The 57,671-nt window shown below is 46.3% G+C and carries 52 protein-coding genes, 2 tRNA genes and 1 pseudogene (1 of these 55 running past the window's edge); 24 read left to right on the forward strand and 31 right to left on the reverse strand.

Features of this window, described 5'->3' with window-relative positions; genetic code table 11:
- Positions 1-491: 491 nt before the first annotated feature.
- The 3 genes from truA to PV783_RS00015 all read right to left on the reverse strand — a co-directional run bounded on the left by truA (position 492) and on the right by PV783_RS00015 (position 3,416).
- Complete coding sequence (truA, locus tag PV783_RS00005) at positions 492-1,256, reverse strand: tRNA pseudouridine(38-40) synthase TruA (protein ID WP_079473640.1); 765 nt, start codon at positions 1,254-1,256, stop codon at positions 492-494.
- Between the two features lie 108 nt (positions 1,257-1,364).
- The gene (locus PV783_RS00010) at positions 1,365-2,882 is read right to left on the reverse strand and encodes a DUF4476 domain-containing protein (protein ID WP_420986808.1); all 1,518 of its coding nucleotides are present in this window, start codon (positions 2,880-2,882) and stop codon (positions 1,365-1,367) included.
- Positions 2,883-2,918: 36 nt separating this feature from the next.
- Positions 2,919-3,416, reverse strand: coding sequence for a biotin/lipoyl-containing protein (locus tag PV783_RS00015; protein WP_111579976.1), 498 nt, complete (start codon positions 3,414-3,416; stop codon positions 2,919-2,921).
- A gap of 135 nt (positions 3,417-3,551) precedes the next feature.
- On the opposite strand from PV783_RS00015, the gene PV783_RS00020 reads away from it, so the two are divergent.
- Positions 3,552-6,098 carry a M1 family aminopeptidase gene (locus tag PV783_RS00020; protein WP_079473637.1) on the forward strand — a complete coding sequence of 849 codons (2,547 nt, stop codon included), beginning with the start codon at positions 3,552-3,554 and terminating at the stop codon, positions 6,096-6,098.
- 170 nt (positions 6,099-6,268) lie between these two features.
- Here the strand turns inward: PV783_RS00020 and PV783_RS00025 are convergent, their stop codons facing one another.
- The 4 genes from PV783_RS00025 to PV783_RS00040 form a co-directional block, all read right to left on the reverse strand.
- Positions 6,269-7,189, reverse strand: a complete 921-nt coding sequence (locus PV783_RS00025; RefSeq protein ID WP_420986809.1) for a hypothetical protein — start codon at positions 7,187-7,189, stop codon at positions 6,269-6,271.
- Positions 7,190-7,207: 18 nt separating this feature from the next.
- Positions 7,208-7,987 carry a TPM domain-containing protein gene (locus PV783_RS00030; RefSeq protein ID WP_420986810.1) on the reverse strand — a complete coding sequence of 260 codons (780 nt, stop codon included), beginning with the start codon at positions 7,985-7,987 and terminating at the stop codon, positions 7,208-7,210.
- Between the two features lie 36 nt (positions 7,988-8,023).
- Positions 8,024-8,482: a TPM domain-containing protein gene (locus PV783_RS00035; protein WP_079473634.1), complete on the reverse strand. Its 459-nt coding sequence runs from the start codon at positions 8,480-8,482 to the stop codon at positions 8,024-8,026.
- 86 nt (positions 8,483-8,568) lie between these two features.
- On the reverse strand, positions 8,569-9,147 hold the full coding sequence (locus tag PV783_RS00040; protein ID WP_079473633.1) for a LemA family protein: 579 nt from the start codon (positions 9,145-9,147) through the stop codon (positions 8,569-8,571).
- A 388-nt stretch (positions 9,148-9,535) separates the two neighbouring features.
- On the opposite strand from PV783_RS00040, the gene PV783_RS00045 reads away from it, so the two are divergent.
- A complete protein-coding gene (locus PV783_RS00045; protein ID WP_111579972.1) occupies positions 9,536-10,000 on the forward strand; it encodes a response regulator in 465 nt (154 codons plus the stop codon).
- Between the two features lie 113 nt (positions 10,001-10,113).
- On the opposite strand, the gene PV783_RS00050 is transcribed toward PV783_RS00045, so the two are convergent.
- Positions 10,114-10,887 (reverse strand): hypothetical protein, encoded by a 774-nt coding sequence (locus PV783_RS00050; protein ID WP_420986811.1) that lies wholly within the window; start codon positions 10,885-10,887, stop codon positions 10,114-10,116.
- Between the two features lie 231 nt (positions 10,888-11,118).
- Between PV783_RS00050 and PV783_RS00055 the strand changes: the two genes are divergently transcribed.
- Together PV783_RS00055 and PV783_RS00060 are read left to right on the forward strand one after the other, a co-directional pair.
- Positions 11,119-12,489 carry a dipeptidase gene (locus PV783_RS00055; protein WP_079473631.1) on the forward strand — a complete coding sequence of 457 codons (1,371 nt, stop codon included), beginning with the start codon at positions 11,119-11,121 and terminating at the stop codon, positions 12,487-12,489.
- A 46-nt stretch (positions 12,490-12,535) separates the two neighbouring features.
- Positions 12,536-12,934, forward strand: coding sequence for an RNA-binding S4 domain-containing protein (locus tag PV783_RS00060; protein ID WP_079473630.1), 399 nt, complete (start codon positions 12,536-12,538; stop codon positions 12,932-12,934).
- 110 nt (positions 12,935-13,044) lie between these two features.
- Here the strand turns inward: PV783_RS00060 and PV783_RS00065 are convergent, their stop codons facing one another.
- From PV783_RS00065 to PV783_RS00075, 3 genes are all read right to left on the reverse strand, one after another.
- On the reverse strand, positions 13,045-13,299 hold the full coding sequence (locus PV783_RS00065) for a Txe/YoeB family addiction module toxin (RefSeq protein WP_420986812.1): 255 nt from the start codon (positions 13,297-13,299) through the stop codon (positions 13,045-13,047).
- Positions 13,300-13,554, reverse strand: a complete 255-nt coding sequence (locus PV783_RS00070) for a type II toxin-antitoxin system Phd/YefM family antitoxin (protein ID WP_079473628.1) — start codon at positions 13,552-13,554, stop codon at positions 13,300-13,302.
- A gap of 149 nt (positions 13,555-13,703) precedes the next feature.
- The gene (locus PV783_RS00075) at positions 13,704-13,940 is read right to left on the reverse strand and encodes a hypothetical protein (RefSeq protein ID WP_420986813.1); all 237 of its coding nucleotides are present in this window, start codon (positions 13,938-13,940) and stop codon (positions 13,704-13,706) included.
- A gap of 122 nt (positions 13,941-14,062) precedes the next feature.
- Between PV783_RS00075 and PV783_RS00080 the strand changes: the two genes are divergently transcribed.
- The 4 genes from PV783_RS00080 to PV783_RS00095 all read left to right on the forward strand — a co-directional run bounded on the left by PV783_RS00080 (position 14,063) and on the right by PV783_RS00095 (position 18,663).
- Positions 14,063-14,284, forward strand: coding sequence for a helix-turn-helix domain-containing protein (locus PV783_RS00080; protein ID WP_079473626.1), 222 nt, complete (start codon positions 14,063-14,065; stop codon positions 14,282-14,284).
- A gap of 49 nt (positions 14,285-14,333) precedes the next feature.
- Positions 14,334-14,564, forward strand: a complete 231-nt coding sequence (locus tag PV783_RS00085) for a helix-turn-helix domain-containing protein (protein WP_111579970.1) — start codon at positions 14,334-14,336, stop codon at positions 14,562-14,564.
- A 314-nt stretch (positions 14,565-14,878) separates the two neighbouring features.
- Entirely contained in the window at positions 14,879-16,102 is a 1,224-nt protein-coding gene (gene lysA, locus PV783_RS00090; RefSeq protein WP_079473623.1) for a diaminopimelate decarboxylase, read from the forward strand.
- 227 nt (positions 16,103-16,329) lie between these two features.
- Entirely contained in the window at positions 16,330-18,663 is a 2,334-nt protein-coding gene (locus PV783_RS00095) for a GAF domain-containing protein (RefSeq protein ID WP_420986814.1), read from the forward strand.
- 34 nt (positions 18,664-18,697) lie between these two features.
- Here PV783_RS00095 and PV783_RS00100 read toward each other — a convergent pair whose 3' ends face one another.
- The gene (locus tag PV783_RS00100; protein ID WP_420986815.1) at positions 18,698-22,351 is read right to left on the reverse strand and encodes a BamA/TamA family outer membrane protein; all 3,654 of its coding nucleotides are present in this window, start codon (positions 22,349-22,351) and stop codon (positions 18,698-18,700) included.
- A complete protein-coding gene (locus tag PV783_RS00105; protein ID WP_420986816.1) occupies positions 22,348-23,196 on the reverse strand; it encodes a hypothetical protein in 849 nt (282 codons plus the stop codon). The genes PV783_RS00100 and PV783_RS00105 overlap by 4 nt, the downstream gene beginning before the upstream one ends.
- A 162-nt stretch (positions 23,197-23,358) precedes the next feature.
- Here PV783_RS00105 and PV783_RS00110 point away from each other — a divergent pair, with 162 nt between their 5' ends.
- The 5 genes from PV783_RS00110 to PV783_RS00130 are packed head-to-tail and all read left to right on the forward strand — an operon-like array spanning position 23,359 to position 29,105.
- The gene (locus tag PV783_RS00110; RefSeq protein ID WP_420986817.1) at positions 23,359-24,621 is read left to right on the forward strand and encodes a Pycsar system effector family protein; all 1,263 of its coding nucleotides are present in this window, start codon (positions 23,359-23,361) and stop codon (positions 24,619-24,621) included.
- Positions 24,622-24,627: 6 nt separating this feature from the next.
- On the forward strand, positions 24,628-26,619 hold the full coding sequence (ppk1, locus tag PV783_RS00115; protein ID WP_420986818.1) for a polyphosphate kinase 1: 1,992 nt from the start codon (positions 24,628-24,630) through the stop codon (positions 26,617-26,619).
- A 28-nt stretch (positions 26,620-26,647) separates the two neighbouring features.
- Positions 26,648-27,151 carry a thioredoxin family protein gene (locus tag PV783_RS00120; RefSeq protein WP_079473617.1) on the forward strand — a complete coding sequence of 168 codons (504 nt, stop codon included), beginning with the start codon at positions 26,648-26,650 and terminating at the stop codon, positions 27,149-27,151.
- Positions 27,152-27,158: 7 nt separating this feature from the next.
- Positions 27,159-27,668 (forward strand): DUF4442 domain-containing protein, encoded by a 510-nt coding sequence (locus tag PV783_RS00125; RefSeq protein WP_079473616.1) that lies wholly within the window; start codon positions 27,159-27,161, stop codon positions 27,666-27,668.
- A gap of 33 nt (positions 27,669-27,701) precedes the next feature.
- Positions 27,702-29,105, forward strand: a complete 1,404-nt coding sequence (locus PV783_RS00130) for an MBL fold metallo-hydrolase RNA specificity domain-containing protein (RefSeq protein WP_420986819.1) — start codon at positions 27,702-27,704, stop codon at positions 29,103-29,105.
- 42 nt (positions 29,106-29,147) lie between these two features.
- On the opposite strand, the gene PV783_RS00135 is transcribed toward PV783_RS00130, so the two are convergent.
- The 7 genes from PV783_RS00135 to PV783_RS00165 form a co-directional block, all read right to left on the reverse strand.
- Positions 29,148-32,345: a ligand-binding sensor domain-containing protein gene (locus tag PV783_RS00135; RefSeq protein WP_420986820.1), complete on the reverse strand. Its 3,198-nt coding sequence runs from the start codon at positions 32,343-32,345 to the stop codon at positions 29,148-29,150.
- A 157-nt stretch (positions 32,346-32,502) separates the two neighbouring features.
- Positions 32,503-32,574: transfer RNA gene (locus PV783_RS00140), tRNA-Glu, on the reverse strand.
- Positions 32,575-32,675: 101 nt separating this feature from the next.
- A complete protein-coding gene (locus PV783_RS00145) occupies positions 32,676-33,362 on the reverse strand; it encodes a DUF1345 domain-containing protein (protein ID WP_420986821.1) in 687 nt (228 codons plus the stop codon).
- Between the two features lie 54 nt (positions 33,363-33,416).
- Positions 33,417-34,409, reverse strand: a complete 993-nt coding sequence (locus tag PV783_RS00150; protein ID WP_336389058.1) for a PorP/SprF family type IX secretion system membrane protein — start codon at positions 34,407-34,409, stop codon at positions 33,417-33,419.
- 15 nt (positions 34,410-34,424) lie between these two features.
- A complete protein-coding gene (locus tag PV783_RS00155; RefSeq protein ID WP_420986822.1) occupies positions 34,425-35,360 on the reverse strand; it encodes a gliding motility-associated C-terminal domain-containing protein in 936 nt (311 codons plus the stop codon).
- Positions 35,361-35,365: 5 nt separating this feature from the next.
- Complete coding sequence (locus PV783_RS00160) at positions 35,366-36,283, reverse strand: hypothetical protein (protein ID WP_420986823.1); 918 nt, start codon at positions 36,281-36,283, stop codon at positions 35,366-35,368.
- A gap of 3 nt (positions 36,284-36,286) precedes the next feature.
- Positions 36,287-37,714, reverse strand: coding sequence for an immunoglobulin domain-containing protein (locus PV783_RS00165; RefSeq protein WP_420986824.1), 1,428 nt, complete (start codon positions 37,712-37,714; stop codon positions 36,287-36,289).
- A 342-nt stretch (positions 37,715-38,056) separates the two neighbouring features.
- Here PV783_RS00165 and PV783_RS00170 point away from each other — a divergent pair, with 342 nt between their 5' ends.
- The 4 genes from PV783_RS00170 (at position 38,057) to PV783_RS00185 (ending at position 40,737) form a co-directional block, all read left to right on the forward strand.
- Entirely contained in the window at positions 38,057-38,620 is a 564-nt protein-coding gene (locus tag PV783_RS00170) for an RNA polymerase sigma factor (protein WP_420986825.1), read from the forward strand.
- Positions 38,617-39,063 carry a hypothetical protein gene (locus PV783_RS00175; RefSeq protein ID WP_420986826.1) on the forward strand — a complete coding sequence of 149 codons (447 nt, stop codon included), beginning with the start codon at positions 38,617-38,619 and terminating at the stop codon, positions 39,061-39,063. The genes PV783_RS00170 and PV783_RS00175 overlap by 4 nt, the downstream gene beginning before the upstream one ends.
- A 77-nt stretch (positions 39,064-39,140) precedes the next feature.
- On the forward strand, positions 39,141-39,578 hold the full coding sequence (locus PV783_RS00180) for a hypothetical protein (protein WP_133256266.1): 438 nt from the start codon (positions 39,141-39,143) through the stop codon (positions 39,576-39,578).
- A gap of 7 nt (positions 39,579-39,585) precedes the next feature.
- Entirely contained in the window at positions 39,586-40,737 is a 1,152-nt protein-coding gene (locus tag PV783_RS00185) for a C1 family peptidase (RefSeq protein ID WP_420986827.1), read from the forward strand.
- Positions 40,738-40,789: 52 nt separating this feature from the next.
- Here the strand turns inward: PV783_RS00185 and PV783_RS00190 are convergent.
- Positions 40,790-40,861: transfer RNA gene (locus PV783_RS00190), tRNA-Glu, on the reverse strand.
- Positions 40,862-41,001: 140 nt separating this feature from the next.
- Between PV783_RS00190 and gap the strand changes: the two genes are divergently transcribed.
- The 3 genes from gap (at position 41,002) to PV783_RS00205 (ending at position 44,927) form a co-directional block, all read left to right on the forward strand.
- Positions 41,002-42,018: a type I glyceraldehyde-3-phosphate dehydrogenase gene (gap, locus tag PV783_RS00195; protein WP_079473609.1), complete on the forward strand. Its 1,017-nt coding sequence runs from the start codon at positions 41,002-41,004 to the stop codon at positions 42,016-42,018.
- A 164-nt stretch (positions 42,019-42,182) separates the two neighbouring features.
- The gene (locus PV783_RS00200) at positions 42,183-43,376 is read left to right on the forward strand and encodes a phosphoglycerate kinase (protein ID WP_111579954.1); all 1,194 of its coding nucleotides are present in this window, start codon (positions 42,183-42,185) and stop codon (positions 43,374-43,376) included.
- A gap of 138 nt (positions 43,377-43,514) precedes the next feature.
- A complete protein-coding gene (locus PV783_RS00205) occupies positions 43,515-44,927 on the forward strand; it encodes a cation:proton antiporter (protein ID WP_420986828.1) in 1,413 nt (470 codons plus the stop codon).
- 78 nt (positions 44,928-45,005) lie between these two features.
- Here PV783_RS00205 and PV783_RS00210 read toward each other — a convergent pair whose 3' ends face one another.
- The 9 genes and pseudogenes from PV783_RS00210 to PV783_RS00250 form a co-directional block, all read right to left on the reverse strand.
- Entirely contained in the window at positions 45,006-46,286 is a 1,281-nt protein-coding gene (locus tag PV783_RS00210; RefSeq protein ID WP_079473606.1) for a lytic transglycosylase domain-containing protein, read from the reverse strand.
- A gap of 10 nt (positions 46,287-46,296) precedes the next feature.
- Complete coding sequence (gatA, locus tag PV783_RS00215) at positions 46,297-47,742, reverse strand: Asp-tRNA(Asn)/Glu-tRNA(Gln) amidotransferase subunit GatA (protein ID WP_420986829.1); 1,446 nt, start codon at positions 47,740-47,742, stop codon at positions 46,297-46,299.
- 64 nt (positions 47,743-47,806) lie between these two features.
- Positions 47,807-48,061, reverse strand: coding sequence for a Sec-independent protein translocase subunit TatA/TatB (locus PV783_RS00220; RefSeq protein ID WP_420986830.1), 255 nt, complete (start codon positions 48,059-48,061; stop codon positions 47,807-47,809).
- Between the two features lie 190 nt (positions 48,062-48,251).
- Positions 48,252-48,599, reverse strand: coding sequence for a 50S ribosomal protein L19 (gene rplS, locus PV783_RS00225; protein ID WP_079473603.1), 348 nt, complete (start codon positions 48,597-48,599; stop codon positions 48,252-48,254).
- 119 nt (positions 48,600-48,718) lie between these two features.
- On the reverse strand, positions 48,719-49,390 hold the full coding sequence (gene trmD, locus PV783_RS00230) for a tRNA (guanosine(37)-N1)-methyltransferase TrmD (RefSeq protein ID WP_079473602.1): 672 nt from the start codon (positions 49,388-49,390) through the stop codon (positions 48,719-48,721).
- Between the two features lie 36 nt (positions 49,391-49,426).
- Positions 49,427-49,948, reverse strand: coding sequence for a ribosome maturation factor RimM (rimM, locus tag PV783_RS00235; protein ID WP_079473601.1), 522 nt, complete (start codon positions 49,946-49,948; stop codon positions 49,427-49,429).
- Between the two features lie 342 nt (positions 49,949-50,290).
- Positions 50,291-50,542 (reverse strand): annotated as a pseudogene (gene rpsP / locus PV783_RS00240) (30S ribosomal protein S16); the annotation flags it as partial.
- Between the two features lie 109 nt (positions 50,543-50,651).
- Complete coding sequence (gene ffh, locus PV783_RS00245) at positions 50,652-51,977, reverse strand: signal recognition particle protein (RefSeq protein ID WP_079473599.1); 1,326 nt, start codon at positions 51,975-51,977, stop codon at positions 50,652-50,654.
- Between the two features lie 222 nt (positions 51,978-52,199).
- Positions 52,200-53,066, reverse strand: coding sequence for a sigma-70 family RNA polymerase sigma factor (locus tag PV783_RS00250; RefSeq protein ID WP_079473598.1), 867 nt, complete (start codon positions 53,064-53,066; stop codon positions 52,200-52,202).
- Between the two features lie 363 nt (positions 53,067-53,429).
- Between PV783_RS00250 and PV783_RS00255 the strand changes: the two genes are divergently transcribed.
- A complete protein-coding gene (locus PV783_RS00255) occupies positions 53,430-53,810 on the forward strand; it encodes an START-like domain-containing protein (protein ID WP_079473597.1) in 381 nt (126 codons plus the stop codon).
- Here the strand turns inward: PV783_RS00255 and PV783_RS00260 are convergent.
- On the reverse strand, positions 53,807-54,421 hold the full coding sequence (locus PV783_RS00260) for a hypothetical protein (protein WP_363433142.1): 615 nt from the start codon (positions 54,419-54,421) through the stop codon (positions 53,807-53,809). The two genes, PV783_RS00255 and PV783_RS00260, sit on opposite strands and share 4 nt — an antisense overlap.
- Positions 54,422-54,553: 132 nt before the next feature.
- Between PV783_RS00260 and PV783_RS00265 the strand changes: the two genes are divergently transcribed.
- The 3 genes from PV783_RS00265 to PV783_RS00275 all read left to right on the forward strand — a co-directional run.
- Positions 54,554-55,999 (forward strand): LptF/LptG family permease, encoded by a 1,446-nt coding sequence (locus PV783_RS00265; RefSeq protein WP_420986831.1) that lies wholly within the window; start codon positions 54,554-54,556, stop codon positions 55,997-55,999.
- A 28-nt stretch (positions 56,000-56,027) separates the two neighbouring features.
- Entirely contained in the window at positions 56,028-56,702 is a 675-nt protein-coding gene (locus tag PV783_RS00270; protein WP_420986832.1) for a phosphatase PAP2 family protein, read from the forward strand.
- Between the two features lie 63 nt (positions 56,703-56,765).
- Positions 56,766-57,671 carry the 5' portion of an ArnT family glycosyltransferase gene (locus PV783_RS00275; protein WP_420986833.1) on the forward strand. Its footprint extends 717 nt past the window's final position, so only the first 906 of its 1,623 coding nucleotides appear in the window; its start codon is at positions 56,766-56,768; the stop codon falls past the right edge of the window.

The following is a 57,671-nucleotide window of genomic DNA, read 5'->3' on the forward strand; positions in this document are numbered from 1 at the left end:
AGCTGTACATTACCTGTTTGAACCTAAGCATCACTACTTAGATTCGTGCTGTTGTTTCCAATCTTTCAAAGAACTTTTGATCATTTACATGACCGCTGATGATGTGTGAGATCCGATCTCCGTGGCACTCTTGCCAAACATCTTTTTCAATTTATCCTGCAACTTTCGCTTTCCGTTTGTTGCCCCGTTGTTGTTGGGGTTGCAAAGGTAATCAACTTTTATTTTCTACCAAATCTTTTTAAAGATTTTTTTTAAATTTTATTTTTTCATGATAGCTGATCGCAGAAGCACTGATACCAGCTATTAACAGCTGTACCGCCATGATAAAATAAGTGTAGAAATGTAGTGTCGGAAAGAGCTTTTGTATGCGTGCTTTCTATCAAAGCGGAGCGCAAAGGTAGGCGGAATTTTTACACTTCCAACTTTTTCACCCGACTATTTTTTAGATTTCTCTGTAATCCTTTGTGGCAAAGGATTACAGAGATCAAGAATTATTGACGATCAAAGCGTATTGGCTGCAGCAACCCATCAGGATATCTTACTTTCATTAAAAACAAACCCTGCGGAGGAACTGCAAAATCAGCATTTGTACAATCAAGACTTTCTATCGCGGCCTTAAACTGATCCATAGAAAGCTTACCACGCCCCACTCTCAGCATGGTTCCTACCAGTCCACGCACCATACCACGCAGGAAACGGTTGGCTGTAACGTTATAGACTATACGCTCTCCGTCTACCGTCCAGTACGACTCGGTAATGTTGCAGATATAAGTCTTCACCTGCGTATTGCGCTTGGAAAACGTGGTAAAATCGCTGTAACCCTTAATCACTTCCGCGGCTTCCTGCAATGCAGTGATATCCATCTTATAAGGGAAAAAGTATCCGCGGTCTTTCAGAAAAGGATCTTTGCGGGTATATAAAGTATACTCATAGGAGCGGGCCAGCGCTGCAAACCGGCTGTTGGCATCCGGTGGCACCTGGTAAATAGCCCGCAGCACGATATCATCAGGGAGAATGGCATTGATCTTATACAGGAACTGTGGATGCAGGGGCAATTCCGTATCAAAGTGCAGGAAATTCTGTTGTGCGTTTACACCGGCGTCGGTTCTGCTGGAGCCGGTGCTTTCCGTCTTTTCCCGGAATAATATGCTCAGCGCCCGGTCTATTTCCGCCTGCACGGTATGTGCATTTTCCTGTACCTGGAAACCGCTGTACTGCGCCCCCTTATATCCTACTTCAATAAAGTACCTGTTCATATGGGGGCGAAAATAAAGAATTACGGACTATCCGGAATGAATTACGGAGTTATAGTCAGATGATCCCGTGATCTATCTTCCCATAACTCCGTAATAATGAAGGTTATATTACTTATGCAACATGGCTTTGAACCGGCCCCTGTAATAGTCATCTATTAACAGGGTTTCCAGCGAACCGTATTTCTCGGTATCCACTGTTTTGGAATAGGCTGCATCCAGCAGGCGATAGCGCGTATCATCCGCAGTGAGCAACTGTACCAGGGTTTTCACCTGCACTGTTTCCAGGCAATAGTTGCGGGTTTGTTTCTTAAATACTTCAATCATACTGTTATCCGTTCTGGCAGCTACAAATTTGCGTAACACCTTGCGGAAAGTATCATCGTCCATTACGTTGGTGCAATCGGTATTGATCAGGCGCGCATCGGCTTTCTTCTTTTCCGCAGTCGTCATTTCAGGCACCACCTCTGCTCCTACCGGCGCTCCTGCTGCATCTGCATTCACCACTTCTTCGTCACTGCGTTTCTTTTTCTTTTTGCTCTTTACCGGTTCTTCGTCCGTAACTGCAATACCATAGCCACTGGAATCCGTAATGATGTTAGCCGGATGCTCTGTATCGTCAAAGATTTTTTTCTTTTTCTTTTTGGCGCGTACCGGCGCTTCTTCTGTGGCAGTTACCGGCACTTCCACTACTACCGGCGCAGCAGCTTCTGTAGTGGCTGCAACAGCCGCAGGCGCTTTATCATCCTGGAATTCTATAAAGTCAGGATCTCCTTCTTTTGCTTTATGTTTCTTTGATTTCTTTTTTACCGGCTCTTCTGCAGGAGCAGCGGCCTTCTCAGCGTCTTCGGCAGCGGCTTCGCTGGCGGCGGTTTTACCTTCTTCAGCCAGTACGCCACTCAAAATAGCCTGTTCTTCTTCTGTTAAAGGTTCTCTTTCTCCTTTATTGCGTTTCTTCCGGGGCTTCTTTACTTCTCCTTCAGCAGCCACTGGCGCCACTTCCGCAGGAGCAGCTTCTTTCTTCACTTCCGGTGCAGGTTCCGGCTCATTCCTGTCGTCGCCGCCTACCACTACTTTATCGAGTGCAGAAGCAAAAGGATTTCCTGATTTGGCGGGAGCTGCGGATTTAGCAGGACCGGTTACAATTGCTTTATCGGCAAAAGTAGTTTCCAGGTCCTTCTGCAGGTTGGTCATCATTTCCTTTTTGGCGGTATCCAGTTCCGGCACAATGGAATCTGCAGCCGGAGGCGCTGCCGCCAGGGCAGTTTCGCCTGCATCTGACCTGAGTTCCCGGAAGGTTTGCAGATTATATAAAGAATAACCGGCTTCGCCGGATTGCTTCAGCAGAAAGCCCTGATCACTTTTTGTTATTCTAAGGTTAAACTGCGCTTCCTTAGCTTCTTTGTTTGGAAAACCCACTGTAATGGGCGCCGTACCTGTTTCCAGCCGGGGGATAATAATGTAGCCCCTTTCGGTGGAACTCAGCACTTTGCCGTTATGTTTTACATAAAACGGCTGTCCCTTCTCGCTCTGAATATACACGTAGTGGAGTTGTTCCTGCGCCCACAGCCGGCCGCATAGTAACAGACATGCCCATACGAATATTACTGTCCTGTATTTGAGATGCATACTATAAATTGGTATAAAACTGTCCTTGTGCAAATATTATTCCAGCACGATCAGCACTTCGCCTTTTTCCACTGCGGTGCGCTCTGTTACCTTGATTTCTTTTACGATAGCATCTGATCCGGCCTTGAATACGTTTTCCATTTTCATGGCTTCCAGTATCAGTACCGGGTCGCCTTTTTTGATGGCTTGTCCGGGGGTTACCAGCACTTTCAGCACCAGTCCGGGCATCGGCGCCTTGATGTCGTTCACCTTTTTGGTCATTGCATCCTTGATCCCCATTGATGCCAGCAGCTGGTCGATCGGCTCTTCTATCACCACTTCAAACTGCTGCTGATCTATCTGTAACACCACGGTTTTAGTATCTTTCTCTATCCTCAATACCTGCGCCTGGTAGCTGCGGCCATCCATTATAACGCTGTAATCGCCGGTAGGCAGCTTCACTGCCGACCAATCCACTTCCTGGTTATCGCAGGTAAGCTTTGTATCGTTATTAACGGCAAATGTAGATTTACCATTCACTATTGCTTTGATCATAATGCTGTTTTATTGGCCTGTAAGCTCAACAAAAATAGCATTTTTAACCACTTACCTCATATTTGGTCCATTTGTTTAAATTTGACTCTTTTTAATTGGCGCAAGCCGATACATTTGTTTAAAACAGTCTCTTACATGAATCTACATCTGAAGCAATCCCTGATGGGGATGCTGATCGGAGGAATAGCCGGACTGGGGATGAGCACTTCCCTGATGGCACAATCTGACAAAGCTGCCCAGGAAGACCCCGCACTAAAGATCTACCGCGCATCCGCCACTAAAGTGAACGATCTGGTACACACTAAGCTGGACGTACGTTTCGACTACGCCAAACGGTACCTCTATGGCAAAGCCTGGATAACCCTCAGGCCACATTTTTATGCCACCGACTCCCTCACCCTGGACGCCAAAGGCATGGACATCAAAGAAGTGGCAGTAGTAAAAGCAGGTAAAAGTACTCCGCTGAAATACAGCTACGACGATCTGCAACTGCATATTGCTTTGGATAAAAGCTACAAAGCCACTGAATCATATATCATCTATATCAGTTATACCGCAAAACCCGATGAACTCAAAGTAAAGGGAAGCGCCGCTATTTCTGATGCCAAAGGACTTTATTTCATCAATCCCGATGGTAAAGATCCTAAAAAGCCCACCCAGATATGGACACAGGGCGAAACGGAAAGCTCTTCTGCCTGGTTTCCCACTATCGATAAAACCAACCAGAAATGCACCGAGGAAATCAGCATGACTGTGGAAAAGAAATATGTAACGCTTTCCAACGGTAAGCTGGTAAGCCAGAAAAACAATGCCGACGGCACCCGTACAGATACCTGGAAGATGGATCTCCCCCACTCCCCTTACCTGTTTATGATGGCTGTAGGCGAGTATGCCATTGTAAAAGATACCTGGCGCGGCAAAGAAGTAAATTACTATGTGGAAAAGCCTTTTGAGAAATATGCCAAAAACATTTTTGGCAACACACCCGAAATGCTCACCTTCTATTCCAAAATACTGGGATACGATTATCCCTGGGTGAAGTATTCCCAGATCACAGGCCGCGACTACGTTTCCGGCGCCATGGAAAATACCACCGCCACCCTTCACGGGGAGTTTATACAGAAAACAGACCGCGAACTGCTGGACAACAACAATTACAATGAAAGCGTAATTGCGCATGAACTGTTCCACCACTGGTTTGGTGACCTGGCCACTGCAGAGTCCTGGAGCAATCTTACCGTAAATGAATCCTTTGCAGACTACAGCGAATACCTGTGGCTGGAGCATAAATATGGTAAGGACGCGGCAGATGAACACAGCCTGGAAGCGGCGCAATCGTATATGTCGATGGTGCAATACGCCGGCGATAAAGACCTGGTGCGCTTCCATTATCACGACAAAGAAGATATGTTTGACCAGATCACCTATCAGAAAGGCGGCCGGATCCTGCATATGCTCCGCAATGCCGTTGGTGATTCTGCCTTCTTCAAATCCCTGAACCTTTACCTGAAAACAAATGCCTTTAAAGCTACAGAAGCGCACCAGCTGCGTTTGGCGGTAGAAGAGGTAACCGGCAGGGATATGAACTGGTTCTTCAACGAGTGGTATTTTGGCAAAGGCTTCCCGCAGCTGGACATCAGCTATAAGTATAATGATGCCGCCAACACGGTGACTGTTATTTTACAGCAGATCCAGAAAGACAGTAAAGTATGGCATATCCCGATGGCCGTTGATATATATGCAGGCGGTAAAGCAAACAGGCATAACATCTTCATGGAAAACAGGGTGGACTCTTTCACTTTCTCTTATACAACTAAACCAGACCTGGTAAATGTAGATGCAGATAAGGTAGTTTTAGCCAAGATAGATGACCACCGGGCGTTTAGCACTTATGCTTATCAATACGCCCATGCACCTAATTACATGGACCGCCATATTGCAATAGATGAAGCAGCAGATGCACAGGCTACCAATCCGGAAGCCGTGAAACTGTTGGTGCTGGCTTTGAAAGATAAATACCACGGCCTGAGAACCTATACCATCGGAAAGCTGAACCTTGGCAATGAAGCCGTGAAAACCGCTGCCCTGCCTATTTTGACGGATCTTGCCAAACAAGACCCCAGCTCCCTTGTACGCGCAGCGGCGTTACAGCAACTGGGTGAATTAAAAGATCCACAGTATGCCGCTTTATTTGAAGCAGCCACAAAAGATAAATCCTATGCTGTAGAAGCCGCCGGCCTGGAAGGCTTAGCCACCCTGGATTTAGACAAAGCGTATAACATTGCCAAACAACTGGAAGGTGATACCAAAGGTAAACTGGTGAATGCTATTGCCGGTGTATATGCCCGGAAAGGTAATGCCTCCGATGTTACTTTTGTGGCAACAAAGTTTGATGAAACCTCCGGTCAGGACAAGCTGAATGCGGCTTTCGACTACCTGGGTTTCTTATCAAAAATCAACAACACCCCTGCTGTGATAAAAGGTGTGGACCAGGTGAAAGCCATGACCGCACAATTTAACAACTCACAGGTAAGCACTTACATCAGCAACTGGATGCAGGAAATCAGCAAAAGCAAATCGCAGGAAGCTACAGCCACTACCGGCGCTAACCGCGATGAGCTGCTGAAGCAGGCAGACTATATGGCTAAAGCATCAGAGGAGATCAGGAAGAGTATTAAGTGATTGTGGCGTAGGTTGTCTTTCTCAGGATTCCCCTGATTTTACTGATTTATTTTTTTATACCAGATAATGGGAGATAGAAGCCGGACGTCGCTTTTATCTCCCATTATCTTTTAAATCCTTAAAATCAAAAAGTAAATCAGTAAAATCAGGGGAATCCTGAGAAAGACAACCTACGCTATGATCTCCACGAGGGCATTGAGCTTAGGATCCCAACGCCAGGGAGTATTGGCGAGTCTTACACCTCCGAGCCAGCGATGCTCGAGTGATACATAGTCGAGATAATTTTCTTCTTCTTCCAGTATTTCCCTTCCCAGGCTGGTAATTTTCAGCATCTGGTCGTGTTCTTCTATTACGCCTGCATTAGCCATTCGATGGATGAGGATATCGAGCTGGAAATTGGTGAAGCCGTATATTTCCAGTTCATTCCAGAAAAGCATGTAGAGGTCGTACCAGCGGTAACTGCCCAGTACGAGGCGAAGCAGGAAATAGTTTTCGATGGTGCTCAGGCCGGTATTAACATCGGGGAAACGTTTCAGGTGTGCGTTGATAGCTGCGGGCAGGTATTTCAGATTCCCGGCAGAGAGTTTACTGATTGTTTCCAGCACTTGTGGGGTACTGAGGCACCAGGCATCCCATACATCGGCGGCCCAGGTGATATCCTCTGGTTGAAGCCGTGTGCGTTGTTCAAAGATTTGCGGGAAGTCTTCCGCATTGGGGTGATGGTGCAGGTCCACCAGGCTGATGGGAGGAAGGGCGGTGAGCCGGCTGCTGAGGTAATAAAGGATGAACAGCATATTGATCTGGCAGAACAGGTCATATTCAAACCAGAGTACAATTTCATCTGTACCGGAGCCGGAGAGATCTAGTTTCTCCAGCTCCTGTACTACATTGGTATAATAAGTTTGTTTATCAATTCCGTAGTGGAATTCGAGGTGTTTGGCGCGGCTTTCAAAGAATTCTGTGAGGTCTTTTGTATATTTTACTTTGCCTTCGCACATCATTTCCCGGCATACCACTATTTCCCCCGGCACCTTGCTTTCCCGGAACAAGGCAAGGGTAGCATCTCCATTTAACACATGCAAGTATGACATAAAATAGTTTTCCTGCTATTACCAGCTGCCGCTGGCGCCACCGCCGCCGCCGGAACCTCCTCCGAAGCCGCCGAAGCCACCACCTCCTCCACCACCGGACCATCCGCCTCCGCCACTACCACTGCCAAAGCCTCCCATGCCGCCTATTACCGGCCATATCCATCCGCCGCGCCTGTTATAGGTGGTTCCGCCACCTCTGCCGCCGCCGCCACCGCGGCCAATAATGGAAACGATAATCACGATGACCATGATGATCAGGAATATAGCGCCCGGGCTGATGCCGGGTTTGCTTTGCCGCGGATCTGCGCGGTATTCGCCGGCAGCTGCTTTCTGAATGGCTTCTACGGCGCCATCGAGGCCCTGATAGTAGTGTCCTTCACGGAAAGCTGGCTTTATGACCTGTGAAATGATCTGGTTGGCAACCGCATCGGGTACTACGCCTTCCATGCCATAGCCCGTTTCAATCCTGATCTTCCTGTCTTCCACTGAAACAAGAATAAGGATACCATTGTTCTTGCCTTTGGTACCTATTCCCCAATCGCGCAATATTTTTAATGATACCTGACTGATATCGTAGTCGCCGATGGACTTGAGTGTAACAATTGCTATCTGCGTGGAGGTGCTGTCGAAGTAGGCCACTACTTTTTGTTCGAGGGCATCATCTTCAGTTTTCAGCAATACGCCTGCAAAGTCATTAACTAAAGTGGGAGGATTAGGCCGGGGCGGTATATTCTGTGCATTCGCCAGCAAACCCGCCATCATTAATAATCCCGGTAAAAACCAGCGTAGTATCCTCATTGTATCAAAGCTAAAATCGTTTAAAAAGAGTGGCTTTTATTTGCCGAAGACGATATCGTCAGGCAATTCATTAGCATCGTTACCGGCTTCGTGCGGGAAAAAAGTGCGGAGTGAGGCGCCTATTTCCGCTATACATGCTTCAATGCCGTCGATAATACGATTGTTCTGAAAGTGGTCGATTAATAATCCTGCTTCTTTCACCCAGAATTCGTCACCTACTTTCTCATGTATGCCCTGGTCGCCCAGGATGGCAAACTGCCGGTCTTTAATGGCCACATATACCAAAACGCCGTTGCGCAATTTTGTTTTTCCCATATCGAGTGACACGAAAGCTTCTTTCGCTCTGTCCATAGGATCCACGTAGCTGCAATGGCTTTCTACAAACAACCTGATTTCTCCGGAAGTAAGCCGTTCTGCTACCCGGATAGCCTGCACGAGTCTTTCTTTCTCCGTTTCTGAAAAAATCTCTTTTCGTTTAAAAGGGAAAATGCGCATGCTGTATATAATTTTTTTGATTTCCGTTCCGGGGATGCCGGTATTGCACCAGCATCCCGGAGGCGGCTTATCTTTTAAAGGTTGTTTTAGAATTTAACCTGTGGAGCATTTTCGGAACCCGCGGCTGCTTCGAAATAACCTTTTTGTTTAAAGCCAGTGATACCGGCTACAATGTTGTTTGGGAAAGTACGAACGGAGCTGTTGTAAGCATTTACCGCTTCGTTGAAATCGTTACGGGCAACATTAATCCTGTTTTCCGTTCCTTCCAGTTGTGCCTGGAGGTTCTGGAAGTTAGCATTTGCTTTCAGGTCGGGGTAGGCTTCTGATACGGCGAGTAAGCGGCCCAGTGCCTGGCTTAACTGTCCTTGTGCAGCCTGGTATTGCTGAATTTTTTCAGGGCTGAGATCATTCACATCTACTTTGATCTGGGTAGCGCTGGCGCGTGCCTGGATCACTTTTTCGAGGGTTTCAGTTTCGAAATTGGCGGCGCCTTTCACTGTGGCCACCAGGTTAGGGATCAGATCAGCACGGCGTTGATAGCTACTTTGTACCACTCCCCATTTATTTTTCACGTTTTCGTCTTTAGTCACGAGGCCGTTGTATTTACCACAACCTAACATGACCAGCAATGCGAGTACTACGATAACAATAATTCCTGTTTTCATCTGAATTTAAATTTAAGTTTTAAGTGCCGGCAAATGTGCAAAAGGTATTCCCGATTTTACGCTTGCCGGTGTAAGTAGTTTTTTCACCGGTGAACGCTATAAAAAAAGCGGTTAACGCGCGCTTTTCATAACTACACGAAAATATGGAAACTCCCCCACTAAATCGCTATTGGATAAGGAAACGGCTATTTTTTAAAAAAGTTCATTCATCCTTGAAATATTCGTCATAAAACAGTATGTTTATATGTACCTTTGTTGGGTGTAAAATGCTGAACGTTTTACTATATGATTTAAGGTGAATGGGGCAGAATGGATACAAAATCGATATCGAAAGTTTCATTGTTTCTAACTCATTTATTATCAATAACTTGGAACTAAGTCTGCTTAAATGAGTGCACAACACATCCATATACTCTATATTGATGATGAAATACACAATCTGAATGCTTTCAAAGCTTCATTCAGGAGGTTGTACAACATAGTTACAGCCACTTCTGCAGAAGAAGCAGAAAAGCTGCTGGCAGAACAGGAATTTCACATCATTATCTCGGACCAGCGGATGCCCAAAACAACCGGGATAGAGTTTTTTGAATCAATACTGGAAAAATACCCCGAGCCTATACGTATGCTGCTGACCGGCTATGCCGATATCAACGCAGTAGTAGATGCCATTAACAAAGGACAGGTATATAAATATTTCTCCAAACCCTGGAACGAAGAGGAGTTGAAACACAATATCGAGAAGGCATATGAAGTGTACGCCCTCCGCAAAGAGAACAAAGAGTTAACCGCCAAATTGCTTGATGTAAACCAGAAACTGGAGTTCCTGGTAAGACAGAAACTAATTTCCTGATCATTATTGGAGGCAGTGAAAATAAGGAGGAGTTCCTGTGAAGTGGGGACGGGCCTACTTATGCCTTACTGTTGCGTTGCACGCAAGGTGGACTTGATCAGGAGAACGTATGCTCATTCCCGTTGGCGTAACAGCACTGTGTGAGGTGTACACAAAGTAGTATTATACTTCTTCCCGCGCGCTTCTTTGTAACGCGGCACTTTCTTTACATCCGGTATTACAGTTACCCGCTGTTTTTTCACTGCCGGCGGCACCACTGCGAGTATATCTGCCGCCACAAACCGGCGGTTTGCCGTTGCCAGCGGGCCATTGAAGCTTCTTACCTGTACTATTACCAGCAACGTTCCTTTTCCCGACAACGCCACATCCAGCTCAATATCACTGAAGCGTGTATCCATACCGATCATAACACTGGCCGTACGACTACCTGTTATACGCCGTTCCAGGAAACTGACGCGGACAGCAATGACCTTCACCTCCAGGTGGGTGGCTGTGCCCTCCGGCCGCAATGTTTGCGCGGGTATGGTTACCACTCCGGCAGGTGACATCACCGGCTGCTGACAGAAGAAATTCTCCACGCTGGCGTGCCTGTTGAACCGGAAGCCGTTTAACATTTGCAGCTGACTTTTCCCTGCGGAGATCAACGTCTTGTTCAGGCGGTTGACCAATGAGCCATCGCGGGAGATATCCAAATGCGGCGTAACGGCCTGCCGGACCAGTTTTCCTTTCCTGCTGGCGATACCAAAATCGCGCGATGCGTGACGGGTAGCGGCGGTTTGCCGCACCGTTTCGGGCATGGTACGGAGGTAATATTGTCCGTTCCTGCGGTAACCGATCAGGTTACCCAGCTTGCCCGTAAAACTGATTATTCCTGTTTGTTTTGCCATAAGCGTTAACTTTTTTACTGAAAATAAGATAAAACCACGGGAGGGTTTCCGGGCCGGATTTAGAGATTGACAAAAGGGAGTGTATCGTGTATTGGATGTTATTCAAACGGGAATGGACTACTCCTCCGCTTTCTCTAAAGCGTCATGAACTACCATTCGAAACTATCTAAATCTGTAAATGTTGATTTTCCTTTAACTTGCACCACATTGTGAACTTAATTTCCTAGAATCATGCAAGTTTGGAAAGATTACCAGGCAGAGAACAAAGATCGTTTCCTGGATGAATTACTGGCGCTGTTACGCATTCCTTCTGTGAGTGCGGATTCCCGTCACAATAAAGATACCCAGCAATGTGCAGAAGCGGTAAAAGTACGTTTGGAAGAAGCCGGCGCAGATAAAGTAGAAGTGTGTCAGACTGCTGGTCACCCGATCGTTTATGGCGAAAAGATCATAGATCCATCCTTACCCACCGTGCTGGTATACGGTCACTATGATGTACAGCCTGCAGATCCGCTGGAACTGTGGCATAGCGGTCCGTTTGAACCGGTGATTAAAGATGGTAATATATATGCCCGTGGCAGTGCAGACGACAAAGGCCAGTTTTACATGCATGTAAAGGCTTTTGAAACCATGAACAAAACCAACACTATTCCCTGCAACATCAAATTTATGATTGAAGGGGAAGAAGAAGTAGGTTCTGCTAACCTCGGCATCTTCCTGAAAGATAACAAAGAGCGCCTGAAAGCAGATGTAGTACTGATTTCAGATACCTCCATGATCAGCCTGGAAAACCCTTCCATTGATACCGGTCTTCGCGGACTGGCTTATATGGAAGTAGAAGTAACCGGTCCTAACCGCGACCTGCACAGTGGCGTGTACGGTGGCGCAGTGGCTAACCCGGCAACCATCCTGGCAAAAATGATTGCTTCCCTGCACGATGAAAATAACCACATCACCATTCCCGGTTTCTACGATAAAGTACAGGAACTGAGCGCAGAAGAAAGAGCCGCACTCAATGCCGCTCCTTTTGATGAAGAAGAATACAAAAAAGACCTGGGTGTAGCTGATGTTTGGGGAGAGAAAGGTTTTACCACTATCGAAAGAACCGGTATCCGGCCAACGCTGGAAGTAAACGGTATCTGGGGTGGTTATACCGGCGAAGGTTCCAAAACCGTATTGCCATCCAAAGCATTTGCCAAAATCTCTATGCGCCTTGTTCCCAACCAGGACTGGCACGAAATATCGGACCTGTTCACCAAACATTTCGAAGCCATTGCGCCTAAGAGTGTGAAGGTGAAAGTAACCAAGCATCATGGCGGCAGCCCGTATGTTACCCCGATCGACTCGGTAGCATTTAAGGCAGCCCACAAAGCAATCAACGCCACTTTTGGCAAAGATCCTATCCCGGTGCGCGGAGGAGGTAGTATTCCTATCGTAGCACTGTTTGAAAAGGAACTGGGGCTGAAAACAGTACTGATGGGCTTTGGACTGGATAGCGACAACCTCCACTCTCCCAACGAGAAGTATGGTTTAGCTAATTATTACAAAGGCATTGAAACCATTCCTTATTTCCACAAATTTTTTGCGGAAATGAGTAAATAGCCAAACCGGCGGCAGCCACGGTTGCCGCCGGCTTAAAGTTTTGAATATGAGTAATACCGAAAAAGTACGCGTAGATAAATATCTCTGGTCCATCAGGGTGTTTAAAACCCGCAGCCAGGCTGCAGATGCCTGCGACGGCGGTAAAGTAAAGATGAACGGCTCCTCAGTAAAAGCCGCTAAACCCGTGAACATAGGCGATAAGTTTGAGATCAGGAGCGAAGCCCGTAAGTGGGTGATTGAAGTAACCGGCCTCATTTCCAACAGGGTGGCCTATCCTGAAGCTATTAAGTATTATATAGACAATACCCCGGATGAGGACAAACTGGCGCCAGCCTTTGTGCCATCTGTATTCCAGACCGGTAAGCGCCAGAGTAAGATTGGCCGTCCAACAAAGAAAGACCGGCGGAGTATTGAAGGGTTTATGGAGGGGGATGAGGAGGAGTGATTAGCGTGTTTACTTTTAACCTAGCTATAACATCAGCCGATAAAGGATTTTATAGAGTATCGCTAAAAGTCAGCACAAAAAAGGTCAATCGAAATGGATTGACCTTTTTTTTAATAGTGGTATCTACATTGTAGGATGTAGATAGAATCTTCTATTACTTTGTACACCAATCTATGCTCCTGGTCAATTCTTCGGGACCAGCATCCAGCCAGGTTTTCTTTGAGCAATTCGGGTTTCCCCAAACCTTCAAAAGGCTGTCGCATCGTGTCTTTCAGTAATTCGTTACTCTTTTTCATGATCTTACGATCATTTTGTTGCCAGTATAAGTAATCCTCCCAGGCATTACTATCCCATGTAAGCGTCATTTACTCTTCAATTAAATCATGTTTTTCACCGTTACCATTGTTAGCTCTTTCCAAAGCCTCCATTAAACGGGTTCTATTTTTCTCTGATCTCATGAGGTGTAACGTTTCCTGAATAGAATTATATTCTTCCAGGGAAATAATCACAACACTTCTCTCATTACCACGCGGTACGATGAGTACATCATGATTATCAGAAACGTTATCAAGATGTGCTTTCATTTTATGCCTGAAATCACTGTAATTTACTACTTGCATATTATGCTACTTTATATAATAAGTACCTATAAACGTACATAATTTTGTACTTACTTTTGTAAGAATAGTTCGTTTATACGAACCTTCCAAATATTTGCGGGGTTAAATTGCTAATAGCAACGCTGATAAAGCTTTTAGCAATTCATTTTTCATAACCTGTCTTTCAGCTCCTGCTGTACTTCCCAGGCGAGGTCTTTTATTTTTTCCATTTCGGCGATGCTGAAAACGGCTGCATGGTGGCGTGTTTCGCGCGCCTTTTTGTAAAACGTGCTTTCACTCCAACCGCATTCTTCACAAACTTTTTCGCGGAATTTAACGGCGCTGCCAGCAAAGCCTTCGAGGAGAGAACGGAGTGGATTGGATTGTACATTTTTTGTTGGTTGCATGATATGTATGGTTTTGGTTAACAAGGCTGTTACTATGAAGCAAAGATAATCATTTAAATTCACATGAGGGCATATATGTCCTCAAAATTACTGTTCATTTTGTTCATATTCGATTTAAGAATATGGACATCAATAAACAAAAAGAGCTGGAAAACCTGGGGCGAAGAATCCGCCAACTCAGAGAGCAAAAAGACTGGAGCCAACGTGAAATGGCGTCCCGCTGTAATATTGATTCCGCCAGTATTGGTAAAATGGAAAGAGGTGAATTAGATATAAGATACACTACACTTTTACAATTAGCGCTTGTTCTTGAAGTAACTCCTGCTGAACTGCTTAATAGTTAATCCTTCTCTCTAAATCATTCAAATTCTGTTAAAAAACTTGTACGTGGTTATGAATAATAATCAGGAAGCATTAATACTATTGGGAGCCAAACTGCGATATCTAAGACAACAAAAGGGATGGAGTTTGCGCCAAATGGATGCCCATTGTAATATTGAATTTTCTAACCTGGGACAAATAGAGAAGGGTAAGGTAGATATAAGATTTTCTACTATCATCCGGCTGGCTAAGGTATTTAATATCCCTCCCCGCGACTTGTTTGATTATCCAGATCAGGAATAATTACTTCTGTTTCCTACATGAAAAAACAGTCTTATCCATCCGCGGTGGGTTATTCAAATCAAACCCATAAGCTTTTGAAGTTAAATACCAGGCCTGGCGCACCCGTTCAGCCAATGAAAGGCTTAAATCAACATTATCCGTATCTGCCTCAGCATACGTCTTGATTTTGAAGGCAGTTCTGTCAAATCTGTGGTTCCATAAATACATGAATTCACTAATAAGAACCTCCCCTATAGGCGATTCTCCCTTTTTTCTACAATTTCTCACTTTTGCGTAGTAATTTTGCATCCTCATTCTTAAACTAAGGATTTTCAATGCCTAAACAAAGCGACGTACTTACTGCCGATTTCCTGGTGAAAGTAGCAGAAGAATTTGGTACCCCGGTATATATATACCATGCAGAAAAGATTAAAACCCAGTATGAAAAGCTCCAAAAGGCATTTCAGAAGTCTGACACCCGCTTTTTCTACGCCTGTAAGGCATTGACCAACATCAATATCCTTAAGTACATCAATTCTATTGGTTGCGGACTGGACACGGTGTCGATCCAGGAAGTTCAGCTGGGCCTGAAGGCCGGCTTTGATCCTAAGAATATCATCTTTACCCCCAACTGTGTGGACCTGCAGGAAATTATTGCAGCGAAAGACCTGGGCGTAATCATTAATATAGACAACCTCTCCATCCTGGAGCAGTTTGGTAATAAGTTCGGTGGCAGCTATCCGATCTGTATCCGTTTGAACCCACATATCATGGCGGGCGGGAACTTCAAGATCTCTACCGGGCATATCGATAGCAAGTTTGGTATTTCCATCCACCAGATGCGTCATATCGAACGCATTATCAATTCTACTAAACTGAAAGTAACCGGCCTGCACATGCACACTGGCTCTGAAATCAAGGATGTAGATGTGTTTCTGCGCGGCGTGGAAGTAATGTTTGAAATGGTACAGCACTTCCCTGATCTGGAATCTATTGACCTCGGCAGCGGCTTTAAGGTAGCTTACCAGCAGGGAGATCCTGAAACAGATATTGACCTCCTCGGCAAAAAACTGAGCGAAGCGTTCAATAACTTTGCTAAATCATACGTACGTCCGCTGCAGCTGTGGTTTGAACCAGGAAAGTTCCTGGTAAGCCAGAGTGGTTACTTTGTAGTAAAGGCTAATGTGATCAAGCAAACTACTGCCAATGTATTTGTAGGGGTAAATTCCGGCTTCAATCACCTGATCCGCCCCATGTTTTATGAGGCGTTCCACCTGATCCGCAATATTTCCAACCCGAAAGGCACCGAGCGGATCTATACCGTGGTAGGTAATATCTGCGAAACAGACACCTTTGGATGGGACCGTAAGATTAATGAGGTAAGGGAAGGCGATTACCTGGTGTTTTATAACGCCGGCGCCTATGGCTTTGAAATGTCATCCAACTTTAACTCCCGCCTGAAACCGGCGGAAGTATTGGTGAAAGACGGCAAGCCGCACCTGATCCGTAAACGTGATACCTTGGAAGATCTGCTTAAAAACCAGATCGAATTGCAATAAATCTTCCGGATTTCCGCGGATTCAGGTATTTGATTATCAGGTGTATAGCACATTTGACAAATACCTGAATCCCGGAATTCAATATTGATACAATATTTCTCCTACCTTTGCGTCTACAATAGTACCCCCTCTCTGTTATTCCTGCAATGTTTTACTGTAAATTGTAATAAGAATTATTACTGGCACTAAAAGGACAGCCTTTGGTTATAATTGTACTATAATATAATATGAAAGTTTTAACTGCACACCCCGGTATATTTAACGATGATAAAGTAATTGAGTCTAATATATCATTCGTACCGTTCCTGAATTATCTGAAGGAAAAGGTAACTCATGAAGGAGAAGCCCGTTCGTCTTTCTATAAACTGATCATTGATAAATTTGAAAGTAACCCGGAGATACTCAAACCCATTCCTGCCACTGCTGATCTCAGTGTATACAAGGAGTACCTGGATCTGCTGATAGCCGCTATTTTCCCGGTTACCACAGATTCCAGCAAAGACATCTATGGCATAGGCGTTCCGTTTAAGTTCGCCATCTTCCATTATTCTGATCTCTTTAAACAGCTATTTGCTGAAAACGGCTCCGAACTATCGGCTGTTCCGGACGGCATTTCCATTGCCCAGGTAAAAAAAGACAAGATCACCTGGTTGTACAAACTGATCCTGGAAAAGGTATTCCACTTTCCCATGAACTATAAGAACGATATCATCCATACGCTGGAAACGCCTGATGGTGGTAAACGTTATGTGAAAGTAAATATAGATCCCAGGTTTGTGGATGTAAAGGTAAACGGTGAACTGCCGCACCTGAACTATGATATGTTCTGCTCCAAGCAGATTACACCGGATGCCCTGCAACAGTTATTGCCTACCAGTATGTTTTCACTGGAAGGCTTTGTTATCTGGACAGTGAAAGATGTAACCCAATCGGAAACGCTCAATAATATCAAGAGCCTGGTGATGAACATGCGCACCAGCAACGAAATCGAGAGCTACCGGACCCTGGAAAAAATGATCCCGGTTATTTTAGGTATCCCCGATGTAACCGCCCACATGGTGCCGTTTCCAAAAGTAAACGGCAAAAATGTGCTGGAAGAACAATTCTCCAATACCGATCCGATCCTGGGAGTGGGCAACAAAAAACAACAGCAGCACTTTTTCCAGCTGCTGCTGGAACACGCGCAGCAAAACCCGGCGCCGCTGATAGTTCCTGATGTAAATGAAACGTCGATTGCGCCACATGCGTTCCTGAAATATCTGCCAATCAAGAATATCCGGAGCTTCGTGATATTCCCGATCACGCATAAAAAAGAAATACTGGGCGTGCTGGAGCTGGCCTCTTCCACACCTAACCGGTTATCGTCCGACCCGCTGTGGAAACTGCAAAACACTTATCCCCTGCTGGTGCTGATGCTGAACCGCAGCATGAACATCCTCGAAAGCCGGCTGAATGAAGTGATCAAAGACCAGTTTACCGCCTTACAGCCTTCCGTGGAATGGAAGTTTGTAGACGCCGCCTGGAACTACCTGCTGACACCAGAAGAAGAGAGAAAAGATATTGAAAGCATCAGCTTTGATGAAGTGTACCCGCTTTATGGCGCGGTGGATATCCGCAACTCATCTGTACAACAGGGCACTGCTATCCGGGAAGATTTGCAGGAACAGCTGGAACTGATCCGCGATACACTCGAAACCATCGGGAAAACCATTCACCTGCCTTTACTGGAGGAACTGCAGTTTAAAACAAATGATCTGCTGGATAACCTCAGTAACAGCCTGCAGGCGGGCGAAGACCTGAAGGTGAACGAGTTCATGGACCAGGAAATACAGCCTGTACTGGAACATCTCTGTGAAGACAATGAAGAGCTGAAACCATTACTGGCCAGCTATTTTGCGAAGATGGATAAAACGGAAGGACACGTTTATCATCACCGGAGAGAGTACGAAGAAAGCTTATCCAACATCAACATGGCCATTAGCCAGTACCTGGAGAAGGAACGCCAGTACATCCAGCATTCTTTCCCCTGCTACTTTGAAAAGTACCGTACCGATGGCGTGGAGTATACTATTTATATTGGCCAGTCGATTGCCCAGGAAAAGAAATTTGACCAGTTGTACCTGCGCAACCTGCGCCTGTGGCAGCTTTCTTCTATGGCGCATATCGCAAGGCTTACACATAAACTGGGACCTAAATTAAAGGTGCCGCTGCAAACCACGCAGATGATCCTGATGCACAGCGCTCCTATCACCATCAGCTTCCGCAGCGACGAACGCCGGTTTGATGTGGAAGGCGCTTACAATGTGCGTTATGAGATCATCAAAAAACGTATTGATAAAGTACATATAAAAGATACCGGCGAACGGTTAACACAACCCGGTACTATTGCAATGGTATACTCTTATGTGAGAGAAATGGAGGAACTGAAAAAGTATATTACTTTCCTGCAAAGCAAAAAAATACTGCTGCCGGAAATTGAAATGCTAGACCTGGAAGAGCTACAGGGTGTGAGCGGATTGAAAGCGCTCCGCGTAAAAGTAAATATGGAAGCTATCGTATAAAAAAAGGGAAGGCCATCTGCCTTCCCTTTTTTATTTAGAATTTAAACCCGAAGGTGATATAAGGTATTGTCTCCTCTTTGGAATGCCCCACTACTGCGGTGATGATCAGGGCATTGATCGGCGCAATATAAACGCCGCCGCCGTATCCATCGTGCCATACGTGCGAGGTTTCATTTTCCCTCCATATGCGGCCCACATCATTAAAGGCGATAAGCCCTACGCCTGCAGGCAGGATATAAGTTTTGAGATCAAATAACTTCACGCGTATTTCTGTATTGTTATATACGCTGGCGTCGCCGGCAAAGCGGTAGTTGCGGTAACCGCGCAGGTTTTGAACGCCGCCTACCGTAAGTGCCTGAAAGTACTCGTAGTTCCCCCATAGTTTACCACCACCAAAACGACTTACAATTACAAAATTAGCCGGGATGCGGAAACTCATGTATAGGCTCAGATCCGATTGCAGCGAAGTAGTATTATAACTCTTATCATTTACACCAAAGTTACCGGCGTAAGTGGTTGTCCACAAGATGCCGCGGGTAGGAATGATCTTGTTGTTACGGGTGTCAATAGTGGCTACTATTTTGCCGCCGGCATATGCTTTATTGGCGTAGATACCGGCAGAATCCAGTCCGTTGTCTTTGAAATCGGTGATGAACCGGTTATGGTTTTCATCCTTATTAAAAGCGTAGTTATTGAATGTAGGACCGTACGCAATGGTCATATGATTTCCTATGCTGGTGCGCAGCAATGCTTCTGCAGTATAAAAATTATACCGTGCGCGATAGTAAGAAATAGTCTTATTATCAGACTTATCGAATATAGTTTCATTTCCATATCCGAAGAAGTTGATGGTATTGTTGGGCGCTTTTGCTCTGGCAAACAGCAGCAGGTCTGTTTTCCCGATTACGTCGGTATATTCTCCTTCATAGCGGAAGTTCCAGGCACGGGTGGCCAGTGCATGCGTAGCGGTGAACAGGTGCTTGGTGGAGAACGGCTCCCGGCGCCATGCGTGGCGGGTAACGGACAAGCCTAAACCGAGCAGCAAACCATCGTCACGATTGTAGCCACCTGCTATCAACGGCATTGCTTTTTCATATTGGAAGGCGCTGCGGTTATATTTGATATTCGCCGGATCGTTGGACAGGCGGCGTTGTTCATTGCCGGTGAGGGCGAAAGTATCTTTTCCGGTTCTCTGATCGTATATGCGTACCCGTTTACCAGCTTTTGTTGTGGTGCTGTCAATATAGGAATCAGCGTCCTTGCCGCCCACGAGGCGTATGCGTATGGGGGTTGCGTTATCACCTTTTATTACAAAGCGATCATTACCGCCCATGCCATATACATTTACTTCTTTGGTTACAGAAGGATCAAAAGTGCGGGAGTAGATGTTTTGCTGAACGACTCCTTTCTTGCTGATCTTAAATATATCGAGAGCCACTTTACCACCAGGCTGTTTTTCTACCGAGATGAGCTCATTCTTTTCAGTAGCCGGCACGTCAACGCCTTTGGCGAGGAAGCGGTAGTATTTGAGTGTGTTCTTCTCCAGGATGTTGCGGCGGGCAGATAACTTCTCAATCATCATAGGGCCTACCAGCGACCGGATAGTATCGGGAAAAGCGTTTACAGCAGCAGTGATCACGCTGTCGGTCATCTTCTTTAAAAGCTTATCTGTTTGTTTCTTCCAATCCTCTTCATTCATTTCATTGAGGAAAGAGCGATCGAAGTAACGGGTGCTGAAGTTAAAGCCGTTGATATCGGGGATATCTTTCCGGAAGCCCTGTATAGCCGGCATAAACCAGGGGCGGGCAGCCAGGCGGGGAATAAATCCTCCGTTCAGGAAAAACGCCTGGTCGCGGTCGCGGGGTACCGGGTAATAGTATTCCTCTCCTTTATGTTTTTCTTTATACCAGCGCCACTGGTCGTCATGACGATCAAAGTCCATGATGTACATGTCGAAGATACGGGCGCGGAGTACAGATTTCTGGTCGATATGCTCATCATTATCTCCCCAGATCTTTGCCAGCACTTTTGGCGTATTGTAAGTTTTATTGTTGCTGCCGGTAGCGGGTTCTCTTTCTTCAAAGAGGAATACTTCGTTTCCGTAGTCGTTTGCATAGATGCCGAGCGAGCTATCGGCTGGCAGGTATACAAAAGTGGGATTGGTGTGCGGCACGCCGGCGGCTTCGGCCAATACGCTTACTGCCAGCGGGGCATAAGGGTTGGCGGCGGAGATCTGGTCTTGCACTACTTCGCGGGCAATGGTTTCGCGGAGCAGTTCAGGAATAGCTGCCAGCGGGAACTTTTTCAGGGAGCGCATGGCCCATTCGGTGCCGGTGCTGTCTTCCAGGCGGAGTGAGTGTGTTTGTTTTCCACCGCCGCGTTGCAGGATCTTCAGGCCGCCTTTGGCAGTTTTGAGGTCCAGTACCGGGAAGTTGAGCGGAGTGGCCCATACCTGCCGGTAATTTTCTCCCAGCAACTTTTTATGAAAATTGGAGACATGTACATACTGTGTATCCGCAGCTACCCTGATAAATGGCGGCAGTGATGCCGGCGGTGTGTAGGCGAGCGACTGTTGCGGAATATCCTGCAGGCGGAACAGGTTATCGCTGAAAACGGGCTGTGTGCCGTTATCTGCAATATAATACTGTACGCGTACGGTGCTGTCGGACATTAATTCGATGGTGCTAAAACCATTATCTGTACTGGCAAACAGCGATTTCGACCCTTTCTTTACGCGGTTATTTTTTGCGCCGCTGCCACTTACCACGTAGGCGTTCTGCTGATCTTTTATGAGCTGGAGGGTATGATCGTGACCAGACACAAACACCACCGGGCCATGAGGTTTCAGGGCTGCTTCCACTCCTTTGATCATTTGCTGATACTTCGGATTGGGAATATCTTCCGGGGTACCGAAAACGCCGCGGGCAATGGGATAGATAGAGCCTATCACCGGCAAAGGCACATACAGTGCGGGGCGCAGGTCTGTTAACGGGAAAATATGTTGCTTGATGGTATAATATCCTCCGTGAATGCCGTAGCTACGGAAGGGGTGATGGGTAGCAAATATGATCAGCTTGTTGCGGTTGGTAGCTACTATTTCCGACAGCCTGGTAAGGATCTCGTCGTTATCTTTACAATCGCAGGAAGATTCTATTCCCGGCTTCTGATAAGGGAACACCCACCATTCGCTATCCATAATGATGAGGGTGATATTATCGGAGATCTTTACTTCTATGGGGCCGGGGCAACCTTCTTTGGGCTCAAACTGAACGTTATCGAGGTGTTGGGAATCCACATACCGTTGCTGGTTGCGGATGATATCCCATCCATCGGGTTTACTTTTGTCCCAGTCGTGGTTACCGGGGATGATATATCCCTGGGCTTTGGTACCGCGTACCAGGTTGATCTGGTAGTCGATGATTTCTTTGGCCACCTGGAATTTGTTGCTGGAGGAATCGGGTAACCCGTGCGGATATACGTTATCGCCCAGGAAGAGGATAGTATTCCGGCTATCCTGGAGATCGAAGGTATTGCGTACGGCATCCACTACGGGATTTTTGCCGTTGTCGTGCAGCTCCCCGGCGTCGCCGATAAGGATCACACGTTTCACGACCTGCGGCGACTGGGCATAGGCGGCAGTACATGTGACAATTAGTAGGGCAATATAGATGATGGCTGATCTGATCATTTGGACTTGTAGGTAAATTTAAGAATATTGGCAGTACCGTCGTATCCGCCTTCATTAGAAATATACATATCGCCGTTGGGTGCAAATGCCAGTCCCTCCGGCTGAAGGAACAGGCGGTGTTTCAGGTTGTAGGCTTCCTGTACGTGGCCCTGCAGGTCGGAGATCACGAGCAATCCATTCACCGAGGCGATGATGTACAATCGCTTTTCGATGGGATGAATAGCCGCTGCGGAAGGTTTGAAGAACCGCATATCTGAACCGGCCAGGCGCGCAATCTCCTGGTTATTGAACTTATAAATGGCTGTGGTATCAAATGTCCTGGAGGCCAGATCGAAGCGGTAGGCGCTGGTAACGCCGAGGCGTTTATCATCTTCACAATTCTTACAGATCATCACCACACCGTTACGGGCAGGATCGTAGTAAGTGGTTTCAAATTCCTTTTTTCCCGTTTTTGGCATTTTGTGATGATCGCTGTAAACGCTGTCGGTGAACAGTCCGTGGACTTCAAACAGGGAACCATTGCTTTTCAATACAAACCAGCCGCTATCTGTGTGGCAGATATCTTCATAATCCCCATCCTTCGCAAATTTAAAGTGCGGGTAAGGTTCTTTTGCCAATACATCCAGCTGGTAGATGCGGCCTTCCTCATCGTTGATGGCCATAATTTTGTGTTCATCGGGAAACAATTCTATGCCTGAAATTTCCTGCATAGATTCCCTGACCCGGTAGCGTACCGGCTCTTTTAAATCGTAACCACGTGGGGAGGCGTATACTTTTTGTTCCCTGTCGCTCATATTACATGACAAGAGGAAAAGGAGAAATATTAACCCGATCCGGACATCCATAGTGTAACTTTATAGCATAAATTTAACTCAAAAATGCAGTAACTTAGGTTCAATTTGCGATTTGTAATACGCGAAGTAACGAACATACCGTTATTAGTACAATAAAATGTACAAAGTATACAACGTATTTCGCAGTTCCTTATCTTAATTTTCGTCTTCCTTATGCAAAAGAATGCTATTATAGATGCAGCCCGGGACTATGTTATAGCCCAGTATCAGCAACACCCGCGCCCTAACCTGGTTTATCATAATCTCGTACATACGCAACAGGTAGTACAGGCTGCCGGACAAATTGCGGCCCATTACCGCCTTCAGGACGACGAATTAGCGGCAGTATATGTAGCCGCCTGGTTTCATGATGCCGGGTACCTGCTTGGCGAAGGCAGTGCCCACGAAGAAAACGGCGCCAAAGAGGCCCTGCAATTCTTACAGCAACAACAGGCGCCGGAAAATGTTCAGTCGATGGTACAGGGCGCCATCCTGGCTACCAAAATGCCCCAGTCGCCCCACAACCTGGTGGAACAGATTGTTTGTGACGCCGATCTTTCACACCTGGGATCCAAAGAGTACTCCGACCGGAACAAGCTGCTCCGGCATGAAATGGAGCTGACCTACCAGAAGGATATTCCCGCCGTGAAATGGCTGAATACCAATATCACCTTTTTAACGGACCATCACTACTGGACCGACTACGCACAGACCCTGTTTAAACAACAGAAAGAAGAGAACCTGGAAAAGCTGAAAAAGAAGCTGGAGAAAAAAACAAAAGAAGCTGCGGAAGATAATCTTACTCCTATCACCGCCACTCCCGGCGACGGCACTTCAGATACCCCGCCGGCTACCTTCACTGAAAAAAAGAAAAAAGACAAGGATAAAGAGAAGGCAGGTAAATCCGAACGTGGCGTGGAAACCATGTTCAGAACCACTTCCACCAATCATATCAGGCTAAGCTCTATGGCCGACAGCAAAGCGCATATCATGATTTCGGTGAATTCCATTATCATCTCCGTGATATTGAGCGTACTGGTAAGGCGACTGGAAGATTATCCCAACATGGTGATCCCTTCCATCATTTTCCTTTTCACGGCCGTACTCACCGTAATCTTCTCCGTGCTGGCCACCCGCCCGAATGTAACCAGCGGTACCTTCACCAAAGCGGATATTGAAAAGAAAGATGCCAATCTCCTGTTTTTTGGTAACTTTTATAAAATGCACCTGGAAGAATACCAGTGGGGAATCAAGCAGATGATGGATGATTCTGAATTCCTGTACAGCAGCATGACGAGAGACATTTATTACCTGGGCGTAGTACTGGGTCATAAATACAAACTGCTGCGTATTTCCTATAATATTTTCATGTTTGGTCTTATTATTTCTGTATTCGCTTTCCTGATTGCAGCAATTTTCTTCCCGGTAAAAGCATAATGATTCATGGGTGTTCCTTTATATAACCGCGATCTCAGCTGGTTATCCTTTAATTACCGGGTGTTGTTGATGGCGGCAGACCAACAGGTACCACTATACGAAAGGATTAAATTTCTTTCCATCTTCTCTTCCAACCTCGATGAGTTTTTCCGGGTGAGAATGCCGGCCATACTTACCATCAACCGGGTGCTGGAAAATGATCCGGCAGCCGGGGAAAATGAATCCATCAGCAGCGATACCTTGCAACAGGTGTTGCAGGAAATAAACCGGCAGCAACAGGAATACGGACAGATCTTCACCGGCAGTGTATTGCATGACCTGCAGGCACAGGGCGTACAATTGTATTATAACCAGCCGCTGCAACCTGCCCATCTTGCCTTTACAAAATATTATTTCCTTACTACTGTACTGGCTTATTTACAACCGGTATGGCTCAATGGAAAACATAAAAAACTATTTCTTGAAAACAACCAGCTGTACCTGGCAGTAACGCTGGTGCCTGAAAACAATACCAGCATCCAGGAATTTGTGATTGTGAATATCCCCGCCGACCTGCCGCGTTTTCAGCAGCTGCCGTCGCTGGAGGGTATTCATTACATTGCTTTCCTCGATGATATTATCCGCGCGCATCTCTCTTATCTTTTCCCAGGCTATACGGTGGAAAGTTGCCATAGCGTGAAGCTTACCCGTAATGCCGAAATGGATATGGATGAAATGAAGGGTGATATCCTGGAAGAAGTAGAAACGTTGATCCGTAAACGTGAGTTGGGGGTGCCTACGCGCTTCCTATACGATGCCGCTATTTCCCGGTCGCTGCTCCATTTCCTCGCCATCCAGTTTGATGTACAGGACGATGAGCAGGTAATGGGCGGGCGTTATCATAACCTGAAAGACCTGGCTAATCTACCAGCGCCGGCAGGGCTATTACACGTAGATTATCCCAAAGTAATACCCGCCGAAAATAAAGCCATTGTGGCTACCGACCGGTTACTGGACCTGGTGTTACAGCAGGATTTGCTGGTACATCTCCCCTACCAGCGCTACGATTATATCCTGCGCTTTTTTAATGAAGCCGCGGCAGATCCGGATGTAGCCGAAATATATGTAACGCTGTACCGCATTGCTTCCGGCTCACAGATTGCACAGGCGCTGATCAGCGCAGCAAAGAACGGGAAAAAGGTAACGGTGTTTGTGGAACTGAAAGCCCGGTTTGATGAAGCCAATAATATCCGCTGGGCAAAGAAAATGAAGGATGCCGGCGTAAAACTCATTTATAGTATTCCTGGTATGAAAGTGCATGCCAAAACTGCACTGGTAAAGCGTAACCGCGGCTACCAGTGGGATTATTGCGGCCTCATTGCTACCGGTAATTTTAATGAAAGCACTGCACGTTTTTACACCGATCATGTTTTGTTTACCGGGCATAAGGATATTACCCGGGAGATGGAACTGCTGTTCCTGTACCTTCAAAGCAGGGAACAACCAGCGGGTTACCAGTTTTTGAAGTTCCAGCATTTGCTGGTAGCGCAGTTTAATATGACGGAACGTTTTACCGGGCTGATAGACCGGGAAATTGTTCACGTAAAAGAAGGGAAGCCCGGCAGGATCATCATCAAAATAAATAACCTGCAGGAAAGAGGGATGATCAGTAAGCTGTATGAAGCCAGCCAGGCAGGCGTACAGATAGACCTGATTGTGCGTAGCATCAATTGCCTGGTGCCGGATATCCCGGAAAGCAAAAACATCCGCATTATACGGATTGTAGACCGCTACCTGGAACATGCGCGGGTATTCATCTTCCATAATAATAACCAGGAAGAAGTGTATATGGGTTCGGCTGACTGGATGAACCGTAACCTCCATCGCAGGATAGAAGTATGTGTGCCGGTATATGATCCGGCGTTGCAGCAACAGCTGAAAGATATTGTCCGGTTACAGCTGCAGGACCCTGCCAAAGCCCAGCTGGCCATCCAGCAGTATGTGCAAAATATAGTGTAAATTAGATATCCTGATTAATAGTTTTTTTATGAAGAAGTTTGTTTGGACGTTGTTATTGAGTATGGCTTTTGCAATTCCTGCCACGCAGGCGCAAACACATGACCTGGAACATATTTACAATCCTGCTGCCGATGCAAAGGCGGATATAGCAGCAGCAGAACAAAAAGCAGCGAAAGAGCAGAAACATGTGTTGCTGCAAATTGGCGGCAACTGGTGTATCTGGTGTAAGCGGCTGTATAAATTTATAGAAGATGATGCCGAGCTGAAAGCGGCGCTGAATGATAATTATGTAGTGTATCATCTTAATTACAGCAAGGAAAACAAGAACCTGCCTGTTCTGAAAGAGCTGGGCTATCCGCAGCGTTTTGGTTTCCCGGTGCTGGTAATACTGGATGCAAAAGGTAACCGGCTGCATACGCAGAATTCCGGTTTGCTGGAATCGGCAGATTCCTATGATAAAAAGAAAGTGCAGGAGTTCCTGAAACAATGGTCACCCGCTGCGTTGCAGCCTTCCCATTATATCAACGAATAACATCGTCATGGATAACGGCATTACCACTTTCAATACGGATGCTGTGCAATCTTTTCAGAAGTTTGCACAGCATCCGTTTAAGTTTTCGGCCTACCTGTTCTGGAAGCTGCCGGCAGCCTGGCTTTCAGGAGTGCGGTTAAAATCGCTGGAAGCCGATACCTGTGTAACCACCGTTCCTTTCCGCTGGTTATCGCAAAACCCTTTCCGGTCTACTTACTTTGCCTGTTTAGCAATGGCAGCTGAACTCAGCACCGGCTTACCGGCGATGATGTATGTACGCAGCGCGCCACGGCGTGTATCCATGCTCGTTACCGGCATGGAATCCACTTTTGTGAAAAAAGCCACCGGCGTTACCACGTTTACCTGTTCCGAACTCCCGCTGCTGAGAGCCGCTATAGAACGGGCACTAAATGATAATTCCGCGGAAACCGTTACCCTCCGTAGTGAAGGCCGGGATAAAGACGGCATATTAATTGCCTCCTTCGCCATCACCTGGTCGTTTAAATGTAAATCGTAAAATGGTGAACGCCGTTCACTCTAAATTTCTGATATGAAAATTGCATTTCATGGCGCTGCGCGCACTGTTACCGGATCAAAACACCTGATCACACTAAAGAATGGCAAAAAGATTTTATTGGATTGTGGCATGTTCCAGGGCATGGGTCATGAAACAGATTCCCTTAACAGGGACTTCGGATTTGATCCGCAGGAAATAACGTACATGGTGCTGTCGCATGCACATATCGACCACTCCGGCCTTATACCGCGGCTCGTGAAACTTGGATACCGGGGCGATATTTTCTGCACGCCTGCTACCCGCGATCTGGCAGAAATACTGTTGCTCGACTCCGCCGAAATACAACGCGATGATGCGAAGTTTACCAATAAAAAAATGGCGAGAGAAGGGCTCCCTTTTGTAGAGCCGCTATATAGTGTAGACGATGCGAAACTGTCCATCGACCGGTTGAAGCCGACTGGTTATAATACCTGGACGCATATTGACAAGGATATACAACTGATGTTTACCGATGCCGGCCATATTGTGGGCGCCGCAGCTGTACACCTGCGTATTACAGAAAACGGTAAAACGGAGCAGATCTCTTTCAGCGGTGATATTGGCCGCTACAATGATGCGATACTGAAATCGCCGGAGGTGTTTCCACAGGCAGATTATATCCTGATAGAATCTACCTATGGCAGCACGCTGCATGCAGATGCTGCCCCCGCTGATGCTGAACTGCTGCGTCATATCAGGGAAACCTGTATGGAAAAAAGAGGGAAGCTGATTATTCCTGCTTTCAGTGTAGGGCGCACGCAGGAGTTGTTGTATGCGTTGAACAATGCACAACTGGCGGGTAAACTGCCGAGGGTTGACATTTTTGTAGACAGCCCGCTTTCCACAGAAGCTACTGCCGTTACCAAAGCGCACCCCGAAGTATTTAACAGGGAAGTGGCTAATATCCTGAAAAAGGACGATGATCCGTTTGACTTCCCCGGTCTTCATTATATCAAAACAGTAGACGAGTCCAAAGCACTGAATTTCCGCCAGGAGCCTTGCGTGATCATCTCAGCATCAGGCATGGCAGAAGCCGGGCGTGTGAAGCATCATATTGCCAATAACATCGACAACGCCCGTAATACCATTCTTATTGTTGGTTATTGCGAGCCGCAATCGTTAGGTGGTAAGCTGATGCGTGGCGCTAAAGAGGTATCTATTTATGGTACCCGTTTCCATGTAAATGCAGCGGTGGGCGTGATCCGTTCTATGAGTGCGCATGGCGACTATGAAGATCTGAGCCAGTGGCTGGCCTGCCAGCATCCGAAAGATGTGAAAAAACTTTTCCTGGTACATGGGGAGTATGATGTGCAGCAAATCTTCAGGGAATGGTTGATTAAAAAAGGCTTCCTGGATATCGAGATCCCGGAGCGGCATTATGAAACCGGCCTTGCATAAAAATATTCAGCCAATGGGAAAACAGATCGTTTTTCCCATTGGCTACTCTTCCACAAACGGGAACCACAGGTTTACCCTTGTTCCCAGTGCTTTTCCTTCTTCATCTGTCAGGTCTTCAATATCGAAGCTGGCATCTACATTAAAGCGGCTGTTATACAGTGAAAGGCGGTCGCGCGTAATTTGCAGTCCGCGGGATTGATGGCGGGGTTTGCTGAGTCGCTTCATTGCTGCAGATTTTTCCCGCCCGATACCATTATCTTCTATGGTACATAAAATGCGGTCATCTACCTTTTTAAAGGTAATGGTTACTTTTCCTTTTCCTTTTTCGTGCAGCAAACCGTGCCAGATGGCGTTTTCCACAAATGGCTGGATGATCATGGTGGGTACATCTACCATGTTGGCATCGAGTGCCGGATCCACAATGATCTCGTATTCAAATTCGTCGCTGAAGCGGAGTTTTTCCAGTTCCATGTAGTTTTCCAGTACGCTGATTTCCTGGGCTACCGTGGTATTATTGAGTTGTGAATTATCGAGTACGTTGCGGATCAGTTTTGCAAAGCGGCTCAGGTAGGCCAGGGCCTGTTCTGTTTCGCTTTTCATCATAAAGGTTTGGATAGAATTCAGCGCATTAAAAATAAAGTGCGGGTTCATTTGGGCGCGAAGCGCTTTCATTTCCAGCTGCGCAATTTGTTGTTGTATGGCTTCGCGTTGTTTTGCTTCTTTTTTGATACCTGCAATACGTAACCTGTAATAAAGATATACCAGTGAAACAGCCAGCAGCAGGCATAATAGCCGGAACCAGGAGGTTTGCCAGAAGGCGGGTTTAATAAAGATCTGCAGTGTACTGATATGTTCAGAGAAGGTACCGGCGGTATTTACGGCCCTCACGCGGAACGTATAGTTGCCCGGAGGCAGATTGGTATATTTTGCTACCAGGATATTATCTGTAAGCACCCAGTTTTCGTCTACGCCTTCCAGCTGATAGTAATAACGGATCTTTTCTTCGTGGTATAGCAGGCTTTTGAATTCTATGCTGATAAAGTTTTGTTTATAGCTGAGGGTAACCGGCACACTGTCCTGCAGGGCGGCGTGGATCAGCACAATACTGTCGAGCGCTTTCAGGTTTACGATCGTTACATCCGGCGGCGGTGGCGCTACGCGCAGGCTGGCGGGATCAAAAGCCACAATATGATCGGATGCGCCTACGAGAAGATTACCATCGTCCAGCTTCACAATACGGCGTCTTACCTTGCGGGTGTTATCAATGATATCGTCGCCCTGGATGAATGTTTCCAGCCGGTCGGCCGCCACATGGTAGCGATAAAATCCGTATTGGGTGGTGAACCATATTTTGCCGGGGCCATCTTCTTCCATGCTCAGTACCCACTGATCAAACAGTTTAGTGTTGATGAGAAGCGGCTTATAGGTGTGTTTCCGCGTGTTATATACCCACAGGCCGTGATCAGTGCCAGCCAGTAATATAGTGTCGTTAAAACGGCGTAAGCTTGTGATGTTGCTATATCTTTTTGTTTCCAGTTCAAAGGTTTGGCGATGTACGATGCGGCGTGAGCGGGTGTTGAACTGTATGAGCCCTGCGCTGCTGGAGCCGAGCCACAGGAGGGAGTCTCCTTCCGGAACGATATCCATTACAGAAACGGGTCGTTTCAGAGAATCTACTATTTCATGATAATGTTGAAAAGTATTTTGCTGCGGGTTCCAGCTGGCGAGTCCGCGTTTATACAGGCCGATCCAAACGGTGGTATCGTGTTGTGGTTTCAGGTTGAGTATTGTTTGTTCATAAAGTACCGGGGAAGTAAGATGTTTCGTGAATTTCCCGGTAGCGGGATTAAACAGGGAGAGGAATGCGTTTTCCTGTCCGACGAGGATGGTACCGTCTTTCAGTTCGGCGAAAGTCCATACCAGTCCGCGTTCTTCCGGCAGGGTGTATGCGGGTTCCCCGTCGTCGTGTATATAGTTGCGGATCAGTTCCAGGTTGGCGTTTAAGTGGCTAAAGCCTTTGCCCCAGTATCCTACGTATACATCTCCATTGGAAGCCTGGAAAATGCCTGTTACTTCTGTTGCCGGGAGGTGTTGGGTGGTATTGGGAAAAGTGGTTCTGTTATCGAGGATACGGAATGTTTTGTTGTGAAGGCTGAGGATATTTACGCCCAGATCGGTGCCTATCCACAGGTGGCCTTCGCGGTCGCTGAGAAAGCAATTGGCTTCGTAGGTGTAATGAAATCCTTTAGGGTCTGCATTATTGGCAATGATGTTCAGATCAAAGTGTTTCAGTTCGCGGTTATAGCGGAGTATCCCGCCTTTTTCGGTGGCAATCCAGAGGTTATTATCGCTGTCGTTTACCAGGTCGAAGATGGCGTCATAATCTTCATTATCTTTTTTACCGCCGGGCGCTTCGAAGGTATAGTTTGTAAGTTGACGGGAGGCGGGATCGTAGTTGTATAAGAGTCCGTGCCGGCCGGCGAGCCATATTTGGTGATGGGGATCGGTGAATATTTTCTTGAAGGTATTATCGATATTGAGTACCGGCAGTTTCAGCGGGTTATTGGCGGAGCTGTATAAATTTTTCCGCTGGCGGTCCAGGATGTACAGGCCGTGTTTTCCGCTGATCCACAGGTTGCCGCTTTCATCTTCCATGATGGCGTCCATCATCTGGATGCGGTCTGCTTCGGGGATGATGGCTGCTTTCTGGAAGTTAAGTGCTTTTTCGTTGAAGCGTAGTAGTCCGTCGTGCGTGGTAGCCCATATTACGCCATCGTGATCTTCGAGGATCTGGCTGCATTGCAGTCCTTCCGGGCGAACGTCCCTGTCGGCTACCAGCAGGGCTTTTACCTGGTCTGTAACGGGGTCGTATACACGAATATTATCGGGTGTTCCCATCCAGATGCGGCCTTTTTTATCTTCGCAGAGGCAGATATCATCGTAGTAGATGGAACCGGGCACCCGGTCGAAACTGGCTACTGTTACGAGGTTGGTACCGTCGTAGCGTTGCAGTGCGGTGCTGGCAATCCATATAAAACCTTTCCGGTCCTGCATAATGGCGGATACGTGGTTGCTGGCCAGGCCGTTGCTGATATCGAGGTGGGTGAAGTTGTAGCTGGCGGTTTCCCGTTTCTGGGCATTAACGGCGGTGAAGGACAATAACATCCATAGCAGGTAAAAGCTATACCTGACTACTTTTTGCCATTGTTGGGCGTGCGCCTTTATATGACCGTTAATCATTTCAGTTTCAGGGAAAGGAGTGCTGTTGGAATAAATGTACTAAATGTTGTTGTGAATTTGATGCAGGAGACGACCCTGCCGCAAAACTTTCACCGGGGAAAGAGAATAAAATGGCTGAAACAAAAAAAGGACCTCTTTGCAGAAGTCCTTTTTCTTGTACCACGTACGGGATTCGAACCCGTGATTCCTCCGTGAAAGGGAGGCGTCTTAACCCCTTGACCAACGCGGCATTTTTCGTTTGGGATTGCAAAGATAGGAAAATGTTTTACAAACCAAAACTTTTTTTCGATTCTTTATCAAAGGTAAGAAGATTGTGCTTTTGAAGGCAATTTATTGCTTCAATCCTGCGATTAAATTTATCGTTAATGCTACCACAAACGTGTTCAGCAAAAAGGATAACAAGCCATGTGCCAGCGCCGTGCGGCGGATCAATCTGCCGGTGATATCCACATCTGATACCTGGAAGGTCATGCCTATCACGAAGGCGAAATAGGCAAAGTCGATATAGTCCGGCTTTTTTTCTTTAGGAAACTCCAGCCCTTCCGCCTGTTTCGTATTGTCGTCTTCGGCATCGTCGTAATACAGATGCGCATAGTGAAAAGTGAGGGTGGTATGTACCATTGTCCAGGAAGCCAGCATACCGGAAACGGCTACCGGGAGGTACAGGATCTTTGAAAGACCCGTTAGCTCTTTTGACAACATCATTAACAACACCAGTACCAGGCTCGCTACAGATGCGAGCAACACCGTTAAAGTAACGTAAGTGCGGCTACCATCGTCGATCCTCGCCCATGTACGGATCTCCTGTATGGTCCGGTTGAAGAAAACGATCCAGCCGGTGGAGATATAGGAAATGGCAAAGATGTTCCATAACAGTGCAGACAATACCAGCGGATGTACCTCTACCTTCAGTAATAAAAAAATAATAAACACCAGGAAGGTGAACCCCAAACTCACCAGCACCCGTTGTAACGGATGCATACTCACCAACAATGAAGCAACTTTCTTTTTTCTCATACCCGGAAACTTGTTACTTAAAGATACGAAGGTAATCCACTGCATCATCAAAGGTTAAAAATAAGAACATCTCACCTGTCGCAGAGAAGTCCGTTTAGCATTATCCATTCTCTTGAAATAATATCCAACAGATATTTCGTGCGTGCCGTTGTTGTAAGTGCGGTATTTGTTTAAAGCATAATCAAAGGCATATCCTATTCGTAATTCCGGCAACACAAATACTTCCGCCATTGCTATTACAGCACCGGGTTTGGCAAGGCCCTGCTGCAAAGCCGGCTTGTTATACAGCTCCACTGCTGTACGGTATCCGCCTCCCAGCCAAACCAGTTCCTTCAGTAATACAAACATATTCAGATCAAGACTGGTAGGTCCTGCCCTGTCGTCTTTCAACAGGAAAGATGGTTTCAGGAATACATCGTCATTCATCCTGAGCAATGCACCGCCGGTGAAATAAAAGTGTGGTTTAGGCGCCGGGATAAAATGACCCAATGGTTTATTTTTTGCCTGGTATTGTGCCGTAAGATTATCTGCCGAAAAACCAACAAACCAGTTTTCGGTAGCATAATATGCACCCGCCCGGATATCGAATAACAGCATGTGTTGGGTGGCTCCGCCAAGATTTGGTTCGTTGGGATTGGTAAACTCCAGCTCATTGGGATTGAGCCCCTGTTGTACGATACCTGCACCAATACCAAATGCCAGCCGGCCGGTTTCACCTCCCAGTGGAATACGGTATGCATAATTGCCATATGCCGCTAATTGGCTCTGGGCGCCTATTTTGTCGTGCGACACCTGCAGCGCAAGCCCTACCCGGTCGTTATTCAGGCTGCCATCAATTGCCAGCGACATGGTTTCCGGCGCACCGGGAACACCCACCCACTGATTCCTGTAAAACGCATGCGCATTCAGTTCCTGCCGGTATCCCGCATAAGCGGGATTTATATAGATGCCATTAAAGATATACTGGCTGAACTGCGCATCCTGCTGCGCCTGCAACTGATGCCAGCTGCAAAACATGCTTACCAGGAAAACAAAATATCTCTTCATACACATAGTAAATGTTTATGGCTTCAGTAAACTGATATATCCTTTAAACTCCTGCCAGTGGCCGTTTTCATCCTTCACCCGCAGCAAGTAGAAATAAGTGCCTGCATTTAATCCTTTTCCGTTCCAGTTTTGTGTATATCCTTTTTGTTCAAATACATGATTGCCCCAGCGGTTGAGAATAGTAAGTTCATTTTCCGGGTAAAGTTCCAGGCCGCTGATGATAAACACTTCGTTCACGCCGTCGCCGTTGGGAGTAATTGCATTGGGAATATGCAACGCCAATACTTTCAGCTGATGCGTACTGGTGTTATTCTGCAATACGTTATCATCTTCAGTGGCGGTAACAGTAGCGGTATTGCTGACCAGTCCGGGTTCCAGGACTTTTACCTTAATGGATAAAGAAGCGGTCATGCCTTTTTGCAGACCATTCATTTTCCACAGCACCGTATGATCGTTTGCTTCGTAGGTTGCGGAACCCATTGTGGGCACTGATAGCAGGTCCATTGCCAGGTAACGGGGTAGTTTATCTGTTACCACGATGCCGGTAGCATTTGCCGGACCGTTATTCACCACTGTTAAATAGTAATTGAAAGTGCTGTTCACACGGATGTTTCCCTTATCGGCAGTTTTGGTGATCTGCAGATCTGCATCCGGTCCCCTGCCGGTTATTTCGGCGATAATAACTGCTTCAGACGGCTCCGACATACAGTCGTTACCGTTATATGCCTCTACGGTATACCTGCCCGGTGTTGCGGTAATATATTCCGCCAGCGTAGCGCCGGTGATGGACACGCCATCGCGGTACCACTGGTAGTATTGCGCATTGGTGGCAGTGGCGGTAAGCTTTACCTGCTGACCGGGCATGATATACCTGACCGGTGGTGACTGCGCCCATGCGGAAGTCATCCACCAGCCGAGGATTAAAAAGATAACAGTTATTTTTTTACCCATACAGATTACTGGATAGTAATAACCGGTTGACCTGGTTTAGGCGTAACAGTGATCACGGCTGGTTGTCCGCCGGATTGTGCAATAGCGGTATAATCGCCGCATGCTTTCACCGTGTAAACCACTTTTACGCTGTAGCTATATTTTTTCTCGGTACCGGGTGTGGACACGGCCGGTTCCACGATGGTATAATCAGCACCTGTACCTACATCTGTTTTAGAGGCGGGCACGCCTACTTCCTGTTTAGACCATACATATTTCAATTCGAAATCGCTTATTGTATAGTCTTTCAGGCCGGTAATTTTGCGGGGCGGAGTGGTAAACGTTACCGTGCTTTTGAGGTTGATTGCTTTCGGGCCGGTGGGCGCACCGTTGGCCGCGCAATAGGTAAGGTTTGGATTATTCGCCGGATCTACTTCCGCAGCAATGGTTAGGTTTGGCAACACATACACCGTGAAAATTACCGGATCGGCCGGGCACTCTGAGGCGCCCGTAGCGGCAGTTACCTGGTAAGTGTGCCAGCCGGGTGTAGCGGATGCTACATTCAGTTTTTCATTGACAGGAACGGCTGTTGCAGGCAGCGCGCCGGGGTTCCCGTTTACATCAATCTCCTGCCATACCCAGCTGGTATAAGGTACAGGGGTGCCTGTAGCAGTGGGATCGGTTAAACTGGAGATAAGTGTAAACACAGATTGATCCGTACAGAACAAGGTAGTGCCTGTGGAGGTAGAAGTACCTTTTGAAGCATCATTGTTATCCGACAGATCTGCCGGTGTTTTGATGAGTGTAGTGGTTTGTGCGCGGACTCCGATGGTACACAGCACTAAAAATACGCCCAGCAGGTACTTAACAGCAGGATGGCGTAAAACAGGGATCATTAAAACGGGATGGAAAAGCCGGTGCATTCCGGATGTAGCAATCTTCATATGTCAAGGGTTTAATTGAATGGTGAGTAATGGTTTTCCGGGACGGGGTTCCACTGTAACGTGAACGGGCACACGATTACTGACAACGCTGTTGCATCCGTTCCGTATGGCTTCCACATACCAGGTAAAATTTCCCGGGCTGGTAATTACCGGCGTATAGTCGTTACCGGTAGATAGCAATGTATTGTCTGTGCTGTACCATTTATACACTGCACAGGGGTCTGCATTGGTAATATTGAATTTCAGTTTGTCTGCGTCTTTAATACATATTGGGCCGGGGGTGAGATTACCATTGATGGTAAGTGAATACACCGGTACCGGCGATACTACTTTTACATCATAGATGCGTAGGGAAGAGAGGGCGCCTACAACGCCGCCCATTTGTATGTCTACCCGGTCGAAGGCCGCAGGGATAGCGGCAGCCAGCACGTACTTTTGTCCCGGCCCGCTCAACAGGCGGAGACTCAGCAAGCTGCTGCTATTGGTGATGGGGCTTCCTGCCGGTGTTGTTCCGAGGTAAGGTTGTATGGTGAAACCAGTGAGGAGACTAAGGTTGAGCAGCCCTCCGCCAGGGTCTTGTAATACAAGGTATACCGAATCACCCGCTTTCGCGGGTGTATTAAATACAACAGTTTCAAACACCTGGCTCAGTACCTGTACGCCGGTGTTCAGTTGCGCGTAGGTAGTGAGAGAAGGATCATTGTCGATCGCGTTCCATTTATTCACTACGCCGCCGGTAGCGGAAAGCAGGTTTACGCCGCCTGCGCGGATGCCTGCCAGTACATCGATGGCCTGGTTGCAACTGATATCACCGGGCGGGTCCTGCATGATCCAGGCATCGTATACGCCCATATTCATTGCCAGTCCGGCTATGCCGGAGAGTTTTATCCACACGCCATCATAGGCCACGGGGTTACCGGCAGCGTCTTTCGGCGTGAAGGTCAGTTCCATATCACCGGCGCCGTTCAGGAGGGATAACAGGTTGCCCACCGATGAGGATACACCTGCTGCTTTTTCTGTACCATTGTCGTATATGAAAGGCTGTACAGTAGCGGACGACCCCGCACCCAGGAGGTTGGTAGGGTAAATAATTTTTACGCTGAGAGGTGTGCCGGCAGCCACCTGTGAATTGAAACGAAGGTATTGGGTGGCGAAGGTGAGTCCTAACAGCGGAATGGGTGCATTCAGTGTAGAGAAGGTAACGGGATTGGCATCGGCTGCCAGTGTTTCATTATCCACCCAACCTAAAAGGGAGGCCGTTCTTTGGCCGGAGACGTACTTTCTCACTTTAGGTACAGGACAACCGGTTTGAGCGTGTATCTGAAGCGGGAAATAAATGAAGCATACCAGTGCAGCATACCATATCCGTCCGGGAAATCCAGGTAACAGGGAATTGATAATTGCTTTCAAGGCACGCAGAGGGATACGCATAAGGATACTTAGTCGCTTAATATATCGGGATATGGGTTCGGTATGGCTAAAGTATTGTAATAATCAATGTTGTAGCGGGTTGCGGGTTTGAATGAATAAAATGAATAAATGGGCAGGGTGATTAAAAATGCACAAAATGAACAATGCGGGATAAATATTTTACATGAAATAAAATATATATTATTAAAAATATGTATTAAATATTATCGGAAGAAAGGTGGGGAAACTGGCATTAAAAGCCGGATGAACATATTTTGACGTTTTCCTGCAACCTTTTTCTACTTCTCACGTCTGATACATACTATGTACCCGGGACGCCCTCCTATTCTTTCTGATAAGGACATGATAAAAAAGATCATGGAGGGTGACCGTCATGCTGCTACGTTATTGATCCGTAGCACCGAAAAACTGGTGGCGAATATTGTCTTTAAGATGATTAATAACTATGCAGACAGAAAGGATCTGATGCAGGATATTTACCTGAAGATCTTCAGGTATCTTCCGAAATTCCGTTTTCAGTCCAAACTGTCTACCTGGGTTGCGCATATCAGCTACACCACTTGCCTGGACCATTTGCAAAAATACAGACCGGAACTGATCGACATTCCTGATGATGATGAATGGCTTTTACGCGAAATTGCCTGGCAGAAGATCAACAGGGAGACGCTGGACGCCAGCCAGTTACTCTCTGTAAAAGAAAGATCGGAAATCCTGGAAAAGCTCAGTGCTACGTTGCCACCTCTCTATCGGACACTTATTACTTTATTCCATAAAGAAGAACTCAGTATCGATGAGATCATGAATATCACAGGGCTCCCTGCCGGAACAGTCAAAAATTATTTATTCCGGGCAAGAAAAATACTGAAGGAACGATTACTTGATTATTATTCAAAGGAACATTTATGAGCAAGATACACTTAAGCGAAGAACAGCTGCAGCGCTATGCGCTGGATGGGTTTGCGGCCCCGGTGGCTGTGGAGCATGTGTCAGATTGTATCCATTGCCAAATGCAGATCAGTGCCTACCAAACGCTCTACAGCCATATCAGGGAAGCGGAAGCGCCTCTGCCGGATTTCAACACGGAGCTGCTCATTCCTGATTTACTATCTGAAGTGAATGCACCTGATAAAAAGGAAGCCTGGTATCTCTATAGTTTGCTGTCCGGAGCCATTGGGCTGCTCGTCGCCGGATTGATAGCATACTGGAATACGATCAGCTGGATTTTTTCGGGCATAGGTACTATGGGCCTGGTATTGAGTCTGGTGCTGCTATCCGGCATATTAGCGATGCAGCTTATAGAGCTATATGGCACTTACCGGAAAAAGATGAAGGCATTAAATCCTGAGTAAAGCTGCAACCTGATCACCGGTATTAAGGTCTAACTATTACAAGTGGGTTCATCACCACTTAAAAACAATTTATGCAGATGAAAAAAATAATCTCAATCAGTTTCTTAAGTGCCTGCCCGGCTTCCGTTCGTGCTGATGGCGGCGGTTTTATGCTCGCGGATGGCACCTATATTCCCGATGTGATTATCCGTACAGTCATCATCATCCTGTTATTTTATGTAGTGACGAGTTTTTTGTTAACGCTGATCCGCATGCTGCTTAATCATCGTCTTAAAAGTAAAATGATCAGCAGGGGGATTGATGCTGCTGAAGCAGAAAAGATGCTGCGGATTGGTGCAGAAAGTAAAGATTATGCAATGAAATGGTTTTTGCTCCTGCTCAGTGCGGGTATTGGCTTTACGGTGATCGGCAACTTCCCGTTCGGATGGCTTTCAGTTGCCACAGTGGCCTTCAGCTTATCGCTGGGTTTCGCCGGATATTATTATTATCTGAAAAAAAGAAAAGAAATACTGTAAGCCCATTATGAAAAAAGATCTGCTATTTGCCCTGTCATTTATACTTTTGCTGGTCCCTATCCAGGCATGTAACCACAAGCCTCAAAAGGCTGCTGTATCGCAGCCACGGAAAAGCAGCTACATTTTCTCTCCGGTAACAGTAATTCCTGCATTACCGGTTATCAGCCAGAACAGCTCAGGTACCTGCTGGAGTTTTGCCACCACCTCTTTCCTGGAATCAGAGATCATCCGGTTGAAGGGAGAAAAGATTGATCTTTCGGAAATGTATTTTGTAAGATGCGCCTATTTACTGAAGGCCCGGAATTATATCCTGCGGCAAGGCACTGCGCGCTTTACTGAAGGTGGCCTTAATCATGATCCCCTCATCAGCTCAACTGAATTCGGGTTATTGCCGCAAACAGAATATACCGGGCTGATAAACGGAAATAAGGAACACAATCATTTGAAAATGTTCAAAGAGTTAGAAAGCAACGTAAAAAAATATGCAGACCCTGCCAATAAGCTGGGTGCCGGATGGAAAAAGGAGGTGCCTTCCAAACTGGATAGTTTTTTAGGGAAGGTACCGGATGAATTTATATATGAAGGAAAGACATATACTCCTGTGAGCTTCCTTGCCTACACGCAGTTAAATCCCGATGATTACCTGACCATTACTTCTTTCACCCATGTTCCTTTTTATAAACCGTTCGTATTGAGTATACCGGCAAACTGGGCTAATGAACGGTTTTATAACCTTCCCCTTGATGAATTTATGGAAAACATAGACCATGCAATCGACGCCGGGTTCTCCCTGGCCCTTGACCTGGATGGCACTGAACCTACATTTACCGCCGGATTGGCTGTATTGCCCGAAAAACAGGAAGATAACGAGCTTATACTTACTGAAGCCAGGCCGGAGAAAAAAGTTTCCCAGGAAATGCGCCAATCTTCCTTTGAGGATTTCAGCACCACAGACGATCACCTCGTACATATTACCGGCAAGCTGAAAGACCAGTACGGCAACATCTATTATAAAGCAAAAAATTCATGGGGGCCCGAAGCGGGAAACCAGGGGTTCATCTACCTGAGCGTTCCTTATATGAGAATGAAAGCGATCTCGGTGCTGCTGCATAAACACGGGTTGACGGATTCAACGGGGAGTAAGCTTTTCAGGGAGTGAGAAAGATTAAAAATAAAAAAGGGTTCTTCAAAACAGAAGAACCCTTTTTTTGTACCACGTACGGGAATCGAACCCGTGACTCCTCCGTGAAAGGGAGGCGTCTTAACCCCTTGACCAACGCGGCGCATCATTTTCGGATTGCAAATGTAGGATGTTATTTTAAATTTCCAAAAAATATTTTCATAACCTAAAATTATATTGATTAATAAGGGTATTGATTGTAAATTCGCTCTCGATTTTTTCATACTCAAATCACGATGTAAAATGGGAACTACTCTCAAAATTGGTATTAATGGTTTCGGTCGTATCGGCCGTTTGGTATACCGCCAGATTTACAAAATGCCCGGCATTGATGTGGTAGCTATCAATGACCTCACCAGCCCCAACGTGCTGGCGCATTTGCTGAAATACGATTCAGCACAGGGTAGATTCGATGCAGACGTTAAGCATTCTGAAAGCGCAATCAATGTGAACGGTGAAGATGTGAAGATATATGCACAGAGAGATCCGTCTCAAATTCCCTGGAAAGAACATGACATCGATGTAGTGATCGAATGTACCGGTTTCTTTGCTGACAGGGATAAAGCTGCCGCTCACATTACTGCCGGCGCTAAACGTGTAGTTATTTCTGCTCCTGCTACAGGTGATCTGAAAACGATCGTTTTCAACGTAAACCACGAAATCCTGGACGGCAGCGAAACAGTTATTTCCTGCGCATCCTGCACCACCAACTGTCTCGCTCCTATGGCGAAAGTTCTGCAGGACACTTACGGTATTGCTACCGGTTTAATGACCACTGTTCACGCTTACACCAACGACCAGAACACCCTGGATGCTCCACATCCAAAAGGTGACCTGCGCCGTGCACGTGCTGCTGCTGCTAACATCGTACCTAACAGTACCGGTGCTGCAAAAGCTATCGGCCTGGTATTACCGGAACTGAAAGGCAAACTGGACGGTAGCGCACAGCGTGTTCCTACCATCACTGGTTCTTTAACTGAGCTGACTACCATCCTCAATAAAAAAGTAACTGTTGACGAAGTAAACGCCGCTATGAAAGCTGCTTCCAACGAATCTTTCGGTTATACTGAAGATGAAATTGTAAGCTCTGACATCATTGGCATTAACTTCGGTTCCCTGTTTGATGCCACACAAACTAAAGTACTCACTGTTGGCGAACACCAGATGGTTAAAACTGTTTCCTGGTACGATAACGAAATGAGCTATGTATCTCAGCTGGTTCGTACTGTAAAGTACTTCGCCGGTCTGATCAGTAAATAATAAATCATGACAGGTACTCCCGGTGCAAACCGGGAGTCTTTAAATTCCGCGGAACTACACCATAGCAGCAACTGGCCAGATTCATCTGGTTATATACCCGCTTTGCGCTGTTAGTACCGCGGTTTTTTAATTTACCCCTTCTCGTTATCTTAAATTGATACATTATGAGCAAATTTTCTGACTATAACTTCAATGGCCGCAAAGCCTTGATCCGCGTGGATTTCAACGTACCCTTGAATGATAAGTTCGAGATCACGGATGACACCCGTATGCGTGCAGCAGTTCCTACCATCCAGAAAATCCTGAAAGATGGCGGCGCCGTTATCCTGATGTCTCACCTGGGTCGCCCGAAAGATGGTCCTACCGATAAATACTCCTTAAAACACCTGGTATATCACCTCATTTCCTTACTGGGCGGCGTAACCGTGAAATTCGCGGAAGACTGCACAGGTCCTGTGGCTGAAAAAGCTGCTGCAGATCTGCAGATGGGCGAAGTACTGCTGCTGGAAAACCTGCGTTTCCACAAGGCAGAAGAAAAAGGCGATGCCGCATTTGCTGAGCAGCTGTCGAAACTGGGCGATGTTTATGTAAATGATGCATTTGGTACCGCTCACCGTGCCCACGCTTCCACCGCGGTGATTGCACAATACTTCGCACCTGAAAACCGCATGTTCGGCTTACTGATGGAAGCAGAAGTAAACAGCGCACAAAAAGTACTCAACGACGCAGCATCTCCCTTTACAGCAATACTGGGCGGCGCTAAAGTAAGCGATAAGATCCTGATCATCGAAACCCTGATGGACCGTGCCAACAACCTGATCATTGGTGGTGGTATGGCCTACACTTTCCTGAAAGCCCAGGGCAAGGAAATTGGCAGCTCCCTCTGCGAAAATGATAAACTGGACCTGGCAAATGAACTGGTAGCCAAAGCAAAGGCAAAAGGCGTACAACTGTTACTGCCGGTTGATTCCATTGCAGCAGATAAATTTGCAGCAGATGCAAATACACAGGAAGTTTCCAACGACAACATCCCTGCCGGATGGATGGGCCTCGACATAGGACCTAAGTCTGTAGCCCTTTTCAGCGAAACTATTGCTGCCTCCAACACCATTTTATGGAACGGGCCAATGGGCGTATTTGAAATGGCGGCTTTCCAGGCTGGTACCAAAGGCGTGGCAGAAGCTATTGTAACCGCTACTGCCAAAGGAGCTTTCTCCCTGGTAGGCGGCGGCGACTCAGTAGCAGCCGTAAACCAGTTCGGTATTGCAGATAAAGTAAGCTATGTTTCTACCGGTGGTGGCGCACTGCTGGAGTTCTTTGAAGGAAAGGAACTGCCAGGTATTGCCGCTATCAGCTAAGCAACCGGCTAATATATTCCATAAAAAAGCTATTACAGCGATAACCGTATGCAAAGATTTAATCTACCGCAACGGGCCATCTCTGTAATAGCTTTTTGCTTTTTTATATCTTGCGGTTAACCATTAATATTTCCTGTCATGAATAAACGCTTTCTTTGGTACCCGGTGATTATTGGCATTTTTGCGGCGCTGATCTGGGTGATCCTTCAGAAGGGCCAATCTTTACCGGTGAGTCCGCACACTGTTATTCCTCCTGCTCCGGCAGCGGCGGCTACGGCTTCCGGCAGCTGGTGGCGCTACCTGGAAAATCTGAAACATCCGCTGGGGTTATTACTGTTGCAGATCATCCTGATCATGCTGGCAGCGCGGGTATTCGGGATCATCGCCAATAAACTGAAGCAGCCTGCGGTAGTGGGTGAGATTATTGCCGGTGTATTGCTGGGTCCTTCCCTGCTGGGTTGGGTGGCTCCGTCGTTTTCCGGTTTTTTATTTCCTGCAGATTCCCTGAAAAACCTCCAGTTCCTAAGCCAGATAGGGCTTGCCTTCTTTATGTTTATTGTAGGGATGGAGCTGGACATCAGTAAAATCAGGAATAAAGCGCACGATGCGGTGATGATCAGTCATGCCAGTATTATTATTCCTTTCTTCCTCGGCGTTTGGCTGGCATATTTCCTCTTTACGCAGTTTGCTCCTGCCAATGTCAGTTTTTTATCTTTCGCGCTGTTTATGGGCATCGCCATGAGCATTACCGCTTTCCCGGTGCTGGCCCGTATTGTACAGGAACGGAAATTAACCAATACACCGTTGGGGATTATGGCGATTACCTGTGCCGCAGCAGATGATGTTACAGCCTGGTGTATCCTGGCGGTAGTAGTGGCGATTGTGAACGCCGGCGGAATTGTGAGTGCGCTGGTGACCATTCTGCTGGCGATTGTATTTGTGGTGGTGATGTTGCTGGTGGTGCGGCCCTGGCTGAACAGAACCATGCAGGCGCAGATGGCGAAAGGCCATCAGAAAGCAGCGGTATCCCTGATATTTTTCATGCTGCTGATATCTGCATGGATAGCGGAAGTGATCGGGATTCATGCCTTGTTTGGCGCGTTCCTGGCGGGTGTGATCATGCCTCATGAAACCAATATCAAACAGTTGCTGACAGATAAACTGGAAGATGTGAGCGTACTATTATTGCTTCCTATCTTCTTTGTATATACCGGGTTAAGAACGCATATCGGTTTATTGAACCAGGGCAATCTGTGGATAGTATTCGGAATGATCATGCTGGTGGCCGTAGCGGGAAAATTTGGCGGCAGCACTGTTACCGCGCGCTTAATGGGGCAAAGCTGGCGGCAGTCAGTTTCCATTGGCGCATTAATGAATACCCGCGGATTAATGGAGCTGGTGGTATTGAATATCGGGTTTGACCTGGGTATCCTGTCGCCGGAGATATTTGCCATGATGGTACTGATGGCGCTGGCCACCACCTTTATGACCGGCCCGTTGCTGGACCTGGTAGCTTTCAGTGAAAAACGCAAAGGTCTGCTTACCACCTGATACCGAGCCATTATAAATAAAAAGAGACCGCTGATGATCAGCGGTCTCTTTTTTTATTTCGTATACCCTTGCGGGTGATTATTTCTTTGTGGTAGTTTTCTTTTTAGCAGTTGTCTTCTTTTTAGCGGTATAATGATGCTTTTTGGAAGAATAATGTTTTTTGCTGCTGGTAGTGGTGGTTGCTTTTTTAGCAGATGTATTCTTTTCTGCCATTCTCACCGGTGGCGGGAATTTGGATTTATCTACTCCTACTGCTTTATCGTCCAGGGTCATCTGAACAGATTCTTTCAGCATTTCATTTTTTTCTGCCATGAACAGCTTCATCTTTTCTTTCGGGATGCGCAGGTCATAGTTATTTTCGGCGCTGGCCATTGCTTTGGAGAAGCCTGGGTTGAAGCGGTCTAATTCAGCCAGGTTCATATCCAGTTTCTTTGCAATTGCTTCCAGGCGGTATTTGCCGGTTACATTAATTTCAACAGTGCTGAAAATTTCATCTTCTGTTAAAGGGCCTCTTGCAACGGGAGCAGACAGGTTATCTGCAACAGGTACATTCACGGTGATGGTGTTATCTTCACTTACACCGAAGAAGTTATTGAACTTATCGAGGATATAACCGGTAGCAATGAATTTGTAAACATGGTTGCGTGATTCTGCCGGCAGGAAATATTGCATGCCCCAGAAATCGGTACGTCCACTGGCTTTGATAGCGCGTTGAACGCCACCTGCGCCACAGTTATAAGCAGCAACTACCAGTAACCAATCGTCGAACTGTGCATACAGCTGATTGAGGAACTGGGCGGCGGCCAGGGTAGATTTATAGAAATCTTTTCTTTCGTCTATTTTCTTACCTACACTTAAACCAAAGATGCGGGCGGTTCCGGCCATAAACTGCCAGGCGCCTACTGCTCCTACTCTTGAGCGGGCATTGGTGTTAAAGCTGGATTCAATTACTGCGAGGTATTTCATTTCCTCGGGGATACCATTATCGCGGAACACCTTTTCAATCATATTGAAATAGGGTTGTCCTTTATCGATCATGATTTGCAGATGCTGACTATACCGGGTGGCATAGTTACTCACGTAACCGGCAACCAGGTTATTGTTGATCTGTTCATACACTTTCGCACTGCGGATGGTGTTAGGCAGGCTCTGAGCGGCTTTCTTCACTGCCACGGACGTTGGCGATGGCAATAAAGCGGTATCCTTTGGTAAACGTACCTTGTGATTCAGCTTTACTACAGAAGTATCAGGTGAAAATACCGGATACGCCATCTCTTTAGGATTGCTATTGCCCCCCATTGCACTCACACTCATTAAACTTGTTGCTGGCAACAGCAGTAGTAAAAAGATTTTTCTCATACAATTTATTTTAAACAACAGTAACCTGTTCCTTAGCCATCAATTGATGCGCTATATGTAACAAGTTTGCTTCGCTAAACTTCTTTGTGATGATCTGTACACCGTATGGCATCCCGTTTGAATGCCGGTACAAAGGAACGGATATAGCCGGAACCCCTGCCAGATTTGCCAGTACCGTATAAATATCAGCCAGGTACATAGCTATAGGGTCATCAGTTTTCTCCCCTAATTTAAATGCTGTGGATGGCACAGTTGGCATTAAAATGGCGTCGTATTCTTCTAATATATCGTTGAGTTTTTCTGTTACAAGACGCCTAACCTGTTGTGCCTTAGTATAATATGCGTCATAATAGCCTGCACTCAGCACAAAAGTCCCCAGTAATATACGACGTTTTACCTCTTTCCCAAACCCTTCGGATCTACTTTTTTTGTAAAATTCTGTCAGGTCCAGGTTTTTTTCAGCGGTTCTGTGTCCATATTTTACCCCATCAAACCGGGATAAGTTGGAGGAAGCTTCTGCTGTAGTGAGTACATAATATGCCGGAACTACATGGTCGAGGTATTCAAAACTCTTTCCTGATACCGTATGACCTAAAGACTGCAAACTTTCAAAGAAATCAATATAGCCGTTTTTCATTTCTGCGTCCAGTCCATCGTGGTACTGTGCATCCCTTAAATACGCAAATTTGAATGTTTTATTGTTTTCCAGCTGTGCTTTATAATCCGGTACTTCTTTTTGGGAAGCAGTACTATCAAACTCATCCGGACCGGCAATCACCTGTAGAACAGCTGCCACATCGGCAATATCCTTGCCAAAAATGCCTATCTGATCAAATGAAGAGGCGTAAGCGATGAGTCCGTAGCGCGAAATACGGCCATAAGTGGGTTTCAGGCCAATTATACCGCAAAAGTCCGCCGGCTGGCGAACAGAGCCACCGGTATCGCTACCGAGGCTCACCTGGCAAAGATCTGCCTGTACTGCAACGGCAGAGCCCCCGGAGGAGCCACCTGGTACGCGGGTATTATCCAAAGCGTTCAGGGTGGGGCCATAGGCGGAGTTTTCATTGGTAGATCCCATTGCAAATTCGTCGCAGTTGAGGTTACCGATGATAATAGCATCTGCTGCCAGCAATCTTTCGATGGCGGTAGCAGAGAACAGGGAAGTAAACCCTTCCAGTATATGGGAAGCGGCACTTACATTATGGCCTTTATAGCAGATCACATCTTTAATACCTACCACCACACCTGCGAGTGCGCCCAGCTTTTCCCCGTTTTTGAGGCGGGTATCGAGCTCGCGTGCTTTCTCCAGGACTTCCTCTTCGTATACTTCCAGGAAGGCATTCAAGTGTTTTAACTGAGCTATACGGTCGAGGTAATAACGCACCCTCTCCGTACAGCTTGTGCTGCCGGCGTATAATGCTTTATGGAAAGTGATTATACTGCTGAATTCAGACAAGACTAAACCAGTTAAAATTAAATTAACAGAAAATACTCCTTTAGGGGGAGTTGGCTACAATTTATTATGCTTTTGGCAGAGGAGCATCTTCAGTGCTGGTATGTGGTGCATCTGTAGTGGCCGGTGCTGCAGCCTGAACGGGCTTTTCCCTCATTCCTTCCTCTATTTCCTGGCGCACATTGTTCTTTGCGTCATTAAACTCACGGATACCTTTACCGAGGCCACGCATTAATTCGGGAATTTTTTTACCTCCGAAGAGCAGCAATACTACCACAGCAATCAACAGCAGCTCGGACATACCAATATCCTGAAGGATCAAAAATGATGAATTTAAAAAAACAGCAGTCATCTTCTCAAATGTTTATAAGTTCAGTCAACAAAGATAGCAGATATAATCGGCTTTTTCACCGTTATGAGCTACCCTGCTCCAGTTTTAATACCATTTTAAGCACACGAAAAAAGCGGCACCGGTAATGGTCCCGCTTTTAACAAATTTCCCTGTATTTATACTAAACCCTTTTTTCTTTGATACGGGCTTTCTTACCAGCACGTTCGCGCAGATAGTAAAGCTTAGCTCTTCTTACTTTACCTACCTTGTTCAACACGATACCATCGATATGAGGAGAGTAAAGCGGAAACAGTCTTTCCACACCAATGCCATCAGAAATTTTTCTAACAGTGAAAGACATTGTTGATCCCGTACCCTGGATTTTCAACACATCACCTTTAAAGGACTGAATCCTTTCTTTATTACCTTCCACGATTTTATAGTTGACAGTGACGTTGTCGCCTGCTTTAAACTTCGGGTACTGTTTGTTAGCTGTCAGTTGTTCGTGAACAAACGAAATTGCGTTCATCTTTCAAATATTTATGGGAGTGCAAAAGTAAGTCAAGAAATAGCATTTACCAAATTAAAAATCAAGAAATTATCCCTTTCAAATGGCAAAGTGCTCTATATGACCTATGTATCATTAAGTTATAACAGGTCGGGCCTGCGTTGTTTTGTTCTTTCTACCGATTCCTGGTGTCTCCACTCATCGATTTTCTTGTGATCTCCGCTCAGGAGGATCTCCGGTACTTTCCAGCCACGGAACTCTTCCGGGCGGGTGTACACCGGCGGCGCCAGCAGATTGTCCTGGAAGGAGTCTGTAAGGGCGCTGGTTTCATTATTCAGCACGCCGGGCAGGAGGCGTCCGATGGCATCCACCAATACGGCGGCGCCCAGTTCTCCCCCGCTCAGCACGTAATCGCCGATGGAAATCTCTTTGGTAATGAAGTGATCCCGGATGCGCTGATCGATGCCTTTATAGTGCCCGCAAAGCATGAGCAGGTTGCCTTTGAGCGACAGCTGGTTAGCCATTTTCTGGTTCAGTGTTTCGCCATCAGGGGTGAGGTAAATCACCTCGTCGTACTGCACTTTTGCCTGGAGCGACTCAATAGCATTTACAATAGGCTCCAGCATCATCACCATTCCTGCGCCACCGCCAAACTGGTAGTCGTCTACCTGGCTGTGCTTCAGGTTGGAATACTGCCTGAGCGGATGTACATGTATTTCCAGCAACCCCTTGGCCTGTGCCCTCTTCATGATAGAGTGGGACAGCGGGCTTTCGAGCAATTCCGGTAATACGGTGATTATATCTATTCGCATGATTGTGTGCCCTTTATAACGGTTGTATCCGGCAAATCAACCGGTGTATAATTCAATCAAACCATCCGGCAGGTTGAGGTGTACCGTCTGGTTCTTCTTGTCTACTTTCACCAGCGATTGCTCATTGACCGGCAGCAGGGCTTCTTTGCCTTTGATGAATACTTTTACGAGCACCTGCATAGGCATTTCAATGACTTCCTCAATAGTGCCCAGGGGGCCGTATTGCTGGTCTTCCACGGCAAATCCCAGCAAAGCGAGGGGCGCAGAGGAAGCAGTTTGTTGTTTGAAATCCTCCTCCTGCAGGTATACCTGTGCCGGCATCAGTTTGTGTGCGGCTTCCTTGGTATCTATTCCTTCCAGCTTGATGTATACGCTTTCGGTGTCCTTTACGGTTACCTGTTGTATAAAGTAGGGAATAAAGCTGTTTTTGCGCTCTTCCAGGAATATAACGGTTACCCCTTTCAGCGCGGATCTTTTGCCCAGGCTGTGCCTTAAAACCAGGTCGCCCTGCAAACCATGCGCTGAAGCAAGTTTACCTATACTGAAATAATTACTCATAATTTTTGCTGTCGGACTTTAGCGGATCAGGTAACTGATTGCTGGTGAGGCTATTAACAAAAATTAAAAAAGGAAACATTTGCGGTTGCAAATATTTCCTTTTTCAGGTATTGTTAAAACGTTGCCGTTTTATGCTTCGTTACCTTCTTCTGCTGCTGGTGTTTCAGTCGCAGGAGCGGCCGGAGTGTCTTCTACCTTTCTTACGATTGGAGCAGCAATCCTTGCTTTCTTGTGACCGTCACGGCGGGCAGAAACTTTTTGTTCGTGTTCAGCTTGCCATTGTGCGAACTTCTGGTAAGCAGTAGGCTCGTCGAACAGGTTCAAAGTAACACCCCTTAACAGGTGTTTCAAATACAATACACCTTTGAATGACAAGATTCTTCTAACAGTATCGGTAGGTTGTGCACCTTTCTGCAACCAACGCAATGCCTTTTCGGTATCGATGTTGATGGAAGCCGGAACTGTTAAAGGATTGTAAGTACCAATTTTCTGGATGAATTTACCATCTCTTGGTGCGCGGGCGTCGGCTACTACGATAAAATAGAAAGGCCTTTTTTTCGCGCCATGTCTCTGCAGTCTGATTTTTACTGGCATAAATAAGTCGAGTTATTTTTTGCGAGTTAGGAAATATTGTTTAATTAGGGATGCAAATGTAATCAGTAAGTTGGTATTTGCAAAAAATATTTATATCAATCTGATCCGTTTATCTCACCATTCCTTTCAAACCCTTACCACCACCGCCAAATTTATTCATCATTTTCATCATCTGGCGCATCTGCTCGAACTGTTTCATGAATTGGTTGACGTCCTGGATGTTTTTTCCGGCGCCTTTTGCGATGCGTTTGCGGCGGCTTCCGTCGATCATATCCGGGTCGGCACGTTCTGCCTTCGTCATGGAGTTGATCATGGCCTCAATGCCCTTAAAAGCGTCATCGCTGATATCCAGGTCCTTTACTGCCTTCCCAACGCCGGGGATCATGCCCATCAGATCTTTCAGGTTACCCATTTTTTTAATCTGCTGGAGCTGTTCCTTGAAGTCGTCGAAATCGAACTGGTTCTGGCGGATCTTTTTCTCGAGTTTCTTGGCCTGTTCTTCGTTGAACTGTTCCTGGGCGCGTTCCACGAGGGTGGTGATATCACCCATTCCGAGAATACGCTGTGCCATACGTTCGGGGTAGAAAACGTCGAGGGTATCGAGTTTTTCCCCCATACTTACGAACTTGATGGGCTTTTCCACCGTGTATTTGATGGTAAGCGCCGCACCACCGCGGGTATCGCCATCCAGTTTGGTGAGCACCACGCCGGTAAAGTCGAGGCGTTCGTTAAACGCTTTGGCGGTGTTCACCGCATCCTGACCGGTCATGGAATCCACCACGAACAATATTTCCTGTGGTTTCACCGCAGCTTTTACGGCGGCCACTTCGTTCATCATCGCCTCGTCTACGGCCAAACGGCCGGCAGTATCGATGATAATAACGTTGAAGTTATTGGCTTTTGCGTGTTTGATGGCGTTTTCAGCGATCTGAACGGCATTTTTATTTTCCGGTTCGCTGTAAACTTCCACGCCTATTTGTTCCCCCAGTACTTTCAGCTGGTCTATCGCCGCGGGGCGGTAGATATCGGCAGCAACCAGTAAGGGTTTCTTATTTTTCTTTGTTTTGAGGAAGTTACCCAGTTTACCGGAGAAGGTGGTTTTACCCGAACCCTGCAAACCTGCGATCAATACTACAGTAGGATTGGATTTGAGATCGAATTCGGCTTCGGTACCGCCCATGAGTTCGGCCAGTTCATCCTTTACGATCTTCACCATGAGCTGACCGGGGGAAATAGATGTTAACACCTTTTCTCCCAATGCTTTATCCTTTACTTTATCTGTAAATTCCTTGGCAATTTTATAGTTCACATCCGCATCCACCAATGCACGACGGATCTCTTTAACGGTAGAGGCGATATTTATTTCTGAAATCCGGCCTTCCCCTTTAAGCTGTTTAAACGCGGAATCGAGTCTCTCTGATAATGATTCAAACATTGTTGGTATTTTAAACGGACTGCAAAAGTATATTTTTTTGGGGATTTTGTCTTACTCAGGATTAAACTGATTATGCTGATTATGTTGATTTGATCTTTTTTGATTAAAAAAAGATTAGCGAAGACCATTGCGGATATTACCGCAGTAGTCTTCGCTAATCTTTAAAAATCTTTACAAATCAACTAAAAACATCAGGATAATCCTGAGTACGACAACATCCGCTTATCCCAGGTAATTGCGCAGCAACTTGCTCCTGGAAGTGGTTCTTAATTTGGTAATGGCTTTGTCTTTGATCTGGCGAACGCGTTCGCGGGTCAGGCCAAATTTTTCGCCGATATCTTCGAGTGACATGGGGTGTTCAACGGCGATGCCGAAGTACAGCATGATCACATCTTTCTGACGATCTGTTAAAGTAGAGAGTGAGCGCTCAATTTCGCGGCGGAGGGAATCGTGATGATCCAGTTCCTCGTCTGCGCTAACGGCATTCGGGTTTTCGAGTACATCCAGCAGGGAGTTATCTTCCCCGTCGATAAAAGGCGCGTCCATTGATACGTGACGGGCAGCAACACCGAGGGTTGCTTCCACTTCTTCCGTATTGATTTCCAGGATGGTAGCCAGTTCATCGGGAGATGGTTCTCTTTCATATTCCTGTTCCAGCTGGGAGTATGCCTTGCTGATCTTGTTGCTCAGGCCCACTTTGTTAAGCGGAAGGCGAACAATCCTGGATTGTTCTGCCAGTGCCTGCAGGATAGACTGACGGATCCACCAAACGGCGTAGGAAATGAATTTAAAACCGCGCGTTTCATCAAAACGTTGAGCAGCTTTAATTAACCCGAGGTTCCCCTCGTTGATCAGGTCACTGAGTGACAGGCCCTGGTTCTGGTACTGTTTCGCAACGGATACCACAAAGCGGAGGTTTGCTTTTGTAAGCTTCTCCAACGCTCTCTGATCGCCCTGCTTGATCCGGATAGCCAGGTTTACCTCTTCTTCCGGCGTAATTAAATCCACTTTCCCAATCTCCTGCAGATACTTCTCCAGGGATTGTGATTCCCTGTTGGTAATGGATTTAGTGATTTTAAGTTGGCGCATTGACATAGAGTCGGAACAGTTACAGGTTAATAAAAAGTTAAGATTTGATGAATGCCTGACAAAAATAACTTTTTTTAGATAGCCACCAAAAAAAATCTATTGTTTTTAAATCATTTCCAAATAAAATCGATTGATCATTAAGGGCTTGCAATTGTCGCGGAAATTCGCCACTATAGAGGCGAAGCAGTCAGCGCTATCACATGTCTGTATTTTATATTTATTATAAATGTAATATATATAGTTTTATTAAGGCGTGTAAAGTTTTTATGTATTCTATAAAAAAAAACCGTAAATTATTTTGACAGAGTAAAATATTTTCTATAATTGCAACTGGATGATATTGATTTACTAATTATTTGAGAGATGTCTAAGAAAGTGCTTTATGAGTTAGAATTTCCGGTAAGGTGCTCACCCGGTATCCTGTATGAATTCTTATCGACCCCTGCTGGTTTACAGGAGTGGTTTGCCGATAGGGTTGATTTCAGGGATAATGTTTTTTCCTTTTCATGGAACGGTACGGCTGAAGAAGCGGAAGTACTGGAACAGGAGGAAGATGAGTACATCCGGCTGCACTGGACGCATGCTCCCAAAGAAGAATATTTTGAGTTCCGCATACAAATTTCTGAAGTAACGAATGAAACTATCCTGGTAGTAAAAGATTTCGCAGAGAAGAAAGAAGTGAAGGACCAAAGTCAGCTATGGGAATACCAGGTGAAAGATCTCTTCCACCGCATCGGCAGTTAAGCCCCTTTATTTTCAAGTATATTGAGTAGCGCAGCATAGGCCTCCACTACATCAGTAATTATTTTGCCCCAATGACCGATCACGAAAGGTTTAGCCACTTTGATAAAATCGTTCCGGCTAATCAGCGTCTTCCACTCATCTAAACTTAAGGTGTTTATGAAACAATAATTTCCGTTTTCGAAATCATGCTCCCAGGGATCTTCCTGAACATACACCTGAAATCCGGCCTCCGCCAGTTTTGTGTAACTGCTTTCAAGAACAGCACTGTAATAGCGCTTTACGTTACCCGCCAGGTGCAGGGTAGCGCTAAAATAATGCCCCCACCAGAACATGGTGCGGAACGCAAATACTTCCGTTTTACTGAAATAACGCGGGTAGTCCAGCATTACCCAGGGCAACCCTTTGTACTGTTCCCCCTTTGAAATTTTACCTCCCTGCAGCAGCCACTCCGGCTTAAAGGGAAAATTACTGTTACGGTCGTACGCCGCCAGCGCTTCCTGCAGCTTTCCCATCAGCACCATCACCTTCTCTATTGCACTGTTTTTCAGGAGAATAAAATGAGTACTTTCTACAACAGCTGCTTCTTCCGGCGTTAGTTCAAAACTTTCCATATAAATTTTAACGGTATTTTCAGGTTCTCCTTAACACTCCTTTGTGAATTCGTGCTAACTTTACCGTTTAGGAGTATCCTGACCAGTAGAATACGAAGATCGGGATTCCATCTTTTTAATACCGCATTATCAGTGAAAAAACTCGACAAACTAATTATAAAAACCTTCCTGGGTCCCTTTGTAGCTACCTTCTTTGTTACCTTATTTGTACTGGTAATGCAGTTCCTCTGGAAGTATGTGGACGACCTGGTGGGTAAAGGTCTGGATACAGGTGTGATCATACAGCTCATTGCCTATACCAGCGCCACACTGGTAACCCTGGCCCTCCCCCTTGCGGTGTTGCTGTCTTCCATTATGACCTTTGGGAACCTGGGAGAAAGCTTTGAACTGGTGGCGTTAAAATCTTCAGGCATTTCCCTGTTGCGTTTTATCCGCCCGCTGCTGCTGGTGTGTTCCGTGATCGCGTTCCTCGCCTTTTTGTTTGCCAACTATGTGATCCCGGTGGCCAACCTTCAGGCCAAATCACTGCTCTATGATATTACCAACTCCAAACCGGCCTTTAATATCAAGGCAGGCGTATTCTATAAAGATATTCCCGGCTATACCATTAAAGTAGCCCAAAAGGATAAAGACAACCAGACCATTCACCAGGTAATGATCTTCGATCACCAGAGCGGTGGCGGCGACCGGATCATCCTGGCCGAAAAGGGACAGATGGTACTTACCGCCAACAAACGTTTCCTGTATTTTATCCTCGACAACGGGTGGCGTTATGAAGAGCGGAACAACCGTGGATATACTGTTCCCGGCGACATGATCAGGCTGGGTTTTAAAAAATACAGCAAGGCATTTGACCTCAGCTCATTTGCGTTTAACCGTCTGAACATGGATCTTTTTGCCTCCAACCAGCAAATGCTGAACGTAAGACAGCTGGACGTGGCAATAGATTCCCTGCAGAAAATAGAGAACCAGTACAGCAAAACAGTAAATTCGTACGTTACTGTACGTTATCCTTTCTTCAAATGGAAGGATTCTGCCTGGGCGGCCAGCGCCCCACCGCTGAAAGCAAAGGAATTTGAAGATATTGTACCGGAGAAGAGCCTCCGTACTGTGCTGGAAAGGGCAGAGCAGAATGTTCGTGAAACACAAAGCGCCCTTGAACAACCTACCCAGGAGTTTGAAGATAAGCATGGCGTAATCCTGATGCACAAAGTTGAATGGCAACGTAAATTCACGCTGGCTGCTGCCTGTATCGTGATGTTCCTGATAGGCGCCCCCCTGGGTTCTATTATCAGGAAGGGAGGGTTGGGTACACCGCTGGTGTTTGCCGTGATCTTTTTTGTGATTTTTAACGTATTTTTCATGATAGGCGAAAAGATGGCCAGAAATGGCGTAATGTTCACCTGGTCGGGCATGTGGTTATCGAATATGGTGTTACTCCCCATTGCAGGTTTCCTTATTGTTAAGGCTATGAATGATTCACAGCTTTTTAATAAAGAGTATTATTTTCGCGTTATTCAACAATTAAAAAAGTTCTTACAGAGATTTAGAAAGAAAGAAGTTCTTAAAGAGATTTAAAACAACCTACAATTTAAAACCTACAGACTTGAAAACGCTGTTTACACTGTTCAGAAAGAACTCCTGGTTCTTCCTGCCCTTCTTGCTATGGCTAATAGTGGGAGGGGTAATGTTAGCCACTTACAGTCAACGGGACCTGTTTCTCAGTATTAACAGAGAACATTCCGACTGGGGCGATGTTATTGTAACCGGGCTTACCTACCTCGGTGATGGAATTATGTTTGGAATAGTGCTGTTCCTGATGCTGGTAACACAGCGGTTCAGGCTATTCTTTATCGGGCTGGCAGTGCTGCTATTAGTCACCATTGTAGTACAGGTGGCTAAACACTATTATAATGCACCGCGCCCCATCTCCTATTTCGGAGATGAAACCGCCACACTGGTGCATACTGTAAGATGGGTAAATGTGCACAGCAGTTGCAGTTTCCCATCCGGTCATTCCGCAGCTGCCTTTGCCATGTTCAGCTTCCTGGCTGTGATTGTGCGCAATAAAAAGCTGGGATTGCTGTTATTAATGATGGCGCTTTGCGCCGGTTATTCCCGCATTTACCTGGCACAACATTTCTTTGTGGATGTATATGTGGGTAGTATTGTGGGTACCTTAAGTACTGTTATCGTGTATGGACTTTTTAAGTTCCGGGATACCACGTCGTCGCCGGAAGTATGTGCAGAGGCGCTTTTACAGGCCAATGCCACCACATAGGAATGCATAATTACGAACGGTCAGTCAGTGACCGTTCGTAATCCAATTTTTTAAATACTTTCAATGAAATACCTATTGATTGCCCTGGTGGCCGCTTTACTATTTATACCTTTTCTGGGGGCCGTACATTTATTTGACTGGGATGAAATCAACTTTGCAGAAGCAGCCCGGGAAATGATAGTAAGCCACAACTACAGCCAGGTGCAGATCGATTTCCGTCCTTTCTGGGAAAAACCACCCTTATTTATATGGATGCAGGCAGGCAGTATGCACCTTTTTGGCGTAAATGATTTTGCTGCCCGTTTCCCCAATGCCATCATCGGTATTGCTACACTGATCAGTTTATTTGCCATCGGTAAAAAAACAGTAGATGAAAGATTCGGTTTCTGGTGGGCATTGGTATATGCAGGCTCCTGGTTACCGCATTTCTATTTTAAATCAGGTATTATAGATCCTACGTTTAATTTCTTCATCTTCCTTTCTATCTACTTTGCCTATCGCATTGGCTATAACAGCAAACCTTTCCGCATGGCCATTCTCAGCGGTTTATTCCTGGGGCTGGCAGTATTAACCAAAGGACCGGTAGCCATACTGGTGGCTTTGCTGTGCCTGTTGATATACTGGATCTGGAATAAAGGAAAGATCAGTATCCGTTTTTCCCATATCGGCTTAATTGCCCTGTTTGCCTGTGTTACCACGCTGCTGTGGTTTGGATATGAAATTGTTGCACATGGCTGGTGGTTTGTCAATGAATTTGTGGCTTACCAGATCCGGCTGCTTACTACAGAAGATGCAGGTCATGGTGGTCCTTTCTTTTACCACTGGATTGTATTGCTGATAGGCTGTTTTCCGGCCAGCACCTTTCTTTTTACCTATTTGCAGAGCAGAAAAAAAACGATCTACTCTACTCCTGCCGCCATTGAGCTAAAGGATTTCAAGGTATGGATGTGGGTATTATTCTGGGTGGTG

Source organism: Chitinophaga sp. CC14 (genome assembly GCF_048957795.1).
Classification (GTDB): domain Bacteria; phylum Bacteroidota; class Bacteroidia; order Chitinophagales; family Chitinophagaceae; genus Chitinophaga; species Chitinophaga ginsengisegetis.

What these genes read in the sequence shown, in the direction of transcription:
- rimM (WP_079473601.1), bottom strand. Translation starts at nt 49,948, where the DNA reads ATGAGTAATTATTTCAGTATAGGTAAACTTGCTTCAGCGCATGGTTTG.
- PV783_RS00065 (WP_420986812.1), bottom strand. Translation starts at nt 13,299, where the DNA reads ATGACGCTTACATGGGATAGTAATGCCTGGGAGGATTACTTATACTGG.
- PV783_RS00255 (WP_079473597.1), top strand. Translation starts at nt 53,430, where the DNA reads ATGTCTAAGAAAGTGCTTTATGAGTTAGAATTTCCGGTAAGGTGCTCA.
- PV783_RS00030 (WP_420986810.1), bottom strand. Translation starts at nt 7,987, where the DNA reads ATGAGGATACTACGCTGGTTTTTACCGGGATTATTAATGATGGCGGGT.
- PV783_RS00055 (WP_079473631.1), top strand. Translation starts at nt 11,119, where the DNA reads ATGCAAGTTTGGAAAGATTACCAGGCAGAGAACAAAGATCGTTTCCTG.
- PV783_RS00050 (WP_420986811.1), bottom strand. Translation starts at nt 10,887, where the DNA reads ATGGCAAAACAAACAGGAATAATCAGTTTTACGGGCAAGCTGGGTAAC.
- PV783_RS00085 (WP_111579970.1), top strand. Translation starts at nt 14,334, where the DNA reads ATGAATAATAATCAGGAAGCATTAATACTATTGGGAGCCAAACTGCGA.
- PV783_RS00070 (WP_079473628.1), bottom strand. Translation starts at nt 13,554, where the DNA reads ATGCAAGTAGTAAATTACAGTGATTTCAGGCATAAAATGAAAGCACAT.
- PV783_RS00045 (WP_111579972.1), top strand. Translation starts at nt 9,536, where the DNA reads ATGAGTGCACAACACATCCATATACTCTATATTGATGATGAAATACAC.
- PV783_RS00180 (WP_133256266.1), top strand. Translation starts at nt 39,141, where the DNA reads ATGAAAAAAATAATCTCAATCAGTTTCTTAAGTGCCTGCCCGGCTTCC.
- PV783_RS00200 (WP_111579954.1), top strand. Translation starts at nt 42,183, where the DNA reads ATGAGCAAATTTTCTGACTATAACTTCAATGGCCGCAAAGCCTTGATC.
- PV783_RS00120 (WP_079473617.1), top strand. Translation starts at nt 26,648, where the DNA reads ATGAAGAAGTTTGTTTGGACGTTGTTATTGAGTATGGCTTTTGCAATT.
- trmD (WP_079473602.1), bottom strand. Translation starts at nt 49,390, where the DNA reads ATGCGAATAGATATAATCACCGTATTACCGGAATTGCTCGAAAGCCCG.
- PV783_RS00160 (WP_420986823.1), bottom strand. Translation starts at nt 36,283, where the DNA reads ATGAAGATTGCTACATCCGGAATGCACCGGCTTTTCCATCCCGTTTTA.
- PV783_RS00185 (WP_420986827.1), top strand. Translation starts at nt 39,586, where the DNA reads ATGAAAAAAGATCTGCTATTTGCCCTGTCATTTATACTTTTGCTGGTC.
- PV783_RS00250 (WP_079473598.1), bottom strand. Translation starts at nt 53,066, where the DNA reads ATGCGCCAACTTAAAATCACTAAATCCATTACCAACAGGGAATCACAA.
- rplS (WP_079473603.1), bottom strand. Translation starts at nt 48,599, where the DNA reads ATGAACGCAATTTCGTTTGTTCACGAACAACTGACAGCTAACAAACAG.
- PV783_RS00020 (WP_079473637.1), top strand. Translation starts at nt 3,552, where the DNA reads ATGAATCTACATCTGAAGCAATCCCTGATGGGGATGCTGATCGGAGGA.
- PV783_RS00150 (WP_336389058.1), bottom strand. Translation starts at nt 34,409, where the DNA reads ATGAAGAGATATTTTGTTTTCCTGGTAAGCATGTTTTGCAGCTGGCAT.
- PV783_RS00080 (WP_079473626.1), top strand. Translation starts at nt 14,063, where the DNA reads ATGGACATCAATAAACAAAAAGAGCTGGAAAACCTGGGGCGAAGAATC.
- PV783_RS00060 (WP_079473630.1), top strand. Translation starts at nt 12,536, where the DNA reads ATGAGTAATACCGAAAAAGTACGCGTAGATAAATATCTCTGGTCCATC.
- PV783_RS00135 (WP_420986820.1), bottom strand. Translation starts at nt 32,345, where the DNA reads ATGATTAACGGTCATATAAAGGCGCACGCCCAACAATGGCAAAAAGTA.
- ffh (WP_079473599.1), bottom strand. Translation starts at nt 51,977, where the DNA reads ATGTTTGAATCATTATCAGAGAGACTCGATTCCGCGTTTAAACAGCTT.
- PV783_RS00110 (WP_420986817.1), top strand. Translation starts at nt 23,359, where the DNA reads ATGCAAAAGAATGCTATTATAGATGCAGCCCGGGACTATGTTATAGCC.
- ppk1 (WP_420986818.1), top strand. Translation starts at nt 24,628, where the DNA reads ATGGGTGTTCCTTTATATAACCGCGATCTCAGCTGGTTATCCTTTAAT.
- PV783_RS00260 (WP_363433142.1), bottom strand. Translation starts at nt 54,421, where the DNA reads ATGGAAAGTTTTGAACTAACGCCGGAAGAAGCAGCTGTTGTAGAAAGT.
- PV783_RS00125 (WP_079473616.1), top strand. Translation starts at nt 27,159, where the DNA reads ATGGATAACGGCATTACCACTTTCAATACGGATGCTGTGCAATCTTTT.
- PV783_RS00170 (WP_420986825.1), top strand. Translation starts at nt 38,057, where the DNA reads ATGATAAAAAAGATCATGGAGGGTGACCGTCATGCTGCTACGTTATTG.
- PV783_RS00105 (WP_420986816.1), bottom strand. Translation starts at nt 23,196, where the DNA reads ATGGATGTCCGGATCGGGTTAATATTTCTCCTTTTCCTCTTGTCATGT.
- PV783_RS00095 (WP_420986814.1), top strand. Translation starts at nt 16,330, where the DNA reads ATGAAAGTTTTAACTGCACACCCCGGTATATTTAACGATGATAAAGTA.
- PV783_RS00210 (WP_079473606.1), bottom strand. Translation starts at nt 46,286, where the DNA reads ATGAGAAAAATCTTTTTACTACTGCTGTTGCCAGCAACAAGTTTAATG.
- PV783_RS00130 (WP_420986819.1), top strand. Translation starts at nt 27,702, where the DNA reads ATGAAAATTGCATTTCATGGCGCTGCGCGCACTGTTACCGGATCAAAA.
- PV783_RS00100 (WP_420986815.1), bottom strand. Translation starts at nt 22,351, where the DNA reads ATGATCAGATCAGCCATCATCTATATTGCCCTACTAATTGTCACATGT.
- PV783_RS00040 (WP_079473633.1), bottom strand. Translation starts at nt 9,147, where the DNA reads ATGAAAACAGGAATTATTGTTATCGTAGTACTCGCATTGCTGGTCATG.
- PV783_RS00035 (WP_079473634.1), bottom strand. Translation starts at nt 8,482, where the DNA reads ATGCGCATTTTCCCTTTTAAACGAAAAGAGATTTTTTCAGAAACGGAG.
- truA (WP_079473640.1), bottom strand. Translation starts at nt 1,256, where the DNA reads ATGAACAGGTACTTTATTGAAGTAGGATATAAGGGGGCGCAGTACAGC.
- PV783_RS00155 (WP_420986822.1), bottom strand. Translation starts at nt 35,360, where the DNA reads ATGGGTAAAAAAATAACTGTTATCTTTTTAATCCTCGGCTGGTGGATG.
- PV783_RS00205 (WP_420986828.1), top strand. Translation starts at nt 43,515, where the DNA reads ATGAATAAACGCTTTCTTTGGTACCCGGTGATTATTGGCATTTTTGCG.
- PV783_RS00145 (WP_420986821.1), bottom strand. Translation starts at nt 33,362, where the DNA reads ATGAGAAAAAAGAAAGTTGCTTCATTGTTGGTGAGTATGCATCCGTTA.
- lysA (WP_079473623.1), top strand. Translation starts at nt 14,879, where the DNA reads ATGCCTAAACAAAGCGACGTACTTACTGCCGATTTCCTGGTGAAAGTA.
- PV783_RS00025 (WP_420986809.1), bottom strand. Translation starts at nt 7,189, where the DNA reads ATGTCATACTTGCATGTGTTAAATGGAGATGCTACCCTTGCCTTGTTC.
- PV783_RS00015 (WP_111579976.1), bottom strand. Translation starts at nt 3,416, where the DNA reads ATGATCAAAGCAATAGTGAATGGTAAATCTACATTTGCCGTTAATAAC.
- PV783_RS00075 (WP_420986813.1), bottom strand. Translation starts at nt 13,940, where the DNA reads ATGCAACCAACAAAAAATGTACAATCCAATCCACTCCGTTCTCTCCTC.
- PV783_RS00165 (WP_420986824.1), bottom strand. Translation starts at nt 37,714, where the DNA reads ATGCGTATCCCTCTGCGTGCCTTGAAAGCAATTATCAATTCCCTGTTA.
- gap (WP_079473609.1), top strand. Translation starts at nt 41,002, where the DNA reads ATGGGAACTACTCTCAAAATTGGTATTAATGGTTTCGGTCGTATCGGC.
- PV783_RS00010 (WP_420986808.1), bottom strand. Translation starts at nt 2,882, where the DNA reads ATGCATCTCAAATACAGGACAGTAATATTCGTATGGGCATGTCTGTTA.
- PV783_RS00175 (WP_420986826.1), top strand. Translation starts at nt 38,617, where the DNA reads ATGAGCAAGATACACTTAAGCGAAGAACAGCTGCAGCGCTATGCGCTG.